Below are 55752 nucleotides of genomic sequence, written 5' to 3'. Positions count from 1 at the left end.
GCGCTGTCGGCCACTCCTGCGCGGCTGCTCGGCATGGACGACACGATCGGTTCCCTGGAGCCCGGGAAGTCCGCCGACCTGCTGCTCCTGGACTCCGCCTTCGACCTCAAGGGCGTGATGCGCCGGGGTGAATGGGTGGTCGGTCCCCAACTGGGCTGATCCGTCCCGCAGTCGGGAGACGGTGGCCGAGTCCGGGACTGGGCCGGCCGCCGTGTCTTTGGCATGATCGGGCTTCGAGAAGTCCACGGCGACAAGCGCGTTCTCGGGGGAGGTCGGCCGAGGTGATCCTCACGGTCACGCTGAACACCGCTCTCGACGTCACCTATCGCGTGCGGTCCCTCAGGCCGCACACCTCCCACCGCGTCACCGAGGTGACCGAACGCCCCGGCGGCAAGGGCGTCAACGTGGCCCGGGTCCTCGCGGCCCTCGGTCACGAGGTCACGGCGACCGGCTTCACCGGCGGGGCGACCGGCCGCGTGGTCCAGGAGGGGCTGGCGGCGGTGCCGGGAGTGGTGGACGCCCTGGTCCCGATCTCGGGCGCCACCCGCCGCACGATCGCCGTGGTCGACGAGCGCACCGGCGACACCACCCAGTTGAACGAACCGGGCCCGGCCGTCCTGCCCGCCGAGTGGTCGGCCTTCCAGGAGGTCTACGCGGACCTGCTGCCCGGTGCCTCGGCGGTGGCGCTGTGCGGCAGCCTGCCGCCGGGTGTGCCGGTGGGCGCTTACGCGGGCCTGGTCCGCACCGCCCGGGCCGCCGGCGTCCCGGTCCTCCTCGACACCGGCGGCGAACCGCTGCGGCGGGGAGTCGCGGCCCGCCCCGACATCATCAAGCCGAACGCCGACGAACTGGCGGAACTGACCGGTTCCCACGAGCCGTCACGCGCCACGCAGGACGCCCGGCGCCGGGGCGCGGCCGCGGTGGTCGCCTCCCTGGGCCCGGCCGGCCTGCTCGCGGTCACCCCGGAGGGCCGCTGGCGCGCCACGCCGCCGTCCGCGATCCGCGGCAACCCGACGGGCGCGGGCGACGCGGTGGTGGCGGGCCTGCTGTCAGCCCTGACGGAACACCTGCCGTGGCCGGACCGCCTGACCAGGGCGACGGCCCTGGCAGCGGCAGCGGTCACCGCGCCGGTGGCCGGCGAGTACGACCACGAGACCTACGAGAGGCTGCTGACCACGGTCTCGGTGACCACGGAGGCCAGCGCGGCCTGAACGTGTTCGGGCGGCGCCGCTGCCCAGGCCTGTCCGACAACTCCCGCCGTCGCCCGGAGGGCGAGGCAGGAGGGAATGGTCGGACACCCCCTAGTCCTTGACCTGGCCCGCCTTCAGCCACAGCCGGTCCAGCAGGACGTTGCACTTGTCGCCGTCCCCGCAGGAGACCGTGATGGTGTTGGTGCCCTTGCTGAGAGTCGGCCACGCGTAGGTCTTGGTCCAGCCCTTGGCGAAGTCGCCGTCCTTGGCACCGGTGAAGTTGCCCAGGTTCAGCTTGCTGCCGAAGGGCTTGCCGTTGACGGTGAGCGTCATCTCCTGGTCCTCGTCCACCGTGCTGTAGCGGGCGAAGACGGTGTACGCGCCGTCCTTCGGGATGCCGTCGACGGTCCAGGTGACCGAGGAACCGGGCTGGTTGAGGTTGGCGACGTAGATGCCGCCGTCGGACTGGGCGCCCTCGACGTCCTGGGCGAGGGTCGCGCCGCCGCCGAGGCGCAGGGCCTTGGCGTCGATCGTCGGGAGTTCCGCCTGGGTGTCGTCGCCCTTGTCGGCCGACGGGCTCGGCTCGGAGTCCTCCGTCTGCGTCGGCGCCGGGTTCGCCTGGCCGCCCTCGTCGCCCTTGTCGTCGTCGCCGCCCACCATGGCCACGCCGATGCCGATGACGACCGCGGCGACCACCGCGATCGCCCCGATCAGCAGCCCCTTGGTGTTGGGCCCGCGGCCACCCCGGCCGCCGTGCCCGCCGCGACCACCGTGACCACCGTGTCCGTCCGAGTGCATCGTCGTGGTGGGAGCACCACCCGGCAGCGTCTCCGGCGCGGCGTAGTGCGCGTTCGGCTGGCCGTAGGCGCCCTGCTGCTGCGGGACCTGCCCGTAGGGCGCCTGGGCCGGGGCCTGCTGCTGGCCGTACGGGCGGGTGCCGACCGTCCGCACCCGGTTGACCGAGTTCGGGTAGCCGTAGCCCCCGGACGGCGGCTGGGCTCCGTTGGCCTGCCCGTCGGCGTAGAGATAGCCGAACGGATCGTCGTCCTCGGGCGTGCTCGCGCCGTTGTTGCCGGGCGTCATCCCTTGGTCTCCTCAGTCAAAAGCGGTGCGTACGTTCCGGTCGTAAGACAGCGAGCCTACCCGCTCCCAGGGACCCGAACGGGTGACTCAGACCGCACCGACTCGCTGACCTGGGAATCACCCGGCGCGTCTGTGTTGTTTGGGACGAGATCGTTTCTCGACGTACATCCGCTCGTCAGCGGATTTCAACACTTCGTCCGCCGTCATTCCGCAGTGTGCCCATCCGATGCCGAAACTGGCGCCCACACGGACGGCCCGGCCCTCGGCGCGAATGGGCTGGATGATCTCGTTGCGCAGCCGCACGGCGAGGTCCTGCGCGTCGGCGCGGCCGAGGCCGTCGGCGAGGATGACGAATTCGTCACCTCCGAGCCGGGCGACGGTGTCCCCGTCGCGCACCCCGTTGCTCAGCCGCCGGGCGACCTCGATGAGGACCGCGTCACCCGCGTTGTGCCCGAACCGGTCGTTGATCGACTTGAAGCCGTCCAGGTCGCAGAAGAGGACGGCGAGTCCCTTGGTGCCGTCGTCGTGGTCCCCGTCCGGGGCGACGGTGTGCACGTGGTGGTCGTAGGCGTCGTACGGCTCCACGCCCTGCCGGAAGTCGAAGCCGGGCCCCACCACGTCGAAGGCGGGGTGGCCGTAGGCCGCGTCGTGGGACTCGGCGACGGCGGAGTGCGCGGTGGCGCGCTGGCACAGGCGCGCGGACAGCCGCGAGCGCAGCTCGGCGGAGTTCGGCAGGCCGGTGAGGGAGTCGTGCGAGGCGCGGTGGGCGAGCTGGAGCTCGCGGCGCTTGCGCTCCTCTATGTCCTCGACGTGGGTGAGCAGGAAGCGCGGCCCGTCGGCGGCGTCCGCGACCACGCTGTTGCGCAGGCTGACCCAGACGTACGTGCCGTCCCGGCGGCCGAGGCGCAGCTCGGCGCGGCCGCCCTCCGCGGAGGTCCGCAGCAGGGTGCCTATGTCCTCGGGGTGGACCAGGTCGGAGAAGGAGTAGCGGCGCATCGCGGAGGCGGGGCGGCCCAGCAGCCGGCACAGGGCGTCGTTGGTGCGCAGGATCCGGCCGTGCTGGTCGCCGCCCATCTCGGCGATGGCCATGCCCGACGGGGCGTACTCGAAGGCCTGCCGGAAGCTCTCCTCGCTCGCCCGCAGCGCCTGCTGCTCGCGCTCCAGGCGGACGAGGGCGCGCTGCATGTTGGCCCGCAGACGCGCGTTGCTGATGGCGATGGCGGCCTGGAAGGCGTACATCTGCAGCGCCTCGCGGCCCCAGGCGCCGGGCCGGCGGCCGTTGCGCGGGCGGTCCACGGACAGGACCCCGATCAGCTCGCCGCAGGCCGCGTTGCCCTGCGGGCCGGGCGCGTACATGGGGGCGAAGAGGCGGTCGGCCGGGTGCCACTCGTCCTCGAAGCGGGGGGCGGGACCGTCGGTGTACCACTGCGGGACGTCGTCGTCGTCGAGGACCCAGCCCTCGGTGTGGGGTATGAACACCAGGTCGCCCCAGTGCTCACCCATGCCCAGGCGGCGCTCCCAGGAGTCGCGCGAGCCCACGCGGCCGGTGATGAGGGCCTCGGCGGCCGGGTTCCCGGCGAAGGCGGCGACGACGAGGTCGCCGTCGGGCCGGACGAGGTTCACGCACGCCAGCTCGTAGCCGAGGGCGGCGACGACCCCCTCCGCGACGGTCTGCAGTGTGTCCGCCAGGCTGCGTGCCGTGTTCATGTCGGCCATGACCTGGTGCAGTTGTCGCAGGGACGCAAGACGGACGTAGGGCTCCGACTCGGTCTCCATGCTCGCCCTCCCCCCGAGTACCTCGCAGCGAATCAAGAATCAAGGGTCTTCATCGGCGTACGGTCCTGGCAGCTTCCCCGCCACTGAATCACAGCGCGCTGCCCACTCGGTACACAGGGTCAACAATTCCTGCCCCTTGTGACTCAAGTCACAGGCAAACCTGAACAATTGAGTGGAGTTTCTGCGTTTTTCACGTGCGCCTACCGAACGCAAAGTTCGTCTGGTTGCGCACATCTATTCACGAGTCCGTTGCGCAGATGCGGTTGCTCACCGTCCGCCCGTCCGCCGGGAGTCCTAGGACCGTGATCGGGCGGGAGCCCGATGCGCGGCGCGCGGGACGGGGATTAGCGTTCCGGGTGTGCCGAACACTCCCGCCGCCCCGTCCCCGATCATGCCGCCGCCCGCCTCCGGGCATCCTGAGGGGGTGAGCAACGACGAGTTCCGCGCCGCCATGTCCCGGCTGGCCTCCGGCGTGGTCCTGGTGACCGCTCAGGAGCCGCCGCTGGACCCGGACGACCCCACGGCCCCGGGCGGCGAGGACGTGGGCATGACCGCCACGGCCTTCATGTCGGTGTCCCTGGACCCGCCCCTGGTACTGGTGAGCCTGCGCGAGGGCTCCCGCATGGACGAGCTGCTGGAGGAGCAGGAGCTGTGGGCGGTCTCGGTCCTCTCCGAGAGCCAGCGGCACATCGCGGGCCGGTTCGCCATGAAGGGCCGGGTCAGCGACCGCCTGCTGTTCGCCGACATCCCGTACACGCGCGGCGAACACACCGGATCGCCCCTGGTGGGCGGGGCCCTGGCGGTCCTGGAGTGCCGCACCGAGCAGCGCGTGCCGGCCGGCGACCACACCCTGGTGATCGGCCGCGTCCTGACGGCCCGGATCCCGAGCGCGGACGGCGGCCCGCTGACGTACTTCCGCGGCAGGTACCGGCAGCTGGGCCGGTGAACCGTTTCACCGGGCCCGCCCCAGCCCGGGCGGCCGCGTTGCGTGCTCGGCCTGGTCCAGACCCCGCCGCCCCGGCCGCAGCAGGTGCGCGCCGCGCGCCGCGGTCCTAGCCCCAGTCCCGCCCCGAGCGGCCGCGCTTGGTGTCGGAGCGCTGCTTCTTCTGGCGCAGCCGGCGTTCGTTGATGCCGCGGGGGACGCGGGTCGGCCTGCGGGGCTTGGGCGGCGGTGCGGTGGCCTCGGCCAGGAGCGCGGCCATGCGCACGGCGGCGGCCTCGCGGTTGCGCCACTGCGAGCGGTGCTCGGAGGCCCGTACCGTGACCACGCCGTCGACCAGGCGGCCGGCCAGCCGCTCCAGCGCCCGCCGCTTCCACACCTCGGGCAGCGCCTCGGTCCGCGCCAGGTCGAAACTCAGCTCGACCCGGGAGTCGCTGGTGTTGACGTGCTGCCCGCCCGGCCCCGACGAGCGCGAGAAACGCCACATCAGCTCGGCCTCGGGCAGGGAGACGGAGCCGCGGATGACAGGGGGACCGGACATGCCGTCCATGTTCCCGCTCCTGTCCGGTCCACGTCACCCGAATAATCCCGGGTAAAGAAAGTAAAGGACCTGGAACCTCGCGTACCCCTCTCCACGTTCATGGGGGTAGCTGTAGCTTCTTTGCCGCAGCTTCTTTGCCGCACGTAAACGAGGGAAGGGACTCCCAACAATGGCTGTAAGCCTGTCCAAGGGTGGCAACGTCTCGCTCACCAAGGAGGCTCCGGGCCTGACCGCCGTCACCGTGGGCCTCGGCTGGGACGTCCGCACCACCACCGGCACGGACTTCGACCTCGACGCCTCCGCGATCGCGGTCAACACGCAGGGCAAGGTCTACTCGGACGCCCACTTCGTCTTCTTCAACAACAAGCAGACGCCGGACAACTCGATCGTCCACACCGGCGACAACCGCACCGGCGAGGGCGCCGGCGACGACGAGGCGATCAACGTCGACCTCGCCGCCCTCCCGGCCGACATCGACAAGATCGTCTTCCCGGTCTCGATCTACGACGCCGAGAACCGCAGCCAGAACTTCGGCCAGGTCCGCAACGCGTACATCCGCATCGTCAACCAGGCCGGCGGCGCCGAGATCGCGCGCTACGACCTGTCGGAGGACGCGGCGACGGAGACGGCCATGGTCTTCGGCGAGCTGTACCGCAACGGCGCCGAGTGGAAGTTCCGCGCCGTCGGCCAGGGCTACGCCTCGGGTCTGGTCGGCATCGCCCAGGACTTCGGCGTGAACGTCTGACGGACGCACCCCGCCCCGTCCACGTGCGGAGCCCCCGGGCCGGTCACCGGCCCGGGGGCTCCGGCGCGCGGGCACCACCCTCCCGCCACGGACCCCGCACGAGAGCCACCAGGCACGTGATCCTCGAACTTCTGCCCCCGGCGCCCCCGAACCGGCGGCTCCTGACCGAGCTGACGGCCCTCTACGCCTCCAACCACGCCTTCCACGCCCTGAGCGGCGACTTCCCCGACCCGTACGGCATCCGCCCCGAGCAGGTCGAGGCGGCGCTGGCCGCGGAGTGGGAACAGCCCGGCACCGAGGTCCTGCTCGCCCGCGGCTTCGGCCGGCTGGTCGGCATCGCCGTCACCCTCGCCCACCATCCCGACCCCGCCGACCCCGACCCGTGGATCGGCCTGCTGATGGTGGACGCGGCCCTCCAGGGCCAGGGGCACGGCCGCCGCCTCGCGTCCCTCGTGGAGGACCGCTTCCGCCGGGCGGGCCGCGCCGCCGTGCGCCTCGCCGTCCTCACCGGCAACGACAGGGCCCTCGCCTTCTGGACCTCCCTCGGCTACGAGGCCATCGGCCACCGCGAGGACCGGCAGCTGGGCCGCCCCTGCACCGTCCTGCGCAAGGGCATCGACGCCCCGTAACGCCCGTCAGGCACGCTCGGGCCTGCCCTCGCCGTACAGCCAGTCCTCCCAGACCGCGTCGAGGTCCTTCCCCGGCGCCTGCCGCTCGACGTAGGCGGTGAAATCGGCCGTGTCGGCGTTCCCGTGGCGGTACGCGGCCGGCCAGCCGCGCAGAATCCGCCGGAAGGTCTCGTCACCCACGGTGCGGCGGATCTGCTGCAGCACCATCGCGCCCCGCCGGTACACCGGCGGGTCGGAGATCCGCGAGGCGTCCGGCGGCTCGGCCGGCGGGAAGGCCCACAACTCCTCGGCCTCCTCCTCGGTGGTGAAGTAGCTGCCCGAGTACAGCGCGTCGAAGGTCTCCTGCGCGCTCTTCCCGCCGTGCTCCTCCTCCCACAGCCACTCCGCGTACGTCGCGAACCCCTCGTTGAGCCACATGTCACGCCAGCTCTCCGGCGAGACGGAGTCGCCGTACCACTGGTGGGCCAGCTCGTGCACCAGCAGCGTCATGTCGGGCGCGCCGGGGAAGACCGGCCGGGTCTGTGTCTCCAGGGCGTAACCGACCCCGGGGGCCCGGTCGACGATCGCGCCCGTGGAGGAGAAGGGGTAGGGCCCGAACCGCCGCTCCGCCCAGGCCAGCACCTGCGGGATCCGCCGCAGCACCGGCCGGCTCGCCTCCGCCTCCGCGGGGTCCACGGCCGTGTACACGGGCAGCCCGGCCGGGGTGCGGGAACGGTCGACCTCGAAGCGGCCGATCGCGAGCGTGGCGAGGTAGCTCGCCATCGGCCGGCCCGTGTGCCACACCGACGTCGTACGGCCCCGGGCGGTGCGCTCACTGCGCAACTCCCCGTTGGACACGGCCCGCAGACCCTGCGGCACGGTCACCGTCAGGTCGTAGGCGGCCTTGTCGGAGGGGTGGTGGTTGCCGGGGAACCAGGCCATCGACCCGGTCGGCTGCCCCAGGGCGAGCACGCCGTCCGCGGTGCGCAGCCAGCCCTCCTGCGAGCCGTCCGGGTCGGTGACGGTCCGCGGCACCCCCGAGTAGCGGACGGTGACCCGGAACGTCTCGCCCCGGCGGATGTCGTCGCGCGGCCGGACGGTGAGTTCCTGGCCGGCGCGGTTGAAGCGGGCGACACGGCCGGCGACGGTGACCCCGGCGACCTCCATGCCGAGCAGGTCGAGGTTGAAGGCGGAGAGGTCCTCGCGCGCGCGGGCGGTGAGGGTGGCCGTGCCGGTCAGCCGGTGCGCGTCCGGTTCGTAGGCGAGGCGCAGGCCGTAGTGGCTCACGTCGTACCCGCCGTTCCCGGCCTTCGGGAAGTACGGGTCCCGTACGCCCGGGCCGCCGGGGGTGCCGTGCACCCCACCGCCGCATCCGGTGAGAGCGAGGACGCAGGCGAGCAGGACGGGGACACAACGTACAGATCGGGCCACGGTCGCGATCCTATGGCGGCGTGACACCATCACCTGCGTGCTCGACATCGGCTACGCCCTCTCCAACCGCTTCCCCGACCCGCCGCAGACCGACTACCGCCGCGCGGACGTGCGCGCCCTGCGGCACGACCTGTTCTGCGGCGACGTCTACCTGGCGGACACCAGGACCGACCACGAGGTGTCCACGTCCTGGGGATGGGTGCCGGTGCTCGACTTCGCGTGGGCCCTGTGCGACATCGTGGAACGCATCGACCGGGACCCGGCCGGATCCCGGGCCTCCCGCCCGCAGCGCGCGGAGCTGGACTTCACCGAGTCGACGGACCGGATGCTCTTCGAGCGGCGCTTCGGCTGGGTGGACATCGAGGCCGACTGGATGCGCCCGGAGGAGCCCGCGCTCACCGTCTCCCACAGCGAACTGCGCCGCGAGGCCCGGGATTTCCTGCACGACCTGATCGCCGACCTCACGGACCTGCACGACGACCTCGCCGAGAACCCGGCGATCTGGACCCTCCAGTCCCGCTTCCCCCGGGTGTCGTGAGGCCCGCGGCGCGAGCCGGCCGTCCCGTCGCGGTGGTCGGCTCTCCGTCGTCAGCCCTCCACCCTGATCCCCCACTGGGCAGCCAGCGCGGGAGCCAGGTCCAGCAGCTGGGCCGGGGTGACCACCGCGCCCGACAGGCGGTCCAGACCCCTGCTGATCTCCACTGACGCGGCCCCGCGCAGATCGACGTCGACGAGGGTCGCCGCATGCAGGTCGGCCCCCTTCAACGCGCAGTCGACGAACTCCACCCGCTCCAGACGCGCCCCGCCGAAGTCCGGCTCGACCAGGACGCAGCCCTCGAACACGACGTCCCTCAGCCGGGCCGTGCGCAGATTGAGGTAGTCGATCTTGCCGCCGCGGATCAGCACCCGCTCCAGAACCGCCCCGTGCAGCTGCGGTCCGCCGAGGCGGGCGTCGGTCAGCTCCACCTCCCGCAGGGTCGCCTCGGCCAGGTCCGTGCCGACCCCGCGGACGCCGCTGAGGACCGAGTCCAGGAGACGGGCGTGCCGCAGCCGCGTCTCGTCCAGCGCGCACCCCGTCAGCGCGCAGTCCATGAACCGCGCGCCGGACCCGTCCTGCCCGCCGAGGTCCGCCGCGTCGAACTCCAGCCCGTCGTAGTCCCCGTCCGGCTCCAGGCCACCGCCCCCGTACGACTCCAGCGACGGCAGCCGCACCTCCGGCCGCCGCGCGCCCTTCACCCCGCCCGCCGCTTCCCTCGCCATGCCCCCATGCTGCACTCCGCCACTGACAACGCCCCCCGAACCGCCTTGCCGACCTGCACGACACCGGTCATGTCACATCCCGGCGCCCCCGGCCCGTCGTACCCCCGAAGGCCACCCGGCCCGAAGGCCACCCCGACCCGAGGGAGATCCCCAGTCATGCACCGCATCACCGTCATCGGCGGCGGCTTCGCCGGACTGACCGCGGCCATCACCGCCGCCGAGGCGGGCGCCGAGGTCACCGTCCACGAGGCCCACCACACCCTCGGCGGCCGGGCCCGCACCGCCGAGGGCCCCTACCGCACGAACGAGGGGCCGCACGCCCTGTACAACGGCGGCCCGCACTGGGCCTGGCTCAGGCAGCGCGACCTCATCGGCCCGCTCGCCCCCGTCCCTCCCCTGGAGGCGGCCCGGCTCCGGCTGCGGCACCAGGGCGTACTGCGCCGCACTCCGCCCTTCGCGATGCTCAGACTGCTGCGCCGGACCGGCCGGCAGGCACCCGTCGACGCCGACTTCCTGACCTGGGCGACCGGCATCGCGGGCGAGGAGGGCGCCCGGGCCGCCGCCCACTACTCCGCGGTCGCCCTGTTCCACCACGACCCCGGCTCCCTGTCGGCGGCGTTCGTGCAGGAGCGGCTGAGGCGCGCCACCAAGCTGCCGCCCGAGGCGCACTACCCGCGCGGCGGCTGGGCGAGCATCATCGACCGGATGGCCGCCCGCGCCTGGAACCTGGGCGTCCGGATGGAGACCCTGTCCCGCGTCGACACCCTCCCCACCGACACCCCCGTCGTGGTCGCCACCTCCCTGGCCGCCGCCCGGCGCCTGCTCGGCGACGACTCCCTGACCTGGCCGAGCGGCCGTACCGCCCTGATCGACCTGGCCGTGCGCACCCGGCGGGGCGACGCGTTCGCCGTGTCCGACCTCGACGCCCCCGGCTGGATCGAGCGCTTCACCGCCCAGGACCGCGGTCTCGCCCCGGCCGGGGAGCAGTTGATCCAGGGACAGATACCGCTGGCCCCGCACGAGTCGAAGGCCGACGGCACCGCACGCGCCGAGCAGTTGCTCGACCTTGGCTTCCCGGGCTGGCGCGACCGGGTCACCTGGCGGCGCACGTCGGTGGCCGACGGCCGGACGGGCGCGGTCGACCTGCCCGGCACCAGCTGGCGCGACCGGCCGGCCGTGGACCGGGGCGACGGTGTCTACCTCGCCGGCGACCAGGTCGCGGCCCCCGGTGTGCTCTCGGAGGTCTCCTTCAACAGCGCCCTCACGGCGGTGTCCCTGGCCCTCGGGCGGCACGAGCTTGACCTGAAGCAAGCTTGAGGTCCAAGGCTGGGCTCAGACAGACGACGACACGAGGAGCCCCGCATGCACGCCGTACGCCTGCACGCCTTCGGTCCCGCCGAGAACCTCACCTACGAGCGGGTCGAGGACCCCCGGCCCCGCCCCGGCCAGGTCCGGATCGCCGTACGGGCGGCCGGGGTCCACCTGCTGGACGTCGCCCTGCGCCAGGGCATGCGCGGCGGCCCGGCCGGCGAGCCGTCACCCCTGCCCACGATCCCCGGGCGCGAGGTCGCCGGGGTCGTCGAGTCACTGGGCGAGGGCGTCGCCGGACAGTGGCTGGGCAAGCGGGTCGTCGCCCACCTCGGCTTCGTCCCCGGAGGCTACGCCGAACTCGCCGTCACCGAGGCGGAACGCCTGCACGAGATCCCCGAGCGCCTGGACTTCGCCCAGGCCGTCGCCATGATCGGCACGGGCCGTACGGCGATGGGCGTCGTGCAGTTCGCCCGACTCGGCCCGGAGTCGGTGGTCGTCGTCCCGGCCGCGGCCGGGGGCATCGGCACCCTGCTCGTGCAGTACGCCAGGAACGCCGGGGCCACCGTGGTCGGGCTCGCGGGCGGGCCGGAGAAGACCGCCCGTGTCCAGGCGGGCGGCGCCGACCTGGCCGTCGACTACAAGGACCCCGCCTGGCCCGCCGAGGTGCGCGCCCACCTGGCCGGCCGGAGCGCGACCGTCGTCTTCGACGGGGTGGGCGGCGACGTCGCCCGCGAGGCCGTCGCCCTGCTGGGCCCGGGCGGCCGGCACATCGTCTTCGGCTGGTCCGGGGAGGGCATCCTGGGCGGCGGGCCCTACCTGGTCGACGGAGTGTCCGAGCAGGTCCTCGGCCCCGCGATGCTGGACCGGGCCGGCGGCCCCGACCCCCTGCGCACCCTGGAGCTGCGCGCCCTCACGGAAGCCGCGCACGGCCGGCTCGTCCCGGCGGTCCAGCGCTTCCCCCTCGCCGAGGCGGCAACCGCCCACCGCGCACTGGAGAGCCGCGGCACGACGGGGAAGGTGGTCCTGGAGCCGTGAGGCGGGGCGCCGGGGGCTGTGAGGGGAAGCCGGACGCGGCGCGACCCGAGGGAGGCACCGGAACGGGATGACAACCGGAACCGGATGACAACCGGAACCGGGTGACAACCGAAGCAAGGTGACAACCGAAGCAAGGTGACTGCCGGAGCAGGATGACGGCCGAAGCGGCGCGCAGTCCCACCGGAAGGGTGGCCGGGAACGCTCCCGCCCCCGGCAAATCCGCATGACCCGCCCCACCCACGCCCACTACCGTGCCGGGCGTGACGATCGAGATCCCCCGGGAACTGGCGGCCGCACAGGCGGAGTACAACGGCGAGGCCGGCCGCGCCTTCATCGCCGCGCTGCCCGGCCTGGCGGCCCGCTTCCTCACCCACTGGGACCTGGAACCCGACGGAACACCCATGCACGGCGTCTCCGCCCTGGTCCTGCCGGTGGTGCGCCGGGGCGACGGCACCCCCGCCGTCCTCAAGCTCCAGCTCCTCGACGAGGAGAGCGAGGGCGAGCCCGTCGCCCTGCGGGTCTGGGACGGCGACGGGGCTGTCCGGCTGCTCGACCACGACGCACCCACCGGCACCATGCTGCTGGAGCGCCTGGACGAGACCCGGATGCTCTCCCACGAGCCCGACACCCGCCGGGCCGTCCTGACCATCGCCGAGTTGCTGGCCCACCTGACGTCCTTCCCGGCCCCGCCCGGCATGCGTCGGCTCGGCGACATCGCCCGCGCGATGCTCGACGCCACGCCCCGGGCCCTCGAACGGCTCCCCGACCCGCAGGCGCGCCGCCTCGTGGCCGACTGCGCGGCCGCGGTGCGCGAGGTCGTCGACGAGCCGGGCGACCGCCTCCTGCACTGGGACCTGCACGACGAGAACGTCCTGGCCTCCCACCGCGCCCCCTGGCTGGCGATCGACCCCAAGCCGCTCGCGGGCGACCCGGGCTTCGAGCTGTGGCCCGCGCTCGACAACCGCTTCGACCCCGCCGAGATCCTCTGGCGCTTCGACGCCATGACCGACGTCCTCGCCCTGGACCGCGCCCGGGCCCGCGCCTGGACCCTCGGCCGCCTGCTGCAGAACGCCCTGTGGGACATCGAGGACGACCGCCCCCTGGACCCGGCCCAACTGGAGATCGCCCAGCGCCTGCGCACGCACGGGGGCTGACGGCAAGGGCCGGAACAGCGAAACGCCCGGGCCGGAACGGATCCGGCCCGGGCGGGCGGAGCCCCCTGTCGGATTCGAACCGACGACCTACGCATTGCAAGTTGTCCGATCTTGGTCCGGGGGCGTCCGAGGGCGTCCGCGGAACAAGAGATATGCCTGATCACGCTTGTGCCGCGACCATGCTGGACAGTGGCGGGCGGTGACAGACATAAGGCTGATTGGGACCTGGTTTGAGACCGCCTCCGCGGCCCGGCAAGCAGGTCAGCCAAGCGCACTCGGCTGCCGCGACGTACGTAAAACGTTTGTCGGTCCGCGCGGCGAACGCATCCCCGCTCAGGTGCGACAAGGCCGCGAGGAGCGCTAGACGTTTGACGCACCTGCACCCGTTCGGAACGGCGCCACAGTACCCAAGCAGGCATTGCATGGCCATGCACTTAGAGCGCAAGTGCCTTACGATGCAGGAGACCCCTAACAGGCCCTGGAGGCCAGGAAGGGCCCGACGCTGCGGGAACAGCGCCAGGCCCTTAAGGGGTGCAGATCACGGGCCCGGCCGACCAAACAGCGGCCGGGCTCTCTGCTGAGCCCACCGACCGGTTCACCGTGCTCTGGTCAAGACCAGAGGCTCTGCACCACTTCCCTGATGACCGTGGCGATCACTGGCAGCCAGTCGATCAACGCCTGCCTCAACGACAGACGGCGATCACACCGAGCGCAGCGACCCTCCAGGTAAGGCTCCTCGGTCACCTCGCTCCTCCCTTCGACTCCAACGGGCAACCCTGAGTACGACTCAGGGGTTCACCCCACAGTTGAGGTGAACAGTCCCGGTGGAGCACGCGGGGAGGAACTGGGCTTCAGCATAAGCGCGTTAGCCGGAACTGAGGTCCCGGTCACCACATCGGCTGAGCCGTTGATGCAATCCAACCACTAGATGTGGGGATTGGCTCATACATCCCTGGTCGTCCCGCTGTTACCGCTCAGCCACCGGGCGTGGTCAATCGCTGACGATGGCGGTGCAACCTCGCTGCGGTCCGAAGCGTGCGATCGTCACCTGCCGTTTTGGCCACCCTCGGACGGCCCAGAGAAGGCCAGAACCGCCGAGGCGCGGGTGAGGTCGTCCAAGGGTATGGGGCGTGGCGTGCGGCGCATCTGATCCGTAGGCGGGTGCGGTGGCTGGGGCTCACTCTGGTAGCCCTGCCCATCAACCAGGTGATGCCTCCGAACAACGCACCCGTAGTCCACGGCCGTCCGTAGATGTGCGCGAGCGTTGATGTCACCTGCTGACGTCAGCAGCCCGGCCCCCTAGGACTGACCGACCATCAGTGCCCACAGAGCCAACACGAGCACCACGAGAGCAGGAGAATCCTGCGTCTGAAGCCACGCCAGCAGTGTTGTCAAGCTGACCAATACTTCAAGGTCTCCATGAGCACGAGGACCTTGAGGAAACGTAGCGGCTGACACTGTGTCACTCCCTAGGATGATGTTGATGCCGAAGCCCGACACCAACAACTCTGGTGGCACCTAGGGGTGTTGCCGCTACTGGAACGCGTTGCCGACTTCTGGCAACGCCCACACCTTGGGGGTACGACATGTCGAGAGGTTCATCCGCGCTTCAGCCAATAGGTGACGACATCCCCCCGGAGGCTGCGCAGCTAGCCGAGAGACTTCGCGAAGTATTCGCGGCTCTGAATATTTCGGTGCGCAGATACGCGCTACGCATTCATCGGAATCCAGGGGCCGTTTCCCGATATCTAAACGGCTCACGAGTCCCACCATGGGACTTCGTGACTGAGCTATTCACGGAGGTTACCAAAGCACGAAAAGTCCCGCTACAGAAAGAGGTTGTCGACCACATCAAAACCGCCCACCGGCAAGCCCTGGCGTCCAGCAATCGGAAACTCCACGAGGTACAGCAACTGCAAGATCAGCTTGAGGACGCTGACCTGCGTGTACAGCAGGCAGCTATCCGTGAGCAGGTACTGATGGAAGGTCTGCAACTGCGAGAGCAGCGGATCGCCCAACTCGAGGTAAAACAACTGGAACTCACCGCTCGATGGGAAAACGAGACCCGGCAAAGAGAGGCACTGGCAAACGAACTGGCTTTGACGGAGGATTCCTACGCGGAAGAACTCGAACGCCTCAAAGCCGAAGTGGAGCAGTTGCGAGCAGATCTACGGAGAGCTAAAGAGGAAAGTCAGCAGGCAGAGGCGCGATGTCAACTATTGGAAGAACGTCTAACTGAGGCGGAAGAGCGGGCGTCGACGGGTCAGGAAGCTCGCGAGGCCAGTGAGCTAGAAGCTGCGCAGCGCGCAGTCGCAGAAGCACGAGCTGTCGCTGATGACTTGCGTCGACAGCTGGAAGACATACAGGTCAGACGTAATGTGCGGCAAGAGGCTCTGGCCGATGAGGTAGCGGCGGCGCTCGACAGAGAGCTCCAAGAAGAGAAAGAAAGAGAAAGATACGTCGTCGAGACCGAACCCGAAGAAATAGCGCGAGAACTGATGCGGCTATACGCCACGGGTGGAGATGCCGGCGTCTACGATATGGCCAACACGATCGGTCGGTTGACGCCCGGACAGTCGGTACGTGAACTGTGCACCACCCTATGGGAGAAGAATTATACCGACTTGGCGGTGAGCGTTGCCGGCCACCTTTCCGATCGAGAGGATCTTGAGGCGCTGGCGGATATTCTAATCCTGATTGGCGGCCAAGACGTCAGCCGGATGGCCAACAGGTGCGTGGAAAGAGCTCTTGGCAGAGTCGCATGGTTCCGAGACTCCTTCGAAGTCCTCTCCTTCGCACGCATCCTAAAAGAGAAAGATTGGGCTGCTTGGGCATCCCAACTTGAAGAAGAGTGCGCCGCCAGGCGCGACGCCAACAAACTCGCGGAACTAATCTCCATTATGAGCCTTGAAGACAGGGCCTCAATGCTCACCAGCGTCGTCGAGAATCGTTCGACACCCGACGTCCCTGCTCTGTTGAGCCAAATGAGTCGTGTAGGCCTCGGAGATGAAGTTCAGTCAATCCTGACTGAGGTTGAGAATATTCGACCCGCCGATCACCCTTTCATTTTGGAAGCCTGGAGTTTGGTGAATCAGTAGATTGCAGCGTCTGCGGTACGCCTCGCTGGTCCGTAGCACCGAGGGATGAGGCATGTCGCCTGGCGGGCTTATCTACCCGCCAGGCTGTGTCAAAGCCCGGACGCCTTTAGGGCCGCGATCACTGTTGCGGAGTGACCCTCGTGCAGCTGGCGCCAACCGAGTTGTGACACCGGGGCGGTGGTGCGACTCTTGCGCGCCCGAAGGATCCGAGTGGCAGATCCACATCGCACGCTAGGCCGCGTTGCCGAGCGTCTTTGGTGCCCGAAGCCAGCATGGGAAGCTTGGGCCAGGCGAGGAGCTGAGATTGTGAGGGACAGCACGTGTCGCAGCAAGCCAGCCCTCGGGGGACTTTCCTCAAGGTTTCGACGAGATCGACACCGTATTCGGGCCCAAGGCCGGAGGGAACGAAGAGGTCCGCGGGTTCCTCAACTCCGGCTACCGGCGCGGCGCCAAGTCCCTGCGCTGCGTGGGCGAGGGCTCCGAGCAGAAGGCAGGCTTCTTCCCGTCGTTCTGCGCGGTCGCTATGGCCGGACTCGGTTCGCTCCCAGACACGATCCTGACCCGCTCGGTCATCATCCGCATGCGCAAGAAGGCGCCCAACGAGAAGTGCGAGTCCTACCGGCGCCGCATCCACGAGAAGCAGGGCCACGCGCTGCGTGACCGGCTCGCCGAGTGGACCGACACCATTCACGACGAGATCGCGGCCGCGTGGCCGGAGATGCCCGAGGGTGTCACGGACCGGCCCGCGGATGTGTGGGAGCCGCTGCTCGCGGTCGCGGACGCGGCCGGCGGGCACTGGCCCGAGCGGGCCCGCGCCGCGTGCGTCGCGCTCATCAAGGCTGCCTCCGAGGGTGACCAGGCTTCCCTTGGCGTCAAGCTGCTCACGGACCTGCGGGACCGCGTGTTCTGCGGGGTGGACCGGATGCCCACCGCCGCCATCCTGGAAGTCCTCCTCCAGCTCGATGACGCTCCCTGGTCCGACCTGAGCGAGGACGGACAGAGCATCAAGCCGCTTACCGCCCGCGCCCTGTCCAAGCTCCTGAGCCAGTACGTGCGGCCCGACAATTCTCCGAGCAAGCCGCGTGGAATCCGGGTCGGGAGCACGACCCCGAAGGGCTACTACGCCGAGGACCTCAGCGACGCCTGGGCCCGCTACTGCCCCCCAGCCCCCGGAGAATCCGCAACATCCGCCACAGCCGCAACACCGCAGGTCAAGGCGGGTGAATCTGTGGCGGAAACCCCTTCCGGCAGCCGCCACATGTACGCGGAAACCGACACACGCCAACTCCGCATCGCGGGCTGACCAGCCTGTACCCGCGCTAGGCCGCCACGCGCCCGGCGTGGCGGCACCTATCCGCAACACAACCGCCATCCGCCACAAAATCAAGCCGCTGACCAGCAATGTTGCGGCGTGGCGGATGTTGCGGATTCCCCAGAAGGGTCCCAGGACGCCTGCCGAGGAGGCACCCCCGGATGAGCACCGCGATCGCCGCTCCCGTCGACCGACTCCTGTACAAGCCCGAGGAAGCTGCCGAAGCGCTCGCCATCGGCCGATCCACCGTCTACGAGCTGATGGCCGAAGGGGCCCTGAAATACATCAAGTTGGGCCGCACGCGCCGGATCCGGCGAACGGACCTCGAAGAGTACGTGGCGAACCTCGCGCCCCTACCCAACTGACCCACAGCACGCCCTGAGGCGCCCCGAGCACTCTGCTCGGGGCGCCTCCCGCATGGAGGAGCACATGAGCCCCCGCAAGCCCAACATGGAATCGACCATCTACTTCGGTGCGGACGGCTGGTGGCACGGACGCGTCACGATGGGCGTGAAGAACGACGGCAGCCCCGACCGCCGGCACCGCCGCGCCAAGACCAAGGCGGAGGTACGCCGCAAGGTCCGGGAGCTGGAGCGGCTGCGCGACCAGGGCCGCGCGACCACCACCGCGGGGCGAAAGCCCACCGTCGCGAAGTGGATGGAGACCTACCTCACCGACATCGCGAGCCTGAAGCTCAAGCCGCGGTCGCTCGATGACTACTGGTCGAAGACCCGGAACGACATCATCCCCGGCGTCGGCGAGCACCGCATCGACAGGCTGCAGCCCGAGCACCTGGAGCGGATGTACCGGGCCATGCTCGACGCCGGCCACGCTCCCTCGCAAGTCGTGAAGGTGCACCGCATCCTGTCCCGGGCCCTGAAGATCGCCCACCGTCGCCGCATCATCGGCGAGAACGTCGCCACGCTCGTGGACCCACCGAGCGTCGACGAGATCGAGGCCAACCCCTTCACCAAGGAGGAGGCCAAGGCCTTCCTGGAGGCCGCTTCGAAGCGGCCCACTTCATGCGGTGGATTGTCGGTGTCGGCATGGGGTTCCGGCAGGGCGAGACGCTCGGACTGCGCTGGTCGTACGTCGACCTGGACGCGGAGCTGTTCCGCCCCGAGTGGCAGTTGCAGCGCCTCACGTGGCGGCACGGCTGCGCCGCCCCCCACGCCTGCGGGGCGCGCCTGCACCGCTTCGAGCCATGCCCCGCCGGATGCGTCCGGCACAAGAGCTACAAGCGCGGCTGCCCGAAGCCGTGCCCCAAGGCATGCACCAGGCACGCGAGCGCCTGCCCGCAGCGAAAGGAAGGCGGTCTCGTCTTCACCCGCCCGAAGACCAAGAAGAGCCGGAACGCCGTCCCGATCCCGCCCGTGTTCATCCCGTTCCTGCACGAACACGAGGCCGGGTAAGAGGAGCTGCGGGCCGCCGCCGGCGAGCTGTGGCAGGAGCACGACGTCGTGTTCTCAAGGCCGGACGGACGCCCGCTCGACCCGCGCGCCGACTACGAGGAATTCAAGGAGCTGCTCAAGGAGGCCGGGATCGATGACCGCCGCCTCTACGACGGAAGCCGCCACACCGCCGGCACCATCCTCAACGAGCTGGGCGTGGACATGCCCACGATCATGGAAATCCTCCGCCACACCCAGATCAGCCAGACCCGGCGGTACGTGAAGGGGCGATCCCACCTGTCCAAGGACGCCATGCGACGCATGGGCGAGTTCTTCGTGCCCGCGCCCTCCACCCCGGATCCGGGCCCCACTGAGACCAGAACTGAGACCGCCGACACCCGCTCGGCCCGCGCCCGACGCCGCCGCCGCATCCGCTGACGACGAAACCCCAGGTCAGACGATATCCGACCTGGGGTTTCAGCAGAGCCCCCTGTCGGATTCGAACCGACGACCTACGCATTACAAGTGCGTTGCTCTGGCCAGCTGAGCTAAGGAGGCGTGTGCGGGGGTGCGTCCCCGTACGTGCCCGAGCAGTGTACCCAGGTCCGTCCGGGCCCCCGTCGAGAATTTCCGCGAAGTTCACAGGCCCGGAGGTACTGACAGACAGGTGAACGGCAGGTACCGTCCTGAGCCAGTTCACACGCGTGGACTACACCACAACGGAACACCGTCGTGGCACCACCTTCCTACTCGGATCGTCCGGCACGTTCCTGCCGGTAGAAGGGGTCCATTCACCATGGCCACTGTGCAGTTCGACAAGGCGACCCGGATCTACCCGGGTTCCACCAAGCCCGCCGTCGACGCGCTCGACATCGACATCGAGGACGGCGAGTTCCTCGTCCTGGTCGGCCCGTCCGGTTGCGGCAAGTCCACCTCGCTCCGCATGCTCGCGGGGCTCGAGGACGTCAACGGCGGAGCCATCCGCATCGGTGACCGCGACGTCACCCACCTGCCGCCGAAGGACCGGGACATCGCCATGGTGTTCCAGAACTACGCGCTGTACCCGCACATGACCGTCGCCGACAACATGGGCTTCGCGCTCAAGATCGCCGGCGTCAACAAGGCGGAGATCCGGCAGAAGGTCGAGGAGGCCGCGAAGATCCTCGACCTCACCGAGTACCTCGACCGCAAGCCGAAGGCGCTCTCCGGCGGTCAGCGCCAGCGTGTCGCCATGGGCCGCGCCATCGTGCGCGAGCCGCAGGTCTTCCTCATGGACGAGCCGCTGTCCAACCTGGACGCCAAGCTCCGCGTGTCCACCCGCACGCAGATCGCCTCGCTCCAGCGCCGCCTGGGCATCACCACCGTCTACGTCACCCACGACCAGGTCGAGGCCATGACGATGGGCGACCGCGTGGCGGTCCTCAAGGACGGCCTGCTCCAGCAGATCGACACCCCGCGCAACATGTACGACAAGCCCGCCAACCTCTTCGTGGCCGGCTTCATCGGCTCCCCGGCGATGAACCTGGTCGAGGTGCCGGTCACCGACGGCGGCGTGAAGTTCGGCAAGTCGGTCGTGCCGGTCCAGCGCGACGCGATCTCCGCCACCACCGACAAGACCGTCACGGTCGGCGTCCGCCCCGAGCACTTCGACGTGGCCGGCCCCGACGCCGAGCTGGGCCTCGCCGTCACCGTCAACGTCGTCGAGGAGCTCGGCGCCGACGCCTACGTCTACGGCACCGCCGATGTCGGCGACGAGTCCAAGGACCTCGTCGTCCGCGTCAGCGGCCGTGAGGTGCCGGAGAAGGGCAGCCAGCTGCACATCGTCCCGCGCTCCGGCGAGACCCACGTGTTCTCGACCTCCACGGGCGAGCGCCTCTCCGACTGACCCCTGGTGAACGCGCGACTCCGGGTGATTCACCCGGGTTGACGAAGAGGGCCCCGCAGACCGCTGCGGGGCCCTCTCGCGTTGTCGACAAATACCCCGGCAGACCGGACGTTTCGAGCGCTGTGCGTCAACCCACTACCCACTCAGGGGCACTTCCTCATCCCCCGAACCGGTGACTAAATGTCTACAAACCATTACCGGGCGCTACCCTCACACGCGTGAAGCACTCCAGCACCCCTCAGACGCGACGCGGCCGGGGCCCCGCCCGCCGGATCGGCCGCACCCTCGCATTCGTCCTGCCCGTCGTCCTGGTTCTCTCCGGGACCCTCGCGGTCACCCGAGTCAACTGGTCGGGGAACACCACCGACCCGGTGCTCACCGCCGCGGACACCTCCATCGGCACGCCCAGGACCGTCAAGCGCGCCCCGCAGGACGTCCTGCGCGACAAACTGCTGACGGAACTGCAGGAGGAGAACCCGGGCGTCGCGCTCACCCACCTCCAGCAGGCCGTCAACGGCCGCCCGTCCCTGGCGAAGCACTGCGCCTCCATCGCCCGCGCCCTCGGCCAGGCGGCCGTCCGGGTCTACGGCCCGACCCGCGCCCAGTCCTACGCACGGCCGGTCTGCGACACCGCCTTCGCCACCGGCGTCGCGGCCGCGCACCGCTGAGCGCACCGCCCTGCCACCGGGTGGGAGGCCCCTCACGGCTGACCGGAAAGGCCGTCAGCCGATTTCCCGGGCGGGACGCCCCGTACAGTTCGGTTCCATGAGCGATCCGAACGCCGCGTCCCGCCCCGTTCAAGCCGTCGTTCTGGCCGGCGGCCAGGGCTCCCGGCTGCGTCCGTACACCGACGACCGGCCCAAGCCGATGGTCGAGATCCCCGGGACGGGGACTCCGATCATCGGCCATCAGCTGACCTGGCTCGCCGAGGAGGGCGTGACGGACGTGGTGGTCTCCTGCGGCCACCTCGCCGAGGTGCTGCAGAAGTGGCTGGAGACGGCCGAGCTGCCCGTCTCCGTGACGACGGTCGTCGAGCCGGAGCCCCTCGGGCGCGGCGGCGGCCTCAAGTACGCCGCGGCGCACCTCCCCCACCCCGACCGGTCGTGGTACGCCACGAACGGGGACATCTGGACGCGGTTCTCGCTGCGGGACATGGCCGACTTCCACACCGAGCGGGACGCCGTCGCCACGCTGGCGCTCGCGCGGCCCCGGCTGCCGTGGGGAGCCGTGCAGACGGACGGGTTCGGCCGCATCACCGACTTCATCGAGGCACCGCCGTCGACCTTCGAGATCAACGCCGGTGTCTACGTCTTCTCCCCCGAGTTCGCCGAGCTGCTGCCGCACCGGGGGGACCACGAGCGGACCACGTTCCCGCACCTCGCCCGTGACCGGCGCCTGGCCGGCTTCACGATCCCCCAGGGCTCGTACTGGCGGGCCATCGACACGGCGAAGGACCTGACGGAAGCGGCCAAGGAACTGGCGGCCCTGAGCCGCTGACCCGGCCTCCCCGACGCCGCCCGACCGCCCCCGCCCCCGCCACTGGCCCGGACCGGGCCGGGCCGACTCCGGCCTACCCTCGCCCACCGGTACGCCCGACGGACGTCCCTTCGGACCCCGGCACCTGCCCGGTGGCCCGCCCCCGGCGCGCCGGAAGGCCCCGCACCCTTCGGTGCGGGGCCTTCCGGCCGGTGCCCGGCGGGGTCAGCCCAGGAGGCCGCCCACCAGGCCCGGGCGGCCCGTGGAGGCGCCGCCGTCGTCGCCGGATCCGCCGGTCGAGCCGCCGCCGCCCGTGGCCGTGCCGCCGCCGGACGTCGGGCCCGTGGTGGTGCTGGGCGCCTGGTTCTGCGGGGAGGACTGCTGGGGCGGCGCCTGGCCCGCGGTGCCCTGGGTCTGGCTCGGCGAGCCGCCCGTGACCGTGCCGGTGTCGCGCGTGGCGCCCGGCCGCGTCGTGGTGCCCGCGCTGGGGCTGGCCGAGCCGGCCGTGGCGCCCTGTGTGGGCGAGACGGACGCCGACGGGGTGCGCTTCTTCTCCTGCCGCTTGCCGCCGGGCTCACCGGGCAGCGGGGAGCCGGGCAGCTCGTTGCGCGGGGCCTCGCCCGGACCCGGGACGACGACCCGGTCGGCGTCGCGGACGGCACCGCCGAGCAGCGAGCCGACGAGCAGCGTCAGGCCGGTGGCGACCGCGGTGACGAGGGCGCCGCGGCGCAGCACGTAACGGCGCAGGTCCCAGATGTCGGCGCGGGGGCCGAGCCGCCGCCAGGCGCTGCCGGCCAGGCGGCCGTCGACGGAGTAGACGGGGGCGCCGGCGATGATCAGCGGCGACCAGGCCGCGAGGTAGATGATGTCGGGCGTCTCGTAGGCCGGGACGCTCTTCCAGCTGACGGTGACCAGCAGCGCGGCCGAGAGCAGGGCGCCCAGGCAGGCGGCGACGCGCTGCCAGCAGCCCAGGACCGTCAGGACGCCGACGATGACCTGCGCGAAGGCGATGACCAGGCCGGAGCCGACCGGGTGCTCCAGGGCGAACTGGCGCAGCGGCTCGGCGACTTCCCAGGGGTGCAGGGTGTTGAGCCACTTGACCATGGAGCCGCGCTTGCCGCCGTCGAAGTAGACGGGGTCGCACAGCTTGCCCATGCCGGCGTAGATGGAGATGAAGCCGAGGAAGACGCGCAGCGGGAGCAGGACGACGCCGAGGTTCATCCGGCGGCCCGGGTAGTAGGCGTGCCGGGCAGGGTCGTCGCCGTGGCGCCTGCCGCGCCGGCCGGTCTCCTCCCCGGCGTCGGCGGCGTCCTCGAACTCCGCGTCGTCGTAGCCCTGTTCGTAGCCGTGCTCGTCGTAGCCGGGCTGGTCGTAACCGGGCTCGTCGTAGGCGCTGCCGACGGTGCGCATGGCGGGCAGCAGCCGCGTGCCGTCGGCCTGGTCGTGGGTGCGCTGCGGGCCGACGACCGGGGTCTCGACGGTCTGGACGAGGTCGTCCTGGTAATCGCCGTCCGGGTAACCGGTTCCGGCGTACCCGGGGCCCTGGTATCCGGGGGTGCCGTAGCCGGGGCCGACGCGGTCGATGACCTGGGTGGCCCCGGTGTCCGCCGCGGATTCGTCGGCGTGGGGCACGCTCCCGTGCCGGACCGCCTGCAGCAGCCGGTGCGCGCCGGTGTCGTCGGGAGCGGATCTGCCGCTCCAGACGACCGGCCGGCGGCGGGCGGTGGCCCCGTCCGCCGCGCCCCCTGCGGTGGCGACGGGGACGCGGGCGGTGTCCTCGGTGGCGTTCAGGTGCCGTGCGACCCGGGGGGACTGGACGCGACGCGTCGAGACGCCCAACTGCACGCGGAAACTCGCGTGATTGACGATGACCTGCGCCGGGTCGCTCGGCACCTTCACCATGCTCAGCGCGGGAGCGTCGTCGAGTCCCGACGAGCGGTCCCCCGTGGGAGTGCGGGGTGTTCTGGTGTCCACACTCATCTAACCGAGTGACGTCGGGTTAGGACACTGCTTTGACCCGCCGGATCTGTCCGGACCCCGTCAAACTTGTCCTCGTCGCCCCGGTGACCCGGGAATCACCCCGCACGAGTGAAGTGGCGGACACCTGTTCAGGCGCGTCGGCGGGCCGCCTCGTACAGCACGATGCCCGCCGCCACACCGGCGTTGAGCGACTCGGCGCCGCCCGGCATCGGGATCCGCACCCGGAAGTCGCAGGTCTCCCCGACCAGCCGGGACAGCCCCTTGCCCTCGCTGCCGACCACGATGGCGACGGGCCCGTCCAGCGCCTCCAGCTCCGTCAGTTCCACCTCGCCGTCGGCGGCCAGGCCGACGACCACGACACCGGCCTTCTTGTACGCCTCCAGCGCACGCGTCAGGTTGGTGGCGCGGGCCACGGGCGTCCGGGCGGCGGTACCGGCGGACGTCTTCCAGGCACCGGCCGTCATCCCGGCCGCCCGGCGCTCGGGCACCACCACGCCGTGTCCGCCGAACGCGGAGACGGACCGCACGACCGCGCCCAGGTTGCGCGGGTCGGTGACGCCGTCCAGCGCCACGATCAGCGGGTCGGCGCCCTCGTCGGCGGCGGCGTCGAGCAGGTCCTCGGGGTGGGCGTACTCGTACGGCGGGACCTGGAGCACCAGGCCCTGGTGGTTGAGGCCGTTGGTCATCCGGTCGAGCTCGGGGCGGGGGGCCTCCATGAGGTTGATCCCGCCGCGCTCGGCGGCCAGTTGCAGGGCCTCGCGCACGCGCTCGTCGTTGTCGATGAACTGCTGGACGTACAGCGTGGAGGCGGGCACGCCCTCGCGCAGGGCCTCGTAGACCGGGTTGCGGCCGACGACCAGCTCGGAGGCCGACTTGCCGCCCCGGCCGCGGGGCGCGGGGCGGCGGGTCGTCTGCCGCGCCTTGGCGTTGGCGACCCGGTTCTTCTTGTGGCCCTTGCGCATCTCGGCGGGCGGGGTCGGGCCCTTGCCCTCCAGGCCCTTGCGCCGCTGGCCGCCACTGCCGACCTGCGCGCCCTTCTTGCCGGACATGCGGCGGTTGTTGGCTGCCATGACCTACCTGTCTCTGCCGTCGCCGTGAGGCGGTGAACTGCGTACGTCTATGAAGTGTGCCGCCCGGGGGCCCGGGCGGCACAATCGATCTTCCGGCCGGGGCCGGGCTAGCGCGGGCCGAGGCTCCAGCGCGGGCCCTGCGGTCCGTCCTCGACGACCAGGCCGGACTGGCCCAGCTGGTCGCGGATGGCGTCCGCGGTCGGCCAGTCCTTGCGGGCCCGGGCGGCCTCGCGCTGGTCGAGGACCATGCGCACGAGCGTGTCGACCACGCCGTGCAGGTCGTCGCCGCGGCCGCCCTCCCCGGCCCACTGCGGGTCCAGCGGGTCGAGGCCCAGCACGCCGAGCATCGCGCGGACCTCGGCGAGCCGGGCCACGGCGGCTTCCTTGTCGTCGGCGGCCAGGGCGCTGTTGCCCTGCCGGACCGTGGTGTGCACGACGGCGAGGGCCTGCGGCACGCCCAGGTCGTCGTCCATGGCCTCGGCGAAGGCGAGCGGCACCTCGGCGGCCGGCTCGACGGCACCCGCCTTCTCCACCACGCGCTGCACGAAGCCCTCGATCCGCGCGAACGCCGACTCGGCCTCGCGCAGGGCCTCCTCGCTGTACTCGATCATCGAGCGGTAGTGCGGGGTGCCCAGGTAGTAGCGCAGCACGATGGGGCGCCAGCGCTTGACCATCTCGCCGACCAGGACCGAGTTGCCGAGCGACTTGGACATCTTCTCGCCGCTCATGGTGACCCACGCGTTGTGCACCCAGTACTGGGCGAAGTCGTCGCCGTAGGCCTTGGCCTGCGCGATCTCGTTCTCGTGGTGCGGGAAGACCAGGTCGAGGCCGCCGCCGTGGATGTCGAAGGCGGAGCCCAGGTACTTGTGGGCCATCGCCGAGCACTCCAGGTGCCAGCCGGGCCGGCCGCGGCCCCAGGGCGTCTCCCAGTCCGGTTCACCCGGCTTGGTGGCCTTCCACATGGCGAAGTCGCGCGGGTCGCGCTTGCCCGAGACGCCCTCGTCGGGCTGGCGCAGGTCGTCGATGTCCTGGTTGGACAGCGCCAGGTACCCGGGGAAGGAGCGGACGTCGAAGTAGACGCTGCCGTCGGCGACGTAGGCGTGCCCGCGCTCGATGAGGCCGCGCATCATTTCGACCATCTCGGTGATGTGGCCGGTGGCGCGCGGCTCGTAGGTCGGGGGCAGGCAGCCGAGGGCGCGGTAGCCGTCGTTGAACGCCCGCTCGTTCTCGTAGCCGATGGCCCACCAGGGGCGGTCCTGGTCGGCCGACTTGGCGATGATCTTGTCGTCGATGTCGGTCACGTTCCGCACGAACGTGACGTCGTAGCCGCGGTACTCGAACCAGCGGCGCATGATGTCGAAGTTCAGACCCGAGCGGATGTGCCCGATGTGCGGGGCCGCCTGCACGGTGGCGCCACACAGGTAGATCGAGACACAACCCGGCGTGAGCGGGGTGAAGTCACGGATCTGCCGGGCGCTGGTGTCGTACAGGCGAATAGTCACGCCTCCAGGGTAGTGGGCCGGGCGGTGTGCCTCAGGACCTTCCCCACGGGGCGCGCGTATTCGTGACATGGGCGACGGGCCCGCCCCGGCCCCTCGGGAGCGTCGGCAGGCCCCCCGGGATCGGCCGGCGAGCCCCTGGGCTCGGCCCTCCCGGCCGCTCGGGCTCAGCCGGAGCGCACCACCAGTGCCGTCGCCACCGCCATCAGCCCCTCGTCCCGCCCGGGGAAGCCCAGCCCGTCCGTGGTCGCGCCCGAGACCGAGACCGGTGCCCCGGCCGCCTCGGACAGCAGCTTCTGCGCCTCGTCCCGGCGCTTGCCGATCTTCGGGCGGGGGCCGACCACCTGGACGGCGATGTTGCCGATGCGGAAGCCGGCCTCGCGCACGATGCGGGCGGCCTCCGTCAGGAGCGTGACCCCCGAGGCGCCGGACCACTCGGGGCGGCCGGTGCCGAAGTGCTGCCCCAGGTCACCGAGCCCGGCCGCGGAGAACAGGGCGTTGCAGGCGGCGTGGGCGACGACGTCCGCGTCGGAGTGGCCCGCCAGCCCGGGGCCCTCGCCCTCCCACTTCAGGCCGGCGCACCACAGCTCGCGGCCCTCCTCGAAGGCGTGGATGTCGGTGCCGACACCGACCTGCGGCAGCGGGAAGCCCTCAGAAGCCATCGTTGAGCCTCCTGCGGGCCAGGACCGCCTCGGCGAGGACCAGGTCGAGGGGACGGGTGACCTTGAAGGCCTCCTCGTGCCCGGGGACGGCGACGACGGTGAGGCCGAGCTGCTCCACCATGCCCGCGTCGTCGGTGACCTCCCCGGTCACCGTCTCGTGCGCCCGGAGCAGGGTGTCGCGGTCGAAGCCCTGCGGGGTCTGCACCGCCCGCAGCCGTGCCCGCTCCGGCGTGGCGACGACCGGCTCCGGTTCGCCGGGCACGGCGGCGGGCTCGACCTGCTTGACGGTGTCGGCCAGGGGCAGCGCCGGGACCACGGCCGGGGCGCCGTCGCGTACGGCCTCGATCACGGCGTCGACGGTGTCGACCGGCACCAGGGGCCGGGCCGCGTCGTGCACCAGGACGATGTCGAGGCCGGGGGGAAGGGCGTCCAGGCCGAGCCTGACCGACTCCTGGCGGGTCGCGCCGCCGGGCACGACGAGGAAGTCCGTCCGCTCGGGCAGCGCGTGCGCGTCCAGCAGCGACTTGACCTCGGCGGCGCCGTCGGGCGGGGCCACGACGACGACCAGGGAGACGGCGCGGGAGGCCGCCATCGCCCGGACGGCGTGGATGAGCATGGGTGTTCCGCCCAGCGCGCGCAGCGCCTTGGGGGCGCCCGGGCCGAGCCGTACACCGCGGCCGGCGGCCGGGATCACGGCCGCCGTACGGCCCGTGGCGGGGACGGCGGGCGGTGTGGGACGCGAATCGTCAGACATCGGTTCCTGTCAGGTTTGTGTGCCGGCCCGGCGTGGGTATGGCCTGGAACAGTGCCGGGCGCGACGCGCTCGACCGGACCCTTCCGTGACGCTGGTCGAGCCGGCTGCCCGGGCCCGGCACACCGCATGCCGGATCGTGAGTGATAACACATCCCGGGGTCACGGCGCATCGCCGTCGCCGGGGTACGAACATGCCGCAGCGCCCGGCGACAGGGAATCCGTCATCGGGCACCGCGGCATTTCGATGTGCAGCCTCGCTCAGCTCAGCGCTGAGGGACGGCTTCGCCTCAGGAGGCGAGCACCTCGTCGAGCAGGGCCTCGGCCTTGTCCTCGTTGGTGTTCTCCGCGAGAGCGAGTTCGCTCACCAGGATCTGGCGGGCCTTGGCGAGCATGCGCTTCTCACCGGCGGACAGTCCACGCTCGCGCTCACGACGCCACAGGTCACGCACGACTTCCGCGACCTTGATGACATCGCCCGAGGCGAGCTTCTCCAGGTTTGCCTTGTAGCGACGGGACCAGTTCGTGGGCTCCTCGGCGTACGGCGCGCGCAGCACCTCGAAGACCCGGTCCAGCCCGTCCTGACCGACCACATCACGCACGCCGACGAACTCCGCATTGTCCGCTGGCACACGTACCGTCAGGTCACCCTGGGCGACCTTCAGCACCAAGTAGGTCTTGTCCACGCCTTTGATCTGGCGAGTTTCGATGGCCTCGATCAGCGCGGCCCCGTGATGGGGATAGACCACGGTGTCGCCAACCTTGAACGTCATGTGACAGGTACCCCTTCCGTGGCTATCCAGGGTAACACGGATACGGCGTCTACTGAATGGCGTTTTCGCAGGTCAGGGCATATCTCGGGGCTTGACAAGTCCGACTGGAACGTGCTTCGGACAGGGAGTGGAAGAAGGTATTCGCAGGTGGGAGCGGCTGTCCGGGGTGGGCGAAACGCGTACGCTACACGCATCCGGAGCGCCCACCAGACGGCCGAACATCCCGATATGTCCGGTTCCGTATGATCGACTTCCGCTACTCCGTTCGGCGGCCCGCGCGGGGTTCCGGCCGATTCCCCAATTGATCACCGGGTCACCCGGCCGGCCTCCGGTGATCAATTTCCGGGCGGTTGCGCATTCCTCCACGAAAAATCCGCAGTGCCGCCGGGGGCCTCTTATGTGAATGCCGGACGAGCACCCGGCAATGTGACCCCTGAGTCACTTGTGACACAGGAGACAGACGCGTGTGACTCAGGAGACTGATGTGACAACCGGGTGGGATCACAGGCGCCGGGGGGTCGGGTGCGGCCGGAGGGGAACGGCTCGGTAACCTAAGGCGCGCTGACAGACACTTAGGGCGGCTTCCCCGGCCGCTCCGCTCGAGATCAAGGAGTTGCCGCCGCCGTGAGCAGCAGCCTTCGACGCGGCGCCCTCGCCGCTGCCGCCATCGCGTTCTCGATCGCCTCGCTCGCCGCGTGCGGAGCCGGCAACAACGCCCAGACCCTGGAGATCCAGCCGGACAACGCGGCTACGAGCGTGGGTGACATCAGGATCCAGAACGCGGTCGTGATCACGCAGCCCGACCTCGAGTCGACCGGGCCCGCCGCGATCGCCGCGACCTTCTTCAACGAGGGCAGCACCACCCAGACGCTGGAGTCCATCACCCTTCCCGGCACCGGCAAGTCCGCCGAGCTCAAGCCGGCCAAGGGCGGCAGCCTCAGCATCCCGCCCGGCGGCTCGCTGATCGTCGGCGGCAAGGACAACGCCACGGCGATCCTCCCGAGCAGCCGCGAGGCCGTGCAGGACGGCAACGCCCAGAAGATCACCTTCACCTTCAGCAAGACGGGCGAGGTCAGCCTGAGCGCCTTCGTCGTCCCCGCCGAGCACCACTTCAAGGAGTGGGGTCCGTCCGAGGTCCCGGCCGGTCCGGCCGGTTCGGCCGCCCCGTCGGGCTCGCCGTCCGCGAGCGCCTCGGGCTCCCCGGCCGGCACCGAGAGCCCGGCCGCCGGTGAGACGCCGGGCGGCGAGGCCCCCTCCGGCACGCCGTCCGACGCGGCCTCCGCGAGCGCGAGCGGCGCCGGGCACTGAGCCGGGCGGCACAGCCGTAGCACGCGAAGGGCGGGGCCTCTCCGGGAGAGGTCCCGCCCTTCGCGTCGGTGCCGGGGGCCGGTCTACGGCTCGAACTTGTAGCCCAGGCCGCGCACCGTCACCAGGTAGCGCGGGGCACCCGGGTCCGGTTCGATCTTCGCGCGCAGCCGCTTGACGTGGACGTCCAGCGTCTTGGTGTCACCGACGTAGTCGGCGCCCCAGACCCGGTCGATGAGCTGCATGCGGGTCAGCACCCGGCCCGCGTTGCGCAGCAGCATCTCCAGCAGGTCGAACTCCTTCAGCGGCAGGTCGATCTTGGTGCCGCCGACGGTGACCACGTGCCGGTCCACGTCCATGCGGACCGGGCCCGCCTCCAGGGCGGCCGGGGTCACCTCCTCCGGCTCGCCGCGGCGGCGCAGGACGGCCCGGATACGGGCGACCAGCTCGCGCGAGGAGAACGGCTTGGTGACGTAGTCGTCGGCTCCTATCTCCAGGCCGACCACCTTGTCGATCTCGCTGTCCTTGGCGGTCACCATGATGACGGGGACGTTGGAGCGGCCGCGCAGCTGGCGGCAGACCTCGGTGCCCGGCAGGCCGGGCAGCATCAGGTCGAGGAGGACGAGGTCGGCGCCGTTGCGCTCGAACTCGTCGAGTCCGTCGGGCCCGGTGGTCGCCACGGCGACCTCGAAGCCCTCCTTGCGGAGCATGTACGACAGGGCGTCGGAGAAGGACTCCTCGTCCTCGACGACGAGCACACGGGTCACGGAAGGACCTCCGGGGCGGGAAGCGTTTCGTACGCGGTTGATTCGGGGGATGTGGGGGTGGACCGCCCGGCCTCCTCGTCGAGGCCCGCGCTTCCTGCGCGTTCGTCCCGGGCGGGCTGCTGATGTGCGCGGTCGCGGGCCGCACCGGCCTCCGGCAGCCGCAGTGTGAACGTGGAGCCCTGGCCTTCGGCGCTCCACACCGTGACCTCCCCGCCGTGCGAGGCGGCCACGTGTTTCACGATGGCCAGCCCGAGCCCGGTGCCGCCGGTGGCACGGGAGCGGGCCGGGTCGACGCGGTAGAAGCGTTCGAAGATGCGCTCCTTGTCCTTGTCGGAGATGCCGATGCCCTGGTCGGTGACGGCGATCTCGATCTGCTCCCCGCCGGGCGCGTGCACCCTGCGGGCCGCTATGCCGACGCGGGTGCGGGCGGGCGAGTAGTTGACCGCGTTCTCGACGAGGTTGCCGAGGGCGGCGGCGAGCTGGCCGCGGTTGCCCCAGACGCGCAGGTCGGGGCCGTCGGCCACGGGCCCGTCGGGCGCCCAGACGTTCGAGGCCATGGTGATCTGCTTGGTGCCGGCCTGGTGCCGGCAGCGGTCGACGGCCTCGGCGACCAGTTCCTCGACCCTGACCGGCTCGGCGTCCTCCAGGGGGTCGTCGTTCTGCACGCGCGACAGGTCGATGAGCTCCTGCACCAGGTTGGTGAGCCGGGTGGCCTCGATCTGCATGCGCCCGGCGAACCGCTGGACGGCCTCGGGATCGTCGGAGGCGTCCATGACGGCCTCGGACAGCAGGGAGAGGGCGCCCACCGGGGTCTTCAGCTCGTGACTGACGTTGGCGACGAAGTCGCGCCGGACCGCCTCGATGCGGCGGGCCTCGGTCAGGTCCTCCACGAGCAGCAGCACCAGCCGGGAGCCGAGCGGCGCGACCCGCGCGGAGACGGCCAGGGCCTCCCCGCGGCCGGTGCCCCGCCGTGGCAGATCCAGCTCCACCTGGCGTATCTCTCCGTCCCGCCGGGTGTCCCGCGCCATCTGCAGCATCGGCTCCACGGCGAGCCTGCCGCCGCGGACCAGCCCGAGGGCGTACGCCGCCGAGCTGGCCTTGACGACGGCGTCGACCTCGTCGAGCACCACGGCGGAGGACCTGAGGACCGACAGGACCGTGTCCACGCCGGGCGGGAGCACCGCGTCCGTGTGCAGGGAGCTACGGGTGGGGCGCTTCTGCTCGCGCTCACTCCAGCGGAACGCCAGCATGGCGATGACGCCGGTGAGCACCCCGGCGATCGCTGCCGCTGCGGCGACCGCCGCGTTCACGTCCATGCACCCAGGTTAGGCATGGGTCGGGCGCCCTCCACAGCCGTCGGGCTGCGAGCTCGAACACTCGTCGCCCAGAGTTCACCTTGGAGCCAGTACCGGTTCATTTGGGATGACGGAAACGGACGCGTACGAGACGGAACGTGGGAGCGTGGGGTTCGGATCGTCGGTCGTACGACGGTCGTACCGCCGGCCGTCCGGTGGGGCCCCGGCCCTTGGACCCCCGACACAGACGCACGAGAGGGAACCTGATGCGGGACGCGTACCACGAGGAACTGGACTCGATAAGCGACAGTCTGGTGGAGATGGCCCGGCTGGTCGGGTCGGCGATCGGGCGCGCCACGACCGCCATGCTCGACGGCGACCTGAAGCTCGCCGAGGCCGTCATCGAGGCGGACCAGCGGGTCGACGAGCTCCAGCACGACCTGGAGGCCCGGGCCATCGCCCTGCTGGCCCGGCAGCAGCCGGTGGCGACGGACCTGCGCATCGTCGTCACGTCGCTGCGCATGTCGGCCGACCTGGAGCGCTCGGGCGACCTCGCCCAGCACGTGGCGAAGCTCGCGCGCCTGCGCTACCCGGAGCGCGCGGTCCCGAGCGACCTGCACGCCACCATCCTGGAGATGGGCCAGCTCGCCCAGCGCCTGATGGCGAAGGCCGCCGAGGTCATCATCACCAAGGACGTCGACCTGGCGCTGCAGCTGGAGCAGGACGACGACGCGATGGACCTGCTGCACCGCACCCTCTTCCAGCACCTGATGGACGACCGCTGGAAGCACGGCATCGAGACGGCCGTGGACGTGACGCTGCTCGGCCGGTACTACGAGCGGTTCGCCGACCACGCGGTGTCGGTGGCGAAGCGGGTGGTGTACCTGGTGACGGGTGAGCACGCGGACGAGATCCAGACCGACGTGCAGCCGGAGATCCAGGCGGTGCCGCCGGCGGAGAGCGCCTGAGGGAGCCGCCGTACCGTTCCGCCGACCGCTCGGGCGGGGGCGTGAACGGGACGGAAGGGGATCGGCCGGGCGGCGCGGGCGCCTCCGTGCGCCGTTGATGCGCCCAGGCGAACGGGCGTCCAATGGGCACAGGCACCAGCCTCGAGGAGGGACCCATGGCCGAAACCCCCGGCACCACGCCCGACCCCACGCAGCAGCGCGAGACCGAGCAGCCCGCCGAGTTGAGGAAGCTGCCTCTGATCGCCGCGTGCGGCTGCGGCTCGGGCTGCGGATGCGGGTGCCAGTCGGGCAGCCCCTGCCAGTGCGGCTGACGCCGGCGGCCGGTGAGCCGTGACCCGGGACTGCCCACTCCCGGCCTCCGGCTCCCACGACGCATCGGCCGAAGGGCCCCGGACACACGCCGGGGCCCTTCGGCTGTGCGGTCGCCGCCGGGCGCGGACGGGCGCAGCATGGAGGGGGACACGGTGCGCGGGGGGACGCGGTGCGCGGAGGGACGCGGTGCGCGGAGGGGACGCGGACGCCCCCGGGGGTCACGGGAAGGAGGCCGGGGCCATGGCCAAGTTCATGGACGTCCACCACAGCATGAAGGGCATCACCGCGGACCAGCTCCGCGCGGCCCACGACGCGGACCTCGCCATCGAGGGCGAGGAACACGTCCACTTCGAGGCGGCCTGGGCGGACCCGGAGTCGGGGCTCGTCTACTGCCTCTCGGAGGCCCCCTCGGCGGAGGCGGTCCAGCGCATCCACGAACGGGCCGGACACAAGGCGGACGAGATCCACCCCGTGCCGTTGACGGTGCGGTGAGGCCGGCATCGCCGGCGCCCTCGCCGTGACGGACGGTGCTCGCCCGTCACGCGAGGCCGCGGGACGCCCGGCTCACCCGGTGCCGACCTCCGGCTGGGGGCGCAGCCCGGGTGCGGGCTCGACGACCGTCGTCGTCTTCTCCTCCGGCAGGCGTCGCATCAGCACGCCGTACCCCACCCCGGCCGCCGTGCCGACCAGGGCGCACAGCGCCCACAGCCACTCCGGCCCGAAGCGGTCGATGACGTAACCCGCCATCAGCGGGGCGACGAGTGCCGCGACGGACCAGGACATGGTGTACATGCCCTGGTAGCGCCCGCGGCCGTGCGCCGGGGAGAGCCGTACCACGAGGCCGGTCTGGGTCGGCGCGTTGATGATCTCGGCGAGCGTCCACACGCACACCGTCAGCGCGATGACGCCGACCGACCCCGCGAAGGCCGTGAGCCCGAAGCCGTACCCGGCCAGGACCGACGAGACCACGAGCAGCCGGCGCGGGTCCCGGTGCTCGATGAGCCGCGTGACCGGAATCTGCAGCACGACGATCAGCAGGCCGTTGACCGCGATGGCCGTGCCGTACTCGGCCGGGGTGAAGCCCGCCTCGCCCATCGCCACCGGCAGCCCCACCGCCCCCTGCTGGAAGACCAGCGCGACCAGGAACGACAGTCCGACGACGCTCATGAAGCGCCCGTCGCGCAGCACCGTCCCCAGGCTGACGGAGGAGTCGGGGCCGGCCGAGGCCGTCTGCACCGTCTCCGCCGGCCGGGACTCGGGCAGCCGGAGGAAGACCAGGATCGCGCAGGCCATCGTCATCGCGGCCTCGATCAGGAACCCGGCCAGGTAGCTGACCTCCGCGACGAACCCGGCGGCCATCGAGGAGACCGCGAAACCGAGGTTGACGGCCCAGTAGTTGAGGGAGAAGGCACGGATGCGGTCCTCGGGCCGGACGATGTCGGCCATCATCGCCTGCACGGCCGGGCGGGACGCGTTGCTCGCCATGCCGACCAGGAACGCCACGCCCGCGATCGACACCGGGTCGCGCACGAACCCGAGCAGGGCGACCGACAGGGCGGTCGACGCCTGGGCGATGAGCAGCGTGGGCCGCCGGCCCAGCCGGTCGGTCATCACGCCGGCGCCCAGCGAGGAGACGACCCCGCCGAGCCCGTGCAGGGCGACGACCAGACCGGCGTACGTCGCCGAGTAACCGCGGTCGAGGGTCAGGTACAGCGCCATGAAGGTGGCGACGAACGCGCCGAGCCGGTTGACCAGCGTGGCCGTCCACAGCCACCAGAACGCCCGGGGCAGTCCCGAGACCGTCTCCCGTACGGCACGTCGGACACGCATGGCGTACGGCATGGTCTCCCCCGTTGTCAGTGGCGTTGCAAGTTGGGCGTTGTAAGTGGCGCTCGTGGCGTCAGCACGTTACAAGCGGCCGATCTCCGGCAGCCACCGAATTAACAGATCCCGTCAAGCGTCCGCCTGCCGGGCAGCCGGGCGGGCGGGAGAAACCGTGGATTACGCTCTGAGGCATGGCCGACGCACCGTACAAGCTGATCCTCCTCCGCCACGGCGAGAGCGAGTGGAACGCGAAGAACCTGTTCACCGGCTGGGTGGACGTCAACCTCACCGCGAAGGGCGAGAAGGAGGCGACCCGCGGCGGCGAGCTGCTCAAGGACGCCGGCCTGCTGCCCGACGTGGTCCACACGTCCCTCCAGAAGCGCGCCATCCGCACCGCGCAGCTCGCCCTGGAGTCCGCCGACCGCCTCTGGATCCCGGTCCGCCGCTCGTGGCGCCTGAACGAGCGCCACTACGGCGCCCTGCAGGGCAAGGACAAGGCGCAGACCCTCGCCGAGTTCGGCGAGGAGCAGTTCATGCTGTGGCGCCGCTCGTACGACACCCCGCCGCCGCCGCTGGACGTCGACGCCGAGTACTCCCAGTTCGCCGACCCGCGCTACGCGACGCTGCCGCCGGAGCTGCGCCCGCGCACGGAGTGCCTGAAGGACGTCGTCGTCCGGATGCTGCCGTACTGGTTCGACGCGATCGTGCCCGACCTGCTGACCGGCCGCACGGTCCTGGTCGCCGCCCACGGCAACTCGCTGCGGGCCCTGGTCAAGCACCTGGACGGCATCTCCGACGCGGACATCGCGGGCCTGAACATCCCGACGGGCATCCCGCTGTCCTACGAACTCGACGCGGAGTTCAAGCCGCTCAACCCGGGCGGCACGTACCTGGACCCGGAGGCGGCCGCGGCGGCCATCGAGGCGGTCAAGAACCAGGGCAAGAAGAAGTAACAGCCCCGGCCGAGGCCCCTGCCCGCGGTATCTCCGCCGGTGGGGGCCTTGTCGCTGCCCGGGGGGCCGCCTGCGGCTCTCGTCGCCGGGGCCGGGCCCGTGAGCGACGACGCCAGTCGGCATTCGGTACGGGGTCGTCGCGCCCCGATATTCGGTGGCAGGGGTGTCGGTGGGCCGTTCACCATGCCGGGATGGAGATGGGTGAGAGGGATCAGGGCGGGGCGGCGGGGCGGTGGACTCGGGCGACCGTGTACCCCGACATGTGGGTCGATCCGGACGACGATCCCCGGGAGAGCGGTGAGGAGCCGGTCGACGAGCGGGGGATTCTGCTCGACTATCTGCGGGGCTACCGCCTGACCCTGGAGATGAAGTGCGCGGGGCTCGACGCCGAGCAGATGGCTCTGCGTTCCGCGCCGCCGTCCACCATGTCCCTGCTCGGGCTGGTGCGGCACCTCACCGAAGGCGAACGGCACTTCCGGCGGGTCATGGCCGGTGAGGACGCGCCCCGGCTGTACCGCACCGACCAGGACCGCGACGGCGACTTCAACGGGGCGACGCCCGACCAGGAGACCGTCGACGCCGCCTGGGAGCAGTGGCGTACGGAGGTGGCGCTCACCGACCGTTATCTCGCCGGTGCCACCGACCTCTCCGCCTGCAACGCCGGCCACTCCGACCTCGGCCCCGAGCCCGGGGGGCGGCACCAGCTGCGTGATCTCCTGGTGGCCCAGATCGCCGAGTACGCCCGCCACTGCGGCCACGCCGACCTCCTCCGCGAGCGCATCGACGGCCGTGTCGGGCAGTAGAAGCGGCCTCACCCGCGGCGCAGAAGCGGCATGACCTCCGGCGTAATCGACCCCTCGTCCCCGCCCGTTGCACGCTGTTCCCATGACGACGAACACCGGCACCACCTCGACCGAAGAAGCCACCCGTGCCGTCGTGCAGCGGTTCCTCACGCTGCGGCTCGCCGGGGACACCGCGGGGCTGACCGCCCTGTTCGCCGAGGAGGTGGACTGGCTGCTCGCCGAGAACCCCGTGGTGCCCTGGATCCGGCCCCGGTCGACCGCCGCCGAATGCGCCGCCCAGGGCGAGGAACTGGCCCGGTACACCGTGCCCGAGGACGCCCGCGCGTCCGTCGACACCATCCTCGTGGACGGGACCGACGCCGTGCTGACGGGGCATGTGTCGGGGACCGTGCGGGCGACGGGGAAGTCGTTCTCGGGGCCGTTCGCCCTGCGACTGACCGTGGAGGACGGGCGGATCACCCGGCATCACCTGTACGAGAACAGCCTCTCGATCGCAGCGGCCTGCACGCCGTAGGTTCCGGGCCCTCCGGCGGCTCACGGATGCATCCGCGCTCCCTTCAGCACCTTGTCGACCGCGTTCTTCGGGCCGTGGACCGCCAGGCCGACCAGATCGAGTTCCGCCGTGGGGACCGCCCGGACGGCCGCGCGGTTGTCCCGGTCGTTGCCCGTGGCGAAGAGGTCGGAGGTGAAGACCGCGCGGGGCAGGGCGCGGGTCAGGGCCCGGGCGTGGGCGGCGGTCAGGGTCTCCTTGGCGGCCTCGAAGACCAGGACGGGCTGACGGAACATGGGCAGGTAGGGCACGCCGTCCGCGTCCTCGTACGGTTCGCCGATCACCTCGGGCAGGTGCGTCCCCAACCCGCTGACCAGGAAGGACGTGACGTTCAGACGCTGCCAGGGCTCCAGGTCGTCGCGCAGCAGCACGGCGATCTTCGTGTCGAAGCGGATCGGCTCGGGGGCGGGCGCGGTGGGCGCCGTGATCGGTGCGGTGTCCATGGTCCGAGCGTGCCCGGCGGGCCCGGCCGGGGTCTTGTACGTTCTTTGCATGGCCTCCGAGTCCTCCAGGATCGTCTCCGCCTGGCGGCCCCACGTCACCGGTGTCGTCGAGGTCTTCCACGCCCGCTTCACCGAGTACGCGTATCCGATGCACGTCCATGACGCGTGGACGCTGCTGATCGTCGACACCGGTGCGGTGCGCTACGACCTCGACCGGCACGAGCACGGCACCCCGCACGACACGGTGTCGCTGCTGCCGCCGCACGTGCCGCACAACGGCTCCCCCGTCACCCCGGAGGGCTTCCGCAAGCGGGTGCTGTACCTGGACGGGACGTACCTGGGCGACGAGTTGATCGGCGCCGCCGTCGACCGGCCCGATCTGCGCGATCCGCTGCTGCGGCGGCGCGTGGGGCAGGTGCACGGCGCGCTGCTGCGGCCCGGTGAGGAACTGGAGGCCGAGAGCAGGCTGCTGTTGGTCGGAGAGCGGCTGCGGGAGCATCTGCGGGGGCATCCGCGCGGCGAGGCCGGAAGGCCCCGCGCGGCCGGCCCCGCCGTCGCCCGCCGGCTGCGCGAGCTGCTGGACGAGCGGGTCGTCGAGGGCATCGGCCTGCGGGAGGCTGCCGGGCTCGTCGGCGCCCATCCGGCCCACCTCGTACGGGCGTTCAGCGCCGCGTACGGCATCGCACCGCACCAGTACCTGACGTCGCTGCGGGTGGGACGCGCACGGCGGCTGCTGCTGGAGGGGCGTTCACCGGGTGAGGTGGCGGTGGCGGCCGGGTTCTACGACCAGTCGCACCTCACCCGGCACTTCCGCAGGCTGGTGGGCGTACCGCCCGGGCGTTACCGCCGGAGTCCCTAGCGCTGCGGGCGCTGGGTCAGGTGCGCGAAGGCGTCCAGGTTGCGCGTGGACTCGCCCCGGGACACCCGCCAGTCGTACTCCTTGCGGATGGCCGAGGCGAAGCCCAGCTCCAGCAGGGTGTTGAAGCTGCCGTCGGCGGCTTCCAGTACCTGGCCGAGCAGACGGTCGATCTCGTCGGGGGTGACGGCGGCCAGGGGGAGACGGCCGGTGACGTAGACGTCGCCGTGCTGGTCGACGGCGTAACTCACGCCGTACAGCTTGAGGTTGCGTTCCAGGAGCCAGCGGTGGACGCCCTGCTCGTTCTCGTCGGGGTGGCGGATGACGAAGGCGTTCAGCGACAGGGAGTGGCGGCCGACGATCAGGGAGACCGTCGTCTTGAGTTTCCGGCTGCCGGGCAACTGGGCGACGTACGTCCCGGGCTCGGGGCTCTCCCACTCCAGCTCGGCGTCCTTGAGCACTGCCTCGATGACCTGTGCCGCACGCTGTTCCCGATCGGTTTCACCCATGCAGCGAGCGTACGCGACGGCGGTGGGACTGCATCGCGGCCGTGTAGACGTCGGCCGTGGCGGCGGCCGCGGTGTCCCAGCCGAAGGACTGGGCGTGCCGGGCCGCCCGGTCGCCGAGCCGGGCCGCCAGGTGCGGGTCGTCGGCGAAGGCGCGCAGCACGCGCGCGTAGTCGGCCGGGTTGTGGCCCTGCACCAGGAAGCCGGTGTGGCCGTCGCGCACGGCGACCGGCAGCCCTCCGACCGCGGCCGCGAGCACGGGGGTGCCCGCCGCTTGGGCCTCTATGGCGACCAGGCCGAACGACTCGCTGTAGGAGGGCATGACCAGCACGGACGCGGCCCGGAACCAGTCCGCCAGCTGCTCCTGGCCGACCGGCGGCCGGAACCGGACCACGTCGGCGACACCGAGGCGGGCGGCCAGCTTCTGCAGGCCCTCGGGCTTGGCGAGGCCGCTGCCGCTGGGGCCGCCGACGATCGGCACGACGATGCGCGAGCGCAGCTCGGGACGCTCGTCGAGCAGGACGGCCACGGCGCGCAGCAGCACGTCGGGGGCCTTGAGGGGCTGGATGCGGCCCGCGAAGAGCGGGATCAGCGCGTCCTGGGGCAGGCCCAGCCGGGCCCGGGCGGCGGCGCGGCCGTCGGCGGGTGCGAAACGGCGGAGGTTCACGCCGGGGTGGACGACGGCGACCTTGGCGGTGTCGGCGTCGTAGTGCCGGACGAGTTCGCCGGCCTCTTCCTCGGTGTTGGCGATGAGGCGGTCGGCGGCCGCGACGATCTGGGTCTCGCCGATGACGCGGGCGGCGGGCTCGGGGCTGTCGCCGTCGGCCAGGTTGGCGTTCTTGACCTTGGCCATGGTGTGCATGGCGTGCACGAGCGGGACGCCCCAGCGCTGGGCGGCGAGCCAGCCGACGTGCCCGGAGAGCCAGTAGTGGGAGTGGACCAGGTCGTAGTAACCCGGCCGGTGACCGGCCCAGGCCTGCATCACGCCGTGCGTGAAGGCGCACAGCTGGGCGGGCAGGTCCTCCTTGTTGAGGCCCTCGTAGGGGCCCGCGTCGATGTGCCGGACCAGGACCCCGGGGGCCAGGTCGACGGTGGGCGGGAGGGCGGCGGCGGTGGCGCGCGTGAAGATCTCGACGTCGATGCCCAGGGCGGCCAGGCGCTGGGCGAGCTCGACGATGTAGACGTTCATGCCCCCGGCGTCGCCGGTGCCGGGCTGGTGGAGCGGGGAGGTGTGCACGGAGAGCATGGCGATCCGGCGGGGCCTGCGGTGCAGCCGCAGACGCACGGGCGCGGACGCGGAGCGCCGCCCGAGCCTGCCGATGTACTGGCTCACGTGGCGATCCTCCTTGGCTGCGGGCGTACCGGCCGGAGGGTGCGCTCAGCCCTCCAAGCGGGTGCAACACCGGAGCGAGCGATTCCCATTCCTGCGGCGCCGTTCTTTGCCGATCCATTACCGAGATCGCTCAACCGTTCGACAGACTGTTGCGTCACCGACCACGGGGCCCACCGCCCCTCCCCCTCCCCGCGGTGCCCGCCGGGCCGCTTCGCGCGCATACCCTCGTAGCCATGACTGCCCGTACGGGCGCCCGCCCCGTGGGAACGGTGACGCGCGGGACGACCAACCCCAACCGGCTGCGCCGCATGGACCGCTGGATCGCGGCCGTGCACGGCGCGGAACTGCGGCGTGCCGCCGACCCCGTGGCCGTCGACCTCGGGTACGGGGCCGCGCCCTGGACGGCCGTCGAGCTGCTGCAGCGGCTGCGCACGACCGCGCCGCGCACCCGGGTCGTGGGCGTCGAGATCGAGCCGGCCCGGGTCGCCGCGGCCCTGCCATACGAGCGGCCGGGTCTGGTCTTCCGGCACGGCGGGTTCGAGATCCCCCTGTCCCGGCGGCCCCTGCTCATCCGCGCGGCGAACGTGCTGCGCCAGTACGAGGAGGCCGAGGTCGCGGGCGTGTGGGAGCGGCTGTGCGGGCGGCTCGCCCCGGCCGACCCGGCCACCGGTTCGCGCGGCGGGCTGCTGGTGGAGGGGACCTGCGACGAGATCGGGCGTCGGCACGCATGGGTCGCCCTCGGCCCCGAGGGGCCCCGCACGGTCACCTTCGCCACCCGGCTGGGCTCACTGGAACGCCCCTCCGACCTGGCGGAACGGCTGCCCAAGGCGCTCATCCACCGCAACGTCCCGGGCGAGCCGGTGCACGCCTTCCTGCGCGACTTCGACCGCGCCTGGGCCGCCGCCGCGCCCTACGCCTCCTACGGGGCCCGCCAGCGCTGGATCCGCACGGTCCGGGACCTCGCGGCCGACTGGCCGGTGACGGACGGTCCGGCACGCTGGCGCCAGGGCGAAGTGACCCTGAGCTGGCAGGCGTTGGCCCCGCGCACCTGATCCGGCCACGCGGAGCACGGCGGAACGGGCGTCACCGGGGCGGAATCGGGCCGTACGGCACCGGGACGGCGGTGGAACGCTCCCGGTGATTCGTTCGTCACACAGGCGGGGGATCGTCACGCCGGGGCATACCGGCGTATGGATGACGGGAAGTACTGCCTCTGTCGTTTCGCGCCAGGACGTGGCAGCATCCCCAGGCGGACCCGTTGTTACTGACGGTTAATCAGTTTGGGGGCAGGAGTATGGGTACGGGCAAGCGTGGCCTGATCGCGACGGCCGTGGCCGTGGTCTGCGCTGTCACCGTGCTGGCGGCACCGGGCACGGCGTTCGCCGCACCCGCGCCCCCCGCACCCACCACGAGCGCGGCCCCCGCCCCCTCGCCCGGCAAGGACCTCGAAGCCGTGCGCCAGAAGCTCGACCGGCTCTACCGCGCCGCCGCGCGCGCCACCGACGAGTACAACGCCGCCGAGGAGAAGGCCGACCAGCAGTCCGAAGAGGTCGTCGAGCTGGCCGGGAAGATCGTCGAGGGCAAGGAGAAGCTCCGGCAGCTCAAGGCCCGTGCCGGAGCGGCGGCCGCCGCCCAGTACCGCGGCGGCGGGCTGCCGCCCGAGGCGCACCTCGTGCTGAGCGACGACCCGCAGGACTTCCTCGACGGCGCGGGCCGGGTCCGTCAGGGCCACCACGCGACCAAGGGACTGCTCGGCGAAGTCGCGCGCACTCAGCAGGACTTGGAGCAGTACGCGAAGGACGCCTCCGCCCAGTGGAAGAAGCTGGAGGCGGGCCGCAAGGCGAAGGCCGCCGCGCAGAAGAGGATCGAGAAGCAGATCGCGCAGGCGGAGAAGCTCGAGTCCGAGCTGCGCAAGGAGGAACAGCAGCGCCTCGCGGAGCTGGAGAAGGAGGCCGCGAAGAAGGCGCAGACCGCCTGGCTGGACTCCGGTGTCCTGTCCGAGATCGGCGCCGAGGCCTCCGCCCAGGGCAAGAAGGCCGTCGCCTACGCCACGGCCCAGATCGGCAAGCCGTACCGGTGGGGCGCCGAGGGCCCGAAGAGCTACGACTGCTCGGGGCTGACGTCACAGGCCTGGATCTCCGCGGGCCGCGGCATCCCGCGCACCTCGCAGGAGCAGTGGAAGCGGCTGCGGCACGTCGACGTCGAGGACATGCGCCCCGGCGACCTCGTCATCTACTTCGATGACGCGAGCCACGTCGGGATGTACATCGGCGACGGGGCCATCGTGCACGCCCCGCGGCCCGGCCGGGACATCACCGTCGCGGGGGCCGGGACCATGCCGATCCTCGGGGTGGTCCGCCCGGACGCGGGCTGACACCGCCCGGGCACGGCCGCACCGAACCGGCACCGCACGGGCACGGGCCGGGGCACGGGCACGGGCCGGAGCGCACGCGAGCCGACACCGTCCGCACGCGGTGGGACCGTCCGCCGCGCACCGGACAGCGGACACCGGTGCACCAGCCGTGACCTGGACCACGTGACCCACCGCACCCCGAACACCCCGCCCCGCCAAGCGCGGACGTGACGTTCGTCATTGCCGCAGCATCCCGGGGCTGTCCAACTGCGGTACATATCGCGGCATATGACACTGGCCGATCACCCGGCGGCGCGGCCCGCACCATTCCTATGCGGCGCCGACACCCGCTATGGTCCCCGTCGGTGGGTCGAGGTCCCTCGCCCCACCATGCCCTCGGGGGGAGGGAAGGAACCCAAGACGATGCCCGTACCCATACCGCGGCAGAGAGCGATCCCGGCCGCGGAGAGTGGTCAGGCGCAGGCCGCGTCCCCGTGCGGCGGATCCGCCGAGGAGTCCGTCACGGACACCCCGGGCGCGGCCCGCACGCCGGACACCGCCGGGAACTCCACGAACAGGGTGGAGCACACCGCCCACACCAACCTGACGCTGCTGCTGATCGAGGACGATCCGGCCGGTTCGCCGATCGTGCCCGACATGCTCGACGAGGCAGGCAAGCCGATCCGCGTCCGCACGGCCCGCAACCTCACCGAGGCCGCGCGGCTGCTGACCGACGACGTCCACTGCATCCTGCTGGACCTCGCGCTGCCCGCGCCCGGCCGCAGCGACTCCGACGACGAGCTCGCCGTGCTCAGGCACGTGCTGGAGCTCGCGCCCCGGCACGCCGTGCTGGCGCTGACCGCCTCGGGCGACGCCGAGCGCGGCGCGGAGGCGGTACGCGTGGGGGCGCAGGACTACCTCTTCCGTGACGAACTGGACAGCAGGCTGCTCAACCGGGCGATCCGCTACGCCGTGGAGCGCAAGCGTTCCGAGTCGGCGGAGCGCCGGCTCGCCGAGGGCCGGCTGCGGGCCCAGGAGAACCGCCGTCTGGAGCGCGGCCTGCTGCCGACGCCCCTGCTGGAGGGCTCCTCGCTGCGGTTCGCCGCCCGGTACCGCCCGGGCCGCTCGCGCGCCCTGCTCGGCGGCGACTTCTACGACGTCGTCCGAACCCCCGACGGCACTGTGCACGCCATGATCGGCGACGTCTGCGGCCACGGCCCGGACGAGGCCGCGCTCGGGGTGGAGCTGCGGATCGCCTGGCGCGCGCTGACGCTGGCGGGCCTGTGCGGCGACCAGCTGCTGGGCACGCTGCAGCAGGTGCTGGAGCACGAGCGGGCCGACGACGAGATCTTCGCGACCCTGTGCACGGTGGACATCGCCCCCGACGGCCGCCGCGCGGGCCTGTGCCTGGCGGGCCACCCCTCCCCGCTGCTCGCCGGCCCGGGCCGGCCCGCCCGGCTGCTGCCGTACGACAACAACGGCCCGGCCCTCGGGCTGCTGCCCAGGGCCCGCTGGCCGCGGACGCAGGTGGAGCTGGGGGCCGAGTGGAGCCTGATGCTCTACACCGACGGCCTGATCGAGGGCCGCGTCGGCGAGGGCCGTGAGCGGCTCGGCCAGGAGGGCATGACGGAGATGGTCCGCCGCCAGTTCGCCGAGGGACTGCGCGGTGAGCAGCTGCTGCAGGCTGCGGTGAACGAGGTCCGCGACCTCAACGGCGGCGAACTGACGGACGACGTGGCGGTGCTCCTGCTGGACCGGGTGCCGTAGGGGCATACGGCCGTACAGGCCGTACGAGCCGTACGGGTCTACCGGCCGCCGTTGTACGGGCCGTACGGGCCGTCGCTGCTGGAACCCCGGTGGCTGCGGCCGCCGCCGGGGAGCGCGCGGATCGCCGGTCGGACGTCGACCATGTACACGATCGTCGCGATGAGGCCGATGATCGGCAGGAACGACAGGATCGGGAACAGCAGGTTCACCACGAGGGCGAGCCCGAGGATGATCAGCCAGAACGGTTTGGTCTTCTTGTCGGCCGCGCGGTAGGCGTCCTCCCGGCGCACCGCCGCGTCGATCAGCGCGAAGGCGCTGAACACGATCAGGGCCATGCTCAGAAGCCACATCAACCCTGCGAAGCCTTGCATCAGCACAACGTCCACCACCCGGCTCGGCTCGTCCCTACGCGGTCACCGTACCCGCACAACGGGCCGGACACCCCCGGGGTGCCCGGCCCGCGTCGGCGGCTGCCGCTCACTTCGCCGGCGGCGTCGTCCTCTTCGCGGTGGCGGGCTTGCGCACCGGGGCCTTCCTGGCGGCGGGCGCCTTCTTCGCGGCGGCGGCCTTGGCCTCGGAGGCGATGACCTGGGCGGGCTTGGCCGGCTCCTCCTTGACCTCGACCGGCTCGCGCTTCGGCTCGACCGCGATCGCCAGCTCCTCGACGCCCTCGGCGACGTCCTCGATGCTGTCGGCGGCCTCGCCGCGCCAGGTGCGCACGGCCTGCTCGCCGTGCTCGGCGACCTTCTCGTAGGTCTCGCGCGCCTTGACGGCGTACTCGGCGGCCACGCCGACGCTGCGCAGCGCGATGTCCTGGGCGGTCTCGCCGAGCTTCTTCAGGTCGGCGTCGAGGTTGCTGCCGAGCTTCTTGATGTCGACGGAGCCGATGAAGCCCGTGACCTTGCTCTGCAGGCTCTCCTGCGTCTCCTTGACGCGGGCGGAGGCCTCCCGGGCCCGGGCGGAGGCCTTCTCCTGGACGGCCCTGGTGTCGGTGTTGCGTACGGCGTCGAACCGCGCGGGGGCCTCGGAGCGCAGCTGCTCCACCAGGGCCGGCACCTTCTTGGCCTGCTGGAAGGCGAGGTCGGCGGTGCCTGCGGCGAAGTAGAGCGGGGTCGGGTCGCTGAGGGTCTTGCGCAGGTCGTCGGTGATGGCCATGGTGATGGTCCTCCCGGATTGTCGTGTCGCTCGAGGGTTCGGCTGAGGGTTGTGTGTGATCCGCAGGGGGCGGCCGGTGCCCTGGTCCGGCTCAGCCGGCCGTCTGCTGCGGGTCGGTGTCACTGCCGGCGGTCGTACCGCCGTCGGTCCTGCGGGGGCGGCGGGCGCGTGCGCCGCCGGTCGTACGGGCGGTGGCACCGCCGTCGTCGTCGCGTCTGCGCCGCCCGGTCGAACGGGGGCGATCGGCCACCGGTATGCCGCCGTCGCCGTCGCCCGGGGACGGGTCCGTCTCCGTCGCCGCCTCCGCCGGGCCGTCGCGGTCCACGACGCCGAGCACCGCGGAGCCGTCGGGCACGGTCACGCCGGCGGCACCGTCGGCACCTTCGCCGCCCGTGAACCCGTTCTCCTTGCGGAACGACTCGTAGATCTGCAGCAGCACCTGCTTCTGCCGCTCGTTCAGCGTCGGGTCGGCGAGGATGACGGCACGCGTCTCCGCCTCGTCCCGGTCGCGGTCGGCGTCGAGGATGCCGGCCCGGACGTACAGCGTCTCGGCGGAGATCCGCAGGGCCTTGGCGACCTGCTGCAGCACCTCCGCGCTCGGCTTGCGCAGCCCGCGCTCGATCTGGCTCAGGTACGGATTGGACACCCCGGCGGCATCGGCGAGCTGCCGCAGCGACAGCTGCGCGTTGCGCCGCTGCTCACGCAGGTAGTCACCGAGGTTGCCGACGTTGAGCGAGGCCATGCCCCCACACTGCAACACCTCGCTAACTATTGCAAGCACCTGCTTGCAAAAGTGCGCCACACCACGCGAAGGACCCTGGACCGGCTCCGCGCCTGTCGTGACCTGTCTCTGCGAAGTTGAGGCAGTCCCGGTCATCGTGAGGCATCCGACCGCACGTCTCGCTCAATCTCGGGCATCTGGTGTGACGTCTCGATCAATCTGAGGTGCTGACTTCTTCCGCCTCCTACGGTCGTTCCACCTGGTCAGCGCCGAGTGGGGGTGGCTGGTGGAGGCGGAGGACTTCTGGCTGGAGTACGCCGACGCCCGAGGTGAGCTGCATGGCGGGCCGCTTGAGGTGATGTGGCCGACCCGGTTCGAGGCGGCCGGGCAGGTGCGCGCCTTCCCGTCGTACCGCGGGCAGCGGAACTTCCCCGGCTGGTACTGGGCTGCGACCTGCTCCGAGCTGGTGGGTTACGAGTCCTGGGTGGAACTCGGGCACCTGATGCGGCTGGATGCCGAGCCGAACGTGGTGGCGGTGGCGTCGCAACCGTTCCGCCGTCACACCGACTCTGCACGACATCCTGATCACTGGGGCTACTGTGTCGAGGCATGAAGACGGACCAGTGGTTAGCAGACACCCGCACGTCCTACGACACGGTCGCGGTCAGCTATGCCGACCAGCTGCGCGAGGCCCTGGCGGGGGAACCCTACCTTCGAGCAGCTCTGGCGTTGTTCGCCGAGTTGGTGCACTCCACTGGCGGCGGGCCGGTGGCGGACGTGGGCTGCGGACCTGGACACGTCACCGCTCACCTGCACGAGCTGGGCGTGGACGCGTTCGGCATCGATCTTTCACCCGCGATGATCGACCTCGCTCGGCGCGACCACCCCAACCTGCGGTTCGAAGTCGGCTCGATGACGGATCTCCACCTCGCCGACGCTTCGCTCGCCGGCCTGCTCGCCTTCTGGTCGTTGATACACGTCCCCGACGATGCCGTCCCCACGGTCTTCAGCCACTTCCACCGGGTGCTACGCCCTGGCGGACCACTGCTGCTCGGCTTTCACGTCGGCGACGAGTCGAGGCTGAAGACACAGGGCTACGGCGGTCACCCGATGAACGTTTACGTCCACCGCCGCCAGCCTGACCAAGTGACAACCTGGCTTGGCGATGCTGGCTTCACGGTCGAGGCCCACATGCTCCTCGACCTCGACGAGAGCGTTCCAGGGGCGGTCCTCTTCGCACACCGTCAGCCCTAGCTCAGCCAGCAGTCCATGTCCCCTGAACACGTCAACACCTGATGAGCAAGCCAGCGTCTTGGGCTCAGATGGTCCACACATCCGACGAGAGCGAGGAACCTTGGCAGGGCCAGCAAGGTTTCTTCCTGGCCTACAAGCCCAGGGGATCGTGACGGAATGCCTCAGGTTGAGCGAGACCGACGAACATCGAACGTCTCGCTCTGCCTGAAGCACCCCAGGTCAGAGCGCTGCCCTGCCTCACCTTCAGCGAGACGGGACATGTCGGTTCCCAGTGCTTGTGAGGGTTCCCGCTGGATCTGCTCGGCGAAGTGATCGAGTCCCGATCGATCAGCGCGGCAAGGTCCCTCGTGGGCCGAGCTACGGACGTCGCGCGACGAAGACGAACTCCTTGCCCGGCCTGTCGGGCGCGTCGCGTACGTCCTCCACCACGTACCCCTGCGCGATCAGCTCCGTCTCGACCTCCTGCCGCCCGCGGAAGCGCAGGGTGGAGTCCGACGTCATTACCTCCCCGTCGGCAGCGAACACGTAGGTCCAGCGGAACGTCACCAGCGGCTCGCTCGCCTCGATCACTCGGACCCAGCTTTCGACTGGGCCGACATCCGGAATCTCCGTCACGATATGAGGCCTCGCGGTTCCACTCCTCCCAAGCGCGTCTGGCTGGATCCCTGGTCTCGAACACCAGACGGCCACCGGGCCGTAGTGCTTCGTACGCGCCACGCAGGGTCCCGCGCCATGCCTGCGGATCGAGGACCTGCTGGGCGGCGTTCCCGGTCATGGTTGCCAGGTCGACCCGCATCGGCGGAAGTGTCGTGGCATCGCCACAGATCCAGCGCACTCGCTCGCCGCCCGGCTTGGCTCGGGCCACGTCGATGGACGCTTGAGCGGGATCGACACCCACGGCTTCGATCCCGCGTTCAGCCAGTAGAAGCGCGAACACGCCTGTTCCACAGCCGATGTCCAGCACTTGACGTGCCCCAAACTCTTCCGTCATCTGGACGTACGCGTCGAGATTGCTGCGATCGGGGTCTAGTGGGTCGTAGATCGCGGCGAGCCGTGGATGTCCGAAGCACTCGTCAGCCATGTTGCCGAAGGTAAGGGGAGGCCGAGCTGCCTCGCTCAAAGTACATTGATGAACCATCGCACCGTCTCCACACAACCCCCACCGAACACGGCACCGCACGGCAGGGGAAAGCCCCCGCACGCGATGCGTGCGGGGGCCGGAACGCCGTGTGCCGCTGGAGTCCGACCAGGTGGAGATGCCCTCGGTGCAGTGACCGGCGGCCGTCATCGAGCCGACGTCGAAACGGAGGCCCGGATGGGCCGCCCGCGCCAGGTCGACCATCCTCGGCGACACGTCCACGCCGAACACCGGCACACCGAGGGCGGCCAGATGCGCCGTCACCTTGCCCGGGCCGCAGCCCAGGTCGGCGACCGGCCCCCCGGCCCTGACCATCTCGGCGAACGCGGCCAGCATCGCGCGTGACACCGCGTCCAGTTCCGCCGGTTCCGGCACCCGCTCGGCGTAGGCCGTGGCGACGGTGTCGTAGGACTGCCGGACGGCGGCGAGGTAGGGAGGCTCGGCCATGCCCCGACGGTAGGCGACGTCACCGGCGACCCGGCCGGGCTAGGGCCCCGGTTCCAGGACGCTCCGGACCGGCCGGCTGAAGGCGCGGAGCATCGGCCGCACCCCCGGGCATCGCCGCGCGTACGCCGATCCGGGTACGCCGGGTTACTCCCGCCGTCGGACGCCCGCGGCGGCGCCGCGCGGCAGCGTGGCCCGTATGGACACCGCCCCGAAGCACGCATCGAAGCCCGCCCCCGAGCCTGCGCCGCGGCCGGCGCCGCCGGAACCGGCCCGGAAGCCGGACGCGGAGCCCAAGCAGGCGCCCAAGCAGGCACCCAAGCAGGCAGGGAGACTGTCCCGGTCCGCCCGGCGGGCCCTGGTCTGCGTCCACGTCGTCGCCTCCGCCGGCTGGCTCGGGCTCACGCTCGGGCTGCTCGCGCTCGGGGCCACCGCGGCCACCACCGGCTCCGCCGCGACCGTGGAGGCCTCCGTCCGGGCCATGAAGCTGTTCGCGGACTGGCTGCTGCTGCCCGCCGCAGTCCTCACCCTGCTCAGCGGGCTGGTGCTGTCGCTGGGCACCCCGTGGGGCCTGGCGCGGCACCGGTGGGTCTGGGTGAAGTTCTGGCTGACCCTCGCGACCGTCACCGCCACGGTGTTCGCCCTGCGGCCGGGGGTGGACGCCGCGGTCGCCGCCGTGGCCGCGGGCGGGGCGCTGCCCGACGCGGGAGAGGTGCTGTTCGGACCGGTCGTGTCGCTGTCCGCCTACGTCTTCATGACGGTGATCTCGGTCCTCAAGCCATGGGGGATGACCAAGCGGGGAAGGCGACTGCGGGCCGCGGCGGCATCCGGGTGAGGCGGCAGAGGCATCCTCTCGGGTTTGCCTAAAGGTATTAGGCTGCGGCACTATTCCTTTAGGCAGAAGGGAGAGGGTTCATGGTGCGTGCGGGGCTGACGCCCGAGCGGCTGACCGAGGCGGGCGCCGAACTGGCCGACGAGGTCGGGTTCGAGCAGGTCACCGTCTCGGCACTGGCCCGGCGGTTCGACGTGCGGGTCGCGAGCCTGTACTCGCACGTGCGCAACTCCCAGGACCTCAAGACCCGGATCGCCCTGCTCGCCCTCACCGAACTCGCCGACCGGGCCGCCGAGGCCCTGGCCGGACGGGCCGGCAAGGACGCCCTGACCGCCCTCGCGAACGTCTACCGCGACTACGCCCGGGAGCACCCCGGCCGCTACGCGGCGGCCCAGCTCCGGCTGGACCCGCAGACGGCGGCCGCGAGCGCCGGCGTCCGGCACGCCCAGATGACGCGGGCCCTGCTGCGCGGCTACGACCTGACGGAACCGGACCAGACCCACGCGGTCCGGCTCCTGGGCAGCGTCTTCCACGGCTACGTGAGCCTGGAGCTGGGCGGCGGGTTCAGCCACAGCGCCCCCGACACCGACGCGACCTGGGCCCGCGTCCTCGACGCCCTCGACACGCTGCTGCGCAACTGGCCCGCGCCCCCTACGGATCCCCGAGGCTGACCCCATGCACACCGAGCAGGACTGGATCACCACGCCGATCAGCGCCGCCCTGGTGCGCGGCGCCCTCGACCTGGAGCGCACCGAGCACGGCCTGCTGCCGCACCGGCTGCCCGCCCGGGCCCGCGCCCAGAACACGGACGCGCAACTGGCGATGGCGGAGGCGCAGCCCTCCGGCGTACGGCTGGCGTTCCGTACGGCCGCGACCGCCGTGGAGCTGGACACGCTGCGCACCAAGCGCGACTACGCCGGTTTCCCCGCCCGCCCGGACGGCCGGTACGACCTGCTGGTCGACGGCCGCCCGGCCGGCCAGGCCTGCGGGACCGGCGGCAACCGCGTCCTGGTCGACCTGGAGACCTTCCAGAGCGAGGTGACGCCCGGCCCGGTCGGCACGGTCCGGTTCGGCGGACTGCGCGAGGGCGACAAGGACGTCGAGATCTGGCTGCCGCACAACGAGACCACCGAACTCGTCGCCCTGCGCACCGACGCGCCCGTGGAGCCGCTGCCGGACCGGGGCCGCCGGGTGTGGCTGCACCACGGCAGCTCGATCAGCCACGGGTCCGACGCGGCCGGTCCGACGGCCATCTGGCCGGCGATCGCCGCGTCCCTCGGCGGCGTGGAGCTGGTCAACCTCGGTCTGGGCGGCAGCGCCATGCTCGACCCGTTCACCGCGCGCGCCATGCGGGACACCCCGGCCGACCTCATCAGCATCAAGATCGGCATCAACGTCGTCAACCACGACGTGATGCGGCGGCGTGCCTTCGGCCCGGCCGTGCACGGGTTCCTCGACACCGTCCGCGAGGGCCACCCGGACACCCCGCTGCTGCTGGTCTCCCCCATCCACTGCGCCATCCACGAGGACACCCCGGGCCCCACCGCCCCGGACGGGGACGAGATGGGCAAGGGCCGCATGGTGTTCGCCGCCATGGGCGACCCGGCCGAGACGGCCATGGGGAAGCTGACCCTCACGGTGATCCGCGAGGAGCTGTCCCGCATCGCCGCCCGGCGCGCCGCCGAGGACCCCCACCTGCACTACCTCGACGGCCTCACCCTCTACGGCCGGTCCGACGCGGCCGAGCTGCCCCTGCCCGACCGGGTCCACCCCGACGCGGCCACCCACCGGCGCATCGGCGAACGCTTCGCCGAAGCGGCCTTCGGGCCGGAGGGGCCGTTCGCGCCCCAGGACTGAGCCGGGCCCGGCCGCCCTCAGAACGGCAGCGGCCTGCTGCGCACCACCTCCAGGCGGGACACCGCCCGGGTCAGCACCACGTACAGCCGGTGCGGGCCGCGGTCCTCCGCCTCGGCGATCGCCGCCGGTTCCACGGCCACGACGTGGTCGTACTCCAGGCCCTTGACCAGCCGCGCCGGCACCAGGGAGACCCGCGCGCCGAGATCCTCCGGTCCCGCCGCCACGACGCCGGCCGCCTCCAGGGCCGTCCGCACCCGGGGCAGGTCCGCGTCCGCCGCGACGATCCCGACCGATCCCTGCCGGCCCAGCGCGTCCCGCACCGCCTCCACGACGGCCGCGGGCACGCCGTCCGCGGTGGTCCGCCGCTCCGCCAGCTCCCCGTCGCCGCGCAGGGAACGCGCCGCCGGCACGTCCACGTCCAGCCGCTCCAGCAGCCGGTTGGCGAGGCCGACGACCGCCTTCGGCACGCGGTACCCGGTCGTCAGCGCGACCACCGGCGCGTCCGGTTTCCCCAGGTGTGCGAGGACCGTCCGCCAGGACCGCGCCGCCCACGGCGTCGTGCCCTGCGCCAGGTCGCCCAGCACCGTCAGGGAGCCGAAGCGGGCCCGGCGGGCGATGGCCCGGCACTCCATCGGGGACAGGTCCTGCGCCTCGTCCACGACGACGTGCCCATAACCCTCCGGATGCCCGATCAGCCCGGCCACCTCGTCGAGCAGCACCAGATCGGCCTCCGACCAGCGGGCCGACTTCCACGACCGGGGCCGCCTGCGCCACAGCAGCGCCCGCTGCTCACCGGCGTCGAGCAGCCCGTCGGCGGCCGCCGCCAGCGCGTCCGGGTCGCCGAGCAGTCCGGCCAGGACCTCCTCGGGCCGCACCCGCGGCCAGACGGCGTCGACGTACGCGGACACCGGCCGGGCCCGTTCGACGCGGCGCACCCAGGCGGTGGTGGGCGGCCCGGCCCGCCGCTCGGCCTGCTCGCGCAGCGACCGCACGATCCTCGCCCGCACCCGTTCCCGTCCCACCTCGTAGGGCGGTTCCTCCTCGCGCACCCCGGCCACGATCCGCGCCAGCTCCGCCTCCGGCACCCGCCACCGGTACGACCCGTCCGGCACGGCCAGCGGCCCGGCCCCCTCGGGACGCACGCGCGCGTACAGCGCCCGCCGCAGCACCTCGGCGGTGCGGGCGTCGTGCTTGACCACGGCCGCCGCCTCGTCGTCGGCACCGCGCACCGGGCAGCGCGCGATCTCCTCGGCCAGCGTCGACTGCCGCACCCCGCCCTCGCCGAGGGCGGGCAGCACCTCCGCGATGTACGACAGGAACGCGCGGTTGGGCCCGAGGATCAGCAGGCCGCCGCGCCGGATGCGCTGCGGGTGGGTGTACAGCAGATACGCCGCCCGGTGCAGGCCGACGGCGGTCTTGCCGGTGCCGGGAGCCCCCTGCACGCACACCGACACCGCCAGGTCGGCGCGGACGAGGTCGTCCTGCTCCGGCTGGATGGTGGCGGCGATGTCGCGCATGGGCCCGACGCGGGGCCGCTCGATCTCCCGGGCGACGATCTCGCCGGCCCGCGTCTCGCCCCGTGCCAGGTGCTCGTCCTCCAGGCCGGTCAGATCGCCGGAGTCGCCCCGGCTGCCCGGCGCCCAGCCGAACCTCCGGCGCACGGCGACGCCCTGGGGGTCGCGGGCCGAGGCCTGGTAGAAGGCGCGCGAGACGGGGGCGCGCCAGTCGACCACGAGGGGCGGCTCGGCCGGGTGCTCGGAGATCCGCAGCCGCCCGATGTGCAGCTCCCCCTCCTCGCCGTGCAGCGCCCCGAAGAACAGCGGCCCCTCGGGCAGCTCGCGCAGGGCCTTGGCGCGGCTGCGCAGCCCGTGGCCGAGGACCTCGGCGTCGGCTCCGGACGCGGAGACGTCCTCCCCGGCGACGACCTGCTCACCGGCGCCCTCGACCATGGCGGCGAGGGCGGCACGACAGCGTTCGTGGTGGGCGCGTTCACGGTCGAGGACGTGCTGCAGGGCGGGCTCGGTCGACGTCATGCCGCCGAGCCTACGCGAAAACGCAACTCAGTTAAATTTATTACCGAGAAACGGTCGGGGAACCCTCCCTGAGCTGGGGCGGCATGGCCTCGGCCAGCCGTGCGAACGCGCGATCCGCCGCCGCCACCGCGTCCGGCCGCACCCGCGCCACGGACTCGCCCGCCGCGATCCGCCGCCAGTTCTCCAGCGCGAGCACCCGCAGCACGGCCATGATCTGCCCGGCCGCGAGCCGCGCGTCCAGATCACCGCCCAGTGCCTCGGCGAGCGCGGCCTCCGACCGCTCCTGGTGCGTGTGGGCCCGGGCCACCAGGGAGGGCGTGCCGTAGAGCAGCGCGTGGAAGGCGAGCACCTCGGGCCGGCCGTTGAGGCCGGTGACCGGGTCCTCCCGGTCCAGCCCCGCCCTGAAGTGCCGCCGCAGCGCCTCCACGGGCGGCTCCTGCGCGGCCGCCACCACGCGCGCGGCCTCCCCCTCGTGGTCGGCGATCCGGTACAGCACCAGATCCTCCTTGGCCGGGAAGTACCGGAACAGCGTCGGCTTGGAGATCTCCGCCGCGGCGGCCACCTCGGCGACGGACACCGCGTCGAACCCCTTCTCCAGGAAGAGCCGGACGGCGATGTCCGACACGACGCGGTACATCCGCTGCTTCTTGCGCTCACGCAGACCGGGCTGGCTCATGGAGGGGAGCCTATGCACTCCGCGTCAGTACCCGCCCGACGCGGTCGGCACGGACCGTTCGCCCGGTGCGGACCCCAGCTCCTCGTGCCAGCGGATCAGGGCCGCCATGATCTGCGCGCGGCTCGGCACCTCTACCAGCCCGAGCGGTCGCGCGGCGGCGGCCAGGATCCTGCGCAGCCGGCCGGCCGCCGCGGGCAGGGCCGCCCGGTCGAAGCCCCCCTCCTCCCGCAGCGAGAGCGCCACCCGGATGACGTCCGTGAACACCGACTGCGCCCGCTTGAAGTCGAGCAGCGGCGGCAGGTCCTCCTCCCAGCCGTTCGCGGCGCCCGGCGCGCACCGCTCGACGGCCCGGCGCCAGCCGACGGCCACGCGGCGCTCCTGGTCGGCGGGATAGCGCATCAGGTACAGGTGGGTGGCCAGGTCGTACAGGGGGTCGCCCAGCATCGCCAGCTCCCAGTCGATGGCCCACAGCCGCCCGGCCGGGTCGACGATCAGGTTCTCCCGGTGCAGGTCGGCGTGGAGCAGGCCGAAGCTCCGCCCCCGCAGGCCCAGGACGTGCTTCCTCAGCAGGCCGAACGATTCCTCCGAGAGGCCGAGCGCGTGGAAGAGGCCGGCGAAGACCGGGGAGTTCTTCGC

Annotated in this window: 53 protein-coding genes, 1 tRNA gene and 4 pseudogenes (2 of these 58 cut by a window edge); 32 read left to right on the top strand and 26 right to left on the bottom strand. The window is 71.7% G+C overall.

Features of this window, described 5'->3' with window-relative positions:
• Together nagA and Q5694_RS23775 are read left to right on the top strand one after the other, a co-directional pair.
• Positions 1-159, top strand: the end of a protein-coding gene (nagA, locus tag Q5694_RS23780; protein ID WP_333935301.1) for an N-acetylglucosamine-6-phosphate deacetylase. Its footprint begins 1053 nt before the window's first position; 159 of the gene's 1212 nt are visible here — the last part of the coding sequence; its start codon lies off the left edge, out of view; it ends in the stop codon at positions 157-159.
• A gap of 122 nt (positions 160-281) precedes the next feature.
• Positions 282-1211, top strand: coding sequence for a 1-phosphofructokinase family hexose kinase (locus tag Q5694_RS23775; protein WP_333935300.1), 930 nt, complete (start codon positions 282-284; stop codon positions 1209-1211).
• A 90-nt stretch (positions 1212-1301) separates the two neighbouring features.
• On the opposite strand, the gene Q5694_RS23770 is transcribed toward Q5694_RS23775, so the two are convergent.
• A complete protein-coding gene (locus Q5694_RS23770) occupies positions 1302-2273 on the bottom strand; it encodes a carbohydrate-binding protein (protein ID WP_333935299.1) in 972 nt (323 codons plus the stop codon).
• Positions 2274-2390: 117 nt separating this feature from the next.
• Complete coding sequence (gene cdgB, locus Q5694_RS23765) at positions 2391-4049, bottom strand: diguanylate cyclase CdgB (protein WP_333935298.1); 1659 nt, start codon at positions 4047-4049, stop codon at positions 2391-2393.
• 358 nt (positions 4050-4407) lie between these two features.
• On the opposite strand from cdgB, the gene Q5694_RS23760 reads away from it, so the two are divergent.
• Entirely contained in the window at positions 4408-4995 is a 588-nt protein-coding gene (locus Q5694_RS23760; protein WP_333935297.1) for a flavin reductase family protein, read from the top strand.
• Between the two features lie 106 nt (positions 4996-5101).
• Here the strand turns inward: Q5694_RS23760 and arfB are convergent, their stop codons facing one another.
• Positions 5102-5539, bottom strand: a complete 438-nt coding sequence (gene arfB, locus Q5694_RS23755) for an alternative ribosome rescue aminoacyl-tRNA hydrolase ArfB (protein WP_333935296.1) — start codon at positions 5537-5539, stop codon at positions 5102-5104.
• Between the two features lie 160 nt (positions 5540-5699).
• Here arfB and Q5694_RS23750 point away from each other — a divergent pair, with 160 nt between their 5' ends.
• Positions 5700-6275: a TerD family protein gene (locus Q5694_RS23750; protein ID WP_333935295.1), complete on the top strand. Its 576-nt coding sequence runs from the start codon at positions 5700-5702 to the stop codon at positions 6273-6275.
• A gap of 116 nt (positions 6276-6391) precedes the next feature.
• A complete protein-coding gene (locus Q5694_RS23745) occupies positions 6392-6904 on the top strand; it encodes a GNAT family N-acetyltransferase (RefSeq protein ID WP_333935294.1) in 513 nt (170 codons plus the stop codon).
• Positions 6905-6910: 6 nt separating this feature from the next.
• On the opposite strand, the gene Q5694_RS23740 is transcribed toward Q5694_RS23745, so the two are convergent.
• Positions 6911-8314 carry a M1 family metallopeptidase gene (locus Q5694_RS23740; protein ID WP_443040928.1) on the bottom strand — a complete coding sequence of 468 codons (1404 nt, stop codon included), beginning with the start codon at positions 8312-8314 and terminating at the stop codon, positions 6911-6913.
• A 37-nt stretch (positions 8315-8351) separates the two neighbouring features.
• On the opposite strand from Q5694_RS23740, the gene Q5694_RS23735 reads away from it, so the two are divergent.
• Positions 8352-8852, top strand: coding sequence for a hypothetical protein (locus Q5694_RS23735; protein WP_333935293.1), 501 nt, complete (start codon positions 8352-8354; stop codon positions 8850-8852).
• A 50-nt stretch (positions 8853-8902) separates the two neighbouring features.
• On the opposite strand, the gene Q5694_RS23730 is transcribed toward Q5694_RS23735, so the two are convergent.
• Positions 8903-9574 carry a pentapeptide repeat-containing protein gene (locus Q5694_RS23730; RefSeq protein WP_333935292.1) on the bottom strand — a complete coding sequence of 224 codons (672 nt, stop codon included), beginning with the start codon at positions 9572-9574 and terminating at the stop codon, positions 8903-8905.
• Positions 9575-9730: 156 nt separating this feature from the next.
• Between Q5694_RS23730 and Q5694_RS23725 the strand changes: the two genes are divergently transcribed.
• The 7 genes and pseudogenes from Q5694_RS23725 to Q5694_RS23695 all read left to right on the top strand — a co-directional run bounded on the left by Q5694_RS23725 (position 9731) and on the right by Q5694_RS23695 (position 19313).
• Positions 9731-10891, top strand: a complete 1161-nt coding sequence (locus tag Q5694_RS23725; RefSeq protein WP_333935291.1) for an FAD-dependent oxidoreductase — start codon at positions 9731-9733, stop codon at positions 10889-10891.
• A 45-nt stretch (positions 10892-10936) separates the two neighbouring features.
• Complete coding sequence (locus Q5694_RS23720; RefSeq protein WP_333935290.1) at positions 10937-11920, top strand: zinc-binding dehydrogenase; 984 nt, start codon at positions 10937-10939, stop codon at positions 11918-11920.
• A 251-nt stretch (positions 11921-12171) separates the two neighbouring features.
• Complete coding sequence (locus tag Q5694_RS23715; protein ID WP_443040927.1) at positions 12172-13074, top strand: aminoglycoside phosphotransferase family protein; 903 nt, start codon at positions 12172-12174, stop codon at positions 13072-13074.
• 1781 nt (positions 13075-14855) lie between these two features.
• Entirely contained in the window at positions 14856-16172 is a 1317-nt protein-coding gene (locus Q5694_RS23710; RefSeq protein WP_333935288.1) for a hypothetical protein, read from the top strand.
• Between the two features lie 361 nt (positions 16173-16533).
• Positions 16534-17475 (top strand): annotated as a pseudogene (locus tag Q5694_RS23705) (DUF3631 domain-containing protein); the annotation flags it as partial.
• A gap of 170 nt (positions 17476-17645) precedes the next feature.
• On the top strand, positions 17646-17849 hold the full coding sequence (locus Q5694_RS23700) for a helix-turn-helix domain-containing protein (RefSeq protein WP_031135784.1): 204 nt from the start codon (positions 17646-17648) through the stop codon (positions 17847-17849).
• A gap of 64 nt (positions 17850-17913) precedes the next feature.
• Positions 17914-19313, top strand: a pseudogene (locus tag Q5694_RS23695) (tyrosine-type recombinase/integrase).
• A 46-nt stretch (positions 19314-19359) separates the two neighbouring features.
• Here the strand turns inward: Q5694_RS23695 and Q5694_RS23690 are convergent.
• A tRNA-Thr gene (locus tag Q5694_RS23690) sits at positions 19360-19433 on the bottom strand.
• A gap of 238 nt (positions 19434-19671) precedes the next feature.
• On the opposite strand from Q5694_RS23690, the gene Q5694_RS23685 reads away from it, so the two are divergent.
• From Q5694_RS23685 to Q5694_RS23675, 3 genes are all read left to right on the top strand, one after another.
• Positions 19672-20760, top strand: a complete 1089-nt coding sequence (locus Q5694_RS23685; protein ID WP_333935287.1) for an ABC transporter ATP-binding protein — start codon at positions 19672-19674, stop codon at positions 20758-20760.
• A 218-nt stretch (positions 20761-20978) separates the two neighbouring features.
• On the top strand, positions 20979-21428 hold the full coding sequence (locus Q5694_RS23680) for a hypothetical protein (RefSeq protein WP_333935286.1): 450 nt from the start codon (positions 20979-20981) through the stop codon (positions 21426-21428).
• A 97-nt stretch (positions 21429-21525) separates the two neighbouring features.
• On the top strand, positions 21526-22257 hold the full coding sequence (locus Q5694_RS23675) for a nucleotidyltransferase family protein (RefSeq protein WP_333935285.1): 732 nt from the start codon (positions 21526-21528) through the stop codon (positions 22255-22257).
• 204 nt (positions 22258-22461) lie between these two features.
• Here the strand turns inward: Q5694_RS23675 and Q5694_RS23670 are convergent, their stop codons facing one another.
• From Q5694_RS23670 to Q5694_RS23645, 6 genes are all read right to left on the bottom strand, one after another.
• Entirely contained in the window at positions 22462-24216 is a 1755-nt protein-coding gene (locus Q5694_RS23670) for a DoxX family protein (RefSeq protein WP_333935284.1), read from the bottom strand.
• A 128-nt stretch (positions 24217-24344) separates the two neighbouring features.
• Positions 24345-25286: a 23S rRNA (guanosine(2251)-2'-O)-methyltransferase RlmB gene (gene rlmB / locus Q5694_RS23665; RefSeq protein ID WP_333935283.1), complete on the bottom strand. Its 942-nt coding sequence runs from the start codon at positions 25284-25286 to the stop codon at positions 24345-24347.
• A gap of 107 nt (positions 25287-25393) precedes the next feature.
• Complete coding sequence (gene cysS, locus Q5694_RS23660) at positions 25394-26788, bottom strand: cysteine--tRNA ligase (protein WP_333935282.1); 1395 nt, start codon at positions 26786-26788, stop codon at positions 25394-25396.
• 164 nt (positions 26789-26952) lie between these two features.
• Positions 26953-27447 carry a 2-C-methyl-D-erythritol 2,4-cyclodiphosphate synthase gene (gene ispF / locus Q5694_RS23655; RefSeq protein ID WP_333935281.1) on the bottom strand — a complete coding sequence of 165 codons (495 nt, stop codon included), beginning with the start codon at positions 27445-27447 and terminating at the stop codon, positions 26953-26955.
• Positions 27437-28201, bottom strand: coding sequence for a 2-C-methyl-D-erythritol 4-phosphate cytidylyltransferase (gene ispD, locus Q5694_RS23650; protein ID WP_333935280.1), 765 nt, complete (start codon positions 28199-28201; stop codon positions 27437-27439). Before ispD ends, ispF begins: the two co-directional genes overlap by 11 nt.
• Positions 28202-28488: 287 nt before the next feature.
• Entirely contained in the window at positions 28489-28971 is a 483-nt protein-coding gene (locus Q5694_RS23645) for a CarD family transcriptional regulator (protein ID WP_003953493.1), read from the bottom strand.
• Positions 28972-29595: 624 nt separating this feature from the next.
• Between Q5694_RS23645 and Q5694_RS23640 the strand changes: the two genes are divergently transcribed.
• The gene (locus Q5694_RS23640) at positions 29596-30279 is read left to right on the top strand and encodes a DUF461 domain-containing protein (protein WP_333935249.1); all 684 of its coding nucleotides are present in this window, start codon (positions 29596-29598) and stop codon (positions 30277-30279) included.
• An 83-nt stretch (positions 30280-30362) separates the two neighbouring features.
• Here the strand turns inward: Q5694_RS23640 and Q5694_RS23635 are convergent, their stop codons facing one another.
• Positions 30363-31043, bottom strand: coding sequence for a response regulator transcription factor (locus Q5694_RS23635; RefSeq protein WP_030243122.1), 681 nt, complete (start codon positions 31041-31043; stop codon positions 30363-30365).
• Positions 31040-32359 carry a sensor histidine kinase gene (locus Q5694_RS23630; protein WP_333935248.1) on the bottom strand — a complete coding sequence of 440 codons (1320 nt, stop codon included), beginning with the start codon at positions 32357-32359 and terminating at the stop codon, positions 31040-31042. Before Q5694_RS23630 ends, Q5694_RS23635 begins: the two co-directional genes overlap by 4 nt.
• A gap of 245 nt (positions 32360-32604) precedes the next feature.
• Between Q5694_RS23630 and phoU the strand changes: the two genes are divergently transcribed.
• The 3 genes from phoU (at position 32605) to Q5694_RS23615 (ending at position 34110) form a co-directional block, all read left to right on the top strand.
• A complete protein-coding gene (gene phoU / locus Q5694_RS23625; protein WP_333935247.1) occupies positions 32605-33306 on the top strand; it encodes a phosphate signaling complex protein PhoU in 702 nt (233 codons plus the stop codon).
• A 155-nt stretch (positions 33307-33461) separates the two neighbouring features.
• Entirely contained in the window at positions 33462-33617 is a 156-nt protein-coding gene (locus Q5694_RS23620) for a hypothetical protein (RefSeq protein ID WP_333935246.1), read from the top strand.
• A 241-nt stretch (positions 33618-33858) separates the two neighbouring features.
• The gene (locus tag Q5694_RS23615) at positions 33859-34110 is read left to right on the top strand and encodes an SCO4226 family nickel-binding protein (RefSeq protein ID WP_333935245.1); all 252 of its coding nucleotides are present in this window, start codon (positions 33859-33861) and stop codon (positions 34108-34110) included.
• Between the two features lie 72 nt (positions 34111-34182).
• Here Q5694_RS23615 and Q5694_RS23610 read toward each other — a convergent pair whose 3' ends face one another.
• A complete protein-coding gene (locus Q5694_RS23610; RefSeq protein ID WP_443040926.1) occupies positions 34183-35448 on the bottom strand; it encodes an MDR family MFS transporter in 1266 nt (421 codons plus the stop codon).
• Positions 35449-35633: 185 nt separating this feature from the next.
• Here Q5694_RS23610 and Q5694_RS23605 point away from each other — a divergent pair, with 185 nt between their 5' ends.
• From Q5694_RS23605 to Q5694_RS23595, 3 genes are all read left to right on the top strand, one after another.
• Positions 35634-36395, top strand: a complete 762-nt coding sequence (locus Q5694_RS23605; RefSeq protein WP_333935243.1) for a phosphoglyceromutase — start codon at positions 35634-35636, stop codon at positions 36393-36395.
• 191 nt (positions 36396-36586) lie between these two features.
• Positions 36587-37198: a DinB family protein gene (locus Q5694_RS23600; RefSeq protein WP_333935242.1), complete on the top strand. Its 612-nt coding sequence runs from the start codon at positions 36587-36589 to the stop codon at positions 37196-37198.
• A gap of 82 nt (positions 37199-37280) precedes the next feature.
• Positions 37281-37712, top strand: a complete 432-nt coding sequence (locus Q5694_RS23595; protein WP_333935241.1) for a nuclear transport factor 2 family protein — start codon at positions 37281-37283, stop codon at positions 37710-37712.
• Positions 37713-37732: 20 nt separating this feature from the next.
• Here Q5694_RS23595 and Q5694_RS23590 read toward each other — a convergent pair whose 3' ends face one another.
• Positions 37733-38191: a DUF2000 domain-containing protein gene (locus tag Q5694_RS23590; protein WP_333935240.1), complete on the bottom strand. Its 459-nt coding sequence runs from the start codon at positions 38189-38191 to the stop codon at positions 37733-37735.
• A gap of 49 nt (positions 38192-38240) precedes the next feature.
• Here Q5694_RS23590 and Q5694_RS23585 point away from each other — a divergent pair, with 49 nt between their 5' ends.
• Positions 38241-39050, top strand: a complete 810-nt coding sequence (locus Q5694_RS23585; RefSeq protein WP_333935239.1) for a helix-turn-helix domain-containing protein — start codon at positions 38241-38243, stop codon at positions 39048-39050.
• Here Q5694_RS23585 and Q5694_RS23580 read toward each other — a convergent pair.
• Both Q5694_RS23580 and mshA read right to left on the bottom strand, forming a co-directional pair.
• The gene (locus Q5694_RS23580) at positions 39047-39556 is read right to left on the bottom strand and encodes a YbjN domain-containing protein (protein ID WP_333935238.1); all 510 of its coding nucleotides are present in this window, start codon (positions 39554-39556) and stop codon (positions 39047-39049) included. The two genes, Q5694_RS23585 and Q5694_RS23580, sit on opposite strands and share 4 nt — an antisense overlap.
• Positions 39549-40886 carry a D-inositol-3-phosphate glycosyltransferase gene (gene mshA, locus Q5694_RS23575; RefSeq protein WP_333935237.1) on the bottom strand — a complete coding sequence of 446 codons (1338 nt, stop codon included), beginning with the start codon at positions 40884-40886 and terminating at the stop codon, positions 39549-39551. The genes Q5694_RS23580 and mshA overlap by 8 nt, the downstream gene beginning before the upstream one ends.
• 233 nt (positions 40887-41119) lie before the next feature.
• Between mshA and Q5694_RS23570 the strand changes: the two genes are divergently transcribed.
• From Q5694_RS23570 to Q5694_RS23560, 3 genes are all read left to right on the top strand, one after another.
• Positions 41120-41938: a class I SAM-dependent methyltransferase gene (locus tag Q5694_RS23570; protein ID WP_333935236.1), complete on the top strand. Its 819-nt coding sequence runs from the start codon at positions 41120-41122 to the stop codon at positions 41936-41938.
• 242 nt (positions 41939-42180) lie between these two features.
• The gene (locus tag Q5694_RS23565) at positions 42181-43260 is read left to right on the top strand and encodes a C40 family peptidase (RefSeq protein WP_333935235.1); all 1080 of its coding nucleotides are present in this window, start codon (positions 42181-42183) and stop codon (positions 43258-43260) included.
• A 402-nt stretch (positions 43261-43662) separates the two neighbouring features.
• Positions 43663-45006 carry a PP2C family protein-serine/threonine phosphatase gene (locus tag Q5694_RS23560; protein WP_333935234.1) on the top strand — a complete coding sequence of 448 codons (1344 nt, stop codon included), beginning with the start codon at positions 43663-43665 and terminating at the stop codon, positions 45004-45006.
• 38 nt (positions 45007-45044) lie between these two features.
• Here the strand turns inward: Q5694_RS23560 and Q5694_RS23555 are convergent, their stop codons facing one another.
• The 3 genes from Q5694_RS23555 to Q5694_RS23545 all read right to left on the bottom strand — a co-directional run bounded on the left by Q5694_RS23555 (position 45045) and on the right by Q5694_RS23545 (position 46903).
• Positions 45045-45377, bottom strand: a complete 333-nt coding sequence (locus Q5694_RS23555) for a DUF2516 family protein (RefSeq protein WP_333935233.1) — start codon at positions 45375-45377, stop codon at positions 45045-45047.
• Positions 45378-45483: 106 nt separating this feature from the next.
• Positions 45484-46161, bottom strand: coding sequence for a hypothetical protein (locus Q5694_RS23550; RefSeq protein WP_333935232.1), 678 nt, complete (start codon positions 46159-46161; stop codon positions 45484-45486).
• Positions 46162-46252: 91 nt separating this feature from the next.
• Positions 46253-46903: a helix-turn-helix domain-containing protein gene (locus tag Q5694_RS23545; protein ID WP_333935231.1), complete on the bottom strand. Its 651-nt coding sequence runs from the start codon at positions 46901-46903 to the stop codon at positions 46253-46255.
• A 265-nt stretch (positions 46904-47168) separates the two neighbouring features.
• On the opposite strand from Q5694_RS23545, the gene Q5694_RS23540 reads away from it, so the two are divergent.
• Together Q5694_RS23540 and Q5694_RS23535 are read left to right on the top strand one after the other, a co-directional pair.
• Entirely contained in the window at positions 47169-47495 is a 327-nt protein-coding gene (locus tag Q5694_RS23540) for a hypothetical protein (RefSeq protein WP_333935230.1), read from the top strand.
• Complete coding sequence (locus tag Q5694_RS23535; protein WP_333935228.1) at positions 47492-48136, top strand: class I SAM-dependent methyltransferase; 645 nt, start codon at positions 47492-47494, stop codon at positions 48134-48136. The genes Q5694_RS23540 and Q5694_RS23535 overlap by 4 nt, the downstream gene beginning before the upstream one ends.
• Positions 48137-48493: 357 nt before the next feature.
• Here the strand turns inward: Q5694_RS23535 and Q5694_RS23530 are convergent.
• Positions 48494-49217: pseudogene (locus tag Q5694_RS23530) on the bottom strand (class I SAM-dependent methyltransferase).
• A 213-nt stretch (positions 49218-49430) separates the two neighbouring features.
• Positions 49431-49589: pseudogene (locus Q5694_RS23525) on the bottom strand (class I SAM-dependent methyltransferase); the annotation flags it as partial.
• A gap of 328 nt (positions 49590-49917) precedes the next feature.
• On the opposite strand from Q5694_RS23525, the gene Q5694_RS23520 reads away from it, so the two are divergent.
• The 3 genes from Q5694_RS23520 to Q5694_RS23510 all read left to right on the top strand — a co-directional run bounded on the left by Q5694_RS23520 (position 49918) and on the right by Q5694_RS23510 (position 52407).
• A complete protein-coding gene (locus Q5694_RS23520) occupies positions 49918-50553 on the top strand; it encodes a DUF2269 family protein (protein WP_333935227.1) in 636 nt (211 codons plus the stop codon).
• Between the two features lie 80 nt (positions 50554-50633).
• Complete coding sequence (locus Q5694_RS23515) at positions 50634-51221, top strand: TetR/AcrR family transcriptional regulator (RefSeq protein ID WP_333935226.1); 588 nt, start codon at positions 50634-50636, stop codon at positions 51219-51221.
• Between the two features lie 4 nt (positions 51222-51225).
• Positions 51226-52407, top strand: coding sequence for a GDSL-type esterase/lipase family protein (locus Q5694_RS23510; RefSeq protein ID WP_333935225.1), 1182 nt, complete (start codon positions 51226-51228; stop codon positions 52405-52407).
• Between the two features lie 17 nt (positions 52408-52424).
• Here Q5694_RS23510 and Q5694_RS23505 read toward each other — a convergent pair whose 3' ends face one another.
• The 3 genes in view from Q5694_RS23505 to Q5694_RS23495 are tightly spaced (at most 40 nt apart) and all read right to left on the bottom strand, a layout consistent with a single transcriptional unit that may run on beyond the window.
• The gene (locus tag Q5694_RS23505; protein WP_333935224.1) at positions 52425-54440 is read right to left on the bottom strand and encodes a HelD family protein; all 2016 of its coding nucleotides are present in this window, start codon (positions 54438-54440) and stop codon (positions 52425-52427) included.
• Positions 54441-54480: 40 nt separating this feature from the next.
• On the bottom strand, positions 54481-55116 hold the full coding sequence (locus Q5694_RS23500) for a TetR/AcrR family transcriptional regulator (protein WP_333935223.1): 636 nt from the start codon (positions 55114-55116) through the stop codon (positions 54481-54483).
• A 24-nt stretch (positions 55117-55140) separates the two neighbouring features.
• Positions 55141-55752, bottom strand: partial view of an aminoglycoside phosphotransferase family protein gene (locus tag Q5694_RS23495; protein ID WP_333935222.1) — the 3' portion only. 453 nt of this gene lie beyond the right edge of the window; 612 of the gene's 1065 nt are visible here — the last part of the coding sequence; its start codon lies off the right edge, out of view; the stop codon is at positions 55141-55143.

It is taken from the genome of Streptomyces sp. AHA2 (assembly GCF_036857595.1).
GTDB lineage: Bacteria > Actinomycetota > Actinomycetes > Streptomycetales > Streptomycetaceae > Streptomyces.
The sequence above is the reverse complement of the archived record's forward strand: the minus strand, read 5'-3'. Positions and strand labels throughout refer to the sequence as shown.

Bases quoted from the DNA above. Each gene is read 5' to 3' on its own strand.
- Q5694_RS23770 (WP_333935299.1), bottom strand. From the start codon at position 2,273: ATGACGCCCGGCAACAACGGCGCGAGCACGCCCGAGGACGACGATCCG.
- cdgB (WP_333935298.1), bottom strand. From the start codon at position 4,049: ATGGAGACCGAGTCGGAGCCCTACGTCCGTCTTGCGTCCCTGCGACAA.
- arfB (WP_333935296.1), bottom strand. From the start codon at position 5,539: ATGGACGGCATGTCCGGTCCCCCTGTCATCCGCGGCTCCGTCTCCCTG.
- Q5694_RS23750 (WP_333935295.1), top strand. From the start codon at position 5,700: ATGGCTGTAAGCCTGTCCAAGGGTGGCAACGTCTCGCTCACCAAGGAG.
- Q5694_RS23730 (WP_333935292.1), bottom strand. From the start codon at position 9,574: ATGGCGAGGGAAGCGGCGGGCGGGGTGAAGGGCGCGCGGCGGCCGGAG.
- Q5694_RS23725 (WP_333935291.1), top strand. From the start codon at position 9,731: ATGCACCGCATCACCGTCATCGGCGGCGGCTTCGCCGGACTGACCGCG.
- Q5694_RS23720 (WP_333935290.1), top strand. From the start codon at position 10,937: ATGCACGCCGTACGCCTGCACGCCTTCGGTCCCGCCGAGAACCTCACC.
- Q5694_RS23700 (WP_031135784.1), top strand. From the start codon at position 17,646: ATGAGCACCGCGATCGCCGCTCCCGTCGACCGACTCCTGTACAAGCCC.
- Q5694_RS23685 (WP_333935287.1), top strand. From the start codon at position 19,672: ATGGCCACTGTGCAGTTCGACAAGGCGACCCGGATCTACCCGGGTTCC.
- Q5694_RS23675 (WP_333935285.1), top strand. From the start codon at position 21,526: ATGAGCGATCCGAACGCCGCGTCCCGCCCCGTTCAAGCCGTCGTTCTG.
- Q5694_RS23670 (WP_333935284.1), bottom strand. From the start codon at position 24,216: ATGAGTGTGGACACCAGAACACCCCGCACTCCCACGGGGGACCGCTCG.
- rlmB (WP_333935283.1), bottom strand. From the start codon at position 25,286: ATGGCAGCCAACAACCGCCGCATGTCCGGCAAGAAGGGCGCGCAGGTC.
- ispF (WP_333935281.1), bottom strand. From the start codon at position 27,447: ATGGCTTCTGAGGGCTTCCCGCTGCCGCAGGTCGGTGTCGGCACCGAC.
- ispD (WP_333935280.1), bottom strand. From the start codon at position 28,201: ATGTCTGACGATTCGCGTCCCACACCGCCCGCCGTCCCCGCCACGGGC.
- Q5694_RS23645 (WP_003953493.1), bottom strand. From the start codon at position 28,971: ATGACGTTCAAGGTTGGCGACACCGTGGTCTATCCCCATCACGGGGCC.
- Q5694_RS23630 (WP_333935248.1), bottom strand. From the start codon at position 32,359: ATGGACGTGAACGCGGCGGTCGCCGCAGCGGCAGCGATCGCCGGGGTG.
- phoU (WP_333935247.1), top strand. From the start codon at position 32,605: ATGCGGGACGCGTACCACGAGGAACTGGACTCGATAAGCGACAGTCTG.
- Q5694_RS23620 (WP_333935246.1), top strand. From the start codon at position 33,462: ATGGCCGAAACCCCCGGCACCACGCCCGACCCCACGCAGCAGCGCGAG.
- Q5694_RS23615 (WP_333935245.1), top strand. From the start codon at position 33,859: ATGGCCAAGTTCATGGACGTCCACCACAGCATGAAGGGCATCACCGCG.
- Q5694_RS23610 (WP_443040926.1), bottom strand. From the start codon at position 35,448: ATGCGTGTCCGACGTGCCGTACGGGAGACGGTCTCGGGACTGCCCCGG.
- Q5694_RS23605 (WP_333935243.1), top strand. From the start codon at position 35,634: ATGGCCGACGCACCGTACAAGCTGATCCTCCTCCGCCACGGCGAGAGC.
- Q5694_RS23600 (WP_333935242.1), top strand. From the start codon at position 36,587: ATGGAGATGGGTGAGAGGGATCAGGGCGGGGCGGCGGGGCGGTGGACT.
- Q5694_RS23595 (WP_333935241.1), top strand. From the start codon at position 37,281: ATGACGACGAACACCGGCACCACCTCGACCGAAGAAGCCACCCGTGCC.
- Q5694_RS23590 (WP_333935240.1), bottom strand. From the start codon at position 38,191: ATGGACACCGCACCGATCACGGCGCCCACCGCGCCCGCCCCCGAGCCG.
- Q5694_RS23585 (WP_333935239.1), top strand. From the start codon at position 38,241: ATGGCCTCCGAGTCCTCCAGGATCGTCTCCGCCTGGCGGCCCCACGTC.
- Q5694_RS23580 (WP_333935238.1), bottom strand. From the start codon at position 39,556: ATGGGTGAAACCGATCGGGAACAGCGTGCGGCACAGGTCATCGAGGCA.
- Q5694_RS23570 (WP_333935236.1), top strand. From the start codon at position 41,120: ATGACTGCCCGTACGGGCGCCCGCCCCGTGGGAACGGTGACGCGCGGG.
- Q5694_RS23565 (WP_333935235.1), top strand. From the start codon at position 42,181: ATGGGTACGGGCAAGCGTGGCCTGATCGCGACGGCCGTGGCCGTGGTC.
- Q5694_RS23560 (WP_333935234.1), top strand. From the start codon at position 43,663: ATGCCCGTACCCATACCGCGGCAGAGAGCGATCCCGGCCGCGGAGAGT.
- Q5694_RS23555 (WP_333935233.1), bottom strand. From the start codon at position 45,377: ATGCAAGGCTTCGCAGGGTTGATGTGGCTTCTGAGCATGGCCCTGATC.
- Q5694_RS23550 (WP_333935232.1), bottom strand. From the start codon at position 46,161: ATGGCCATCACCGACGACCTGCGCAAGACCCTCAGCGACCCGACCCCG.
- Q5694_RS23545 (WP_333935231.1), bottom strand. From the start codon at position 46,903: ATGGCCTCGCTCAACGTCGGCAACCTCGGTGACTACCTGCGTGAGCAG.
- Q5694_RS23535 (WP_333935228.1), top strand. From the start codon at position 47,492: ATGAAGACGGACCAGTGGTTAGCAGACACCCGCACGTCCTACGACACG.
- Q5694_RS23520 (WP_333935227.1), top strand. From the start codon at position 49,918: ATGGACACCGCCCCGAAGCACGCATCGAAGCCCGCCCCCGAGCCTGCG.
- Q5694_RS23515 (WP_333935226.1), top strand. From the start codon at position 50,634: ATGGTGCGTGCGGGGCTGACGCCCGAGCGGCTGACCGAGGCGGGCGCC.
- Q5694_RS23510 (WP_333935225.1), top strand. From the start codon at position 51,226: ATGCACACCGAGCAGGACTGGATCACCACGCCGATCAGCGCCGCCCTG.
- Q5694_RS23505 (WP_333935224.1), bottom strand. From the start codon at position 54,440: ATGACGTCGACCGAGCCCGCCCTGCAGCACGTCCTCGACCGTGAACGC.
- Q5694_RS23500 (WP_333935223.1), bottom strand. From the start codon at position 55,116: ATGAGCCAGCCCGGTCTGCGTGAGCGCAAGAAGCAGCGGATGTACCGC.